We start from the raw sequence: 57671 nt of genomic DNA, 5'->3' as shown, positions 1-57671 counted from the left end.
ATTATGGGAACGAACAGGAAAACCCGAGCGTTTGTTTAACAAGTCAAACAAACATGTGAGGACAATATGGACCTGCTTAAAGTTATCGCAGCAATTATCCTGCCACCGCTCGGAACATTCCTTGAAGTCGGCCTTTCGAAGCATTTCTGGCTCAACATCCTGCTGACCATATTGGGATACATCCCCGGGATTGTGCACGCCGTCTATATCATCGCGCGTCGCTAGACCCGTGGCGGATATTGCAAAGTACGAACGGTGGGCTGACGCGCTTGACGCGCGTTTCCGCATTTTCGGGATACCAGTTGGGTGGGATTCAATCTTGGGCCTTATCCCCGGCGTCGGTGATGCCATCACGGTGGTTCCGGCGGCACTGATGATACATGACGGATATAAGTCTGGGGTGCGCAAGCGCGCCCTTGCCCGGATGATGGGCAATACCGCGCTTGATCTGACTTTTGGATCAATCCCTGTCTTGGGTGACCTCTTTGACGCAACTTTCAAAAGCCATAAGCGCAATGTTGCCGTCCTGAAGGAGGAGCTTTCGCGCAAGGAAGCCGAGCGCGCCAAATTCGCACAATCAAACGGAAACAACGCTGTGTCCGACACCTCTGATGAGGATCATCGCGGCGCAGCCTAGCTCATGAAAGGAACACAACTCATGGCAAAACAAACTGAAGATCGGAACGAGGCAATTTCACAGCTGTGGAAACAGCTTGATGAAAGCCGCATTTCAATGTTGAGCGTCCGTGCAAGCGACCAGCACCCACAACCGATGACGCACTATGCTGACCGCGAAAGCGGCCTCATCTGGTTCATCACTGCCTCTGACACGGATCTCGCAGGCGCAATCGGCGATCAGGCTGAGGCGCAACTGGTTTTGATGTCGCCCGATCAGGACTACCAAGCCAGCATCTATGGGCAGATCAGCTGCGTTGATGATGAAGAGAAGCTCGATGAACTCTGGTCGCCGTTCGCTGCGGCATGGTTCGAAGAGGGGCGCAACGATCCCAAAATCCGGCTGATGAAGATGGAACCATCAGAAGCTGCCATTTGGGCGTCTGAATCAAACAGCATCTTGGTCGGCTTGAAGATCATGCGCGCCGGCCTGAGCGATGATCATTCCCACCCGAATGTGGGCGTGCATCACATCGTGGAGTTCGACAAAGCTGCCTAAGAAAAAGACCCGCAACGCAGTGTTGCGGGTCTCTTTCAATTAATCGATATAGAAATGGCCGCTGCGATTATCGCAGCGGCCATTTGCTTTTCAACTTGTCGTCGACTTAGTCGCGATTGCGCAGTGCAATGCCGAGGAGGATGCCAACGCCGACAGCGCCTGCAATCGCAGCGCCCGGGTTTTCGCGCACGAATTTCGTGCCTGCATCTGTCAGCTTACGAAGTTCTTCGCCAGCCTGCTCAGTTGCTTGGCCCACGGTGTCTTGTGCTGCTGCGGCTGAGCCTTTGACGGCTTCAACGCCTTTTTCAACTGTTTCCTGGACGCGTTCTTTCACGCCATCCTTGTCTTTGCCGTTCGGCAAACTTGGATCATGTGCTGTAACTTGTGACATTATGATGTCTCCTTTCGCGAGAGCACCCTCCAACCGGTGGAGAGTGCTCTGTGAAGTTTTATATCCGCTTAGCTGTCGTCAGAAGCGGCTTCTTCAGGGCTTTCGAGTTCAATGGTTGGTACTTCCATCGTGACTTCTTCAGTACCTGTTTCAATGTCGCCAACTTCGGCGTCAAATTCTGGCATGTTGCCGCCTTCGACAGACAGGTCAACTTCAGGCAGGCTGCCTTCTTCTGTTTGGTCGACGTCGACCATATAAACACCAAAACCGATTGCGATTGCAGCGACGATTACTGCTATTACTGGCATGACTTTCATTTCTATTACTCCCTTCATTGAGGTTACGGGGATTCAACGAGCCACAGACCAAGCGGTTCCAGCGAAGGTGTAGAATTGACCCAAAATTCGGCTAATTCACAGAAATGTTTGGGAAATTTATTTGTCAAAGCTCTGTTTCTGCAGCCGCACTGGCCAGTCACCGATCATCGAACACTGAGGAATGAGTGCCGCGAAAGAGTGTCGAATGGGTCGGCGGGTCTGATCCGCAGTCTAATTTTGATAAATCTGTTCCGGATTGGATGGAACGTTCATCCCTATTATGAGTCATCTTTCTATACTGCACGTGCTCACGAGCGCGTGTGGGGGTGTGTGCGCGTTCCGCACATCTATGAGGGGGGAATGTATGACACGGCAGTCTCGCAAGAGCGAGATGGACAGACGCCGCCGGCAGCCAAGTGAGGAAAAGTGATGACAGACGAACAAGAGTTTGAATTACTCGATATCATGCTGACCGCAGAGGAGGCATACCCCTGCCTTGAGCGCGAATTTTTGTCGTCTGAAAACGAAATCGTCGCCGGTTTCCGTATCTTCGATCCCTGGACCAAACTGCGTTCGGATGCTGCGGATCAGGTGGGACCCTACTGGTTTGATCTGATCGTCCATACACTCAATCGCGGTGTGAAGATCGACTTCACACTGACAGATTTTGATCCAGTCGTCCGCATGGGGGAACATCGCTACGCATGGCAGTGCTTCCGCGCGCTCGCGGCCGCGGGTGAGGCATCTGACAACCCTGACCTTTTGACGGTCCGCGTCGCGATGCACCCTGCACGCGTCGGGCTGCTGCCGCGCACGCTGCTGTGGTTCCGCTCAGTCAGCGAAGTGAATGCGCAGATTTCGCGATTGAAGGATGCACATCAGATCTCAGATACCGAATTGCTTCACAGCACACCAAAATTGCCGGAATTGGCGCATAAGAAGGGCGAAACACTTCGCGCAAAGATGTTTCCGCCGCCGCCACTCGTACCGGTGACGCATCATCAGAAACTGGCCGTGTTTGACGCAGAGCGCGTCTTTATCGGCGGGCTTGATGTCAATGATCGCCGGTTTGATACGAAAGAACACCGTCAGCGAAGCGAACAGACATGGCATGACGTGCAGATCTTGGCAAAGGGTCAGGCCGCCGATGAGGCGCGTACCCATCTTTTGACAATCGAAGATGCGGTGCGCGGCAAGAAGGTCCCGCAACCCAAACATCTTTTGCGCACGATCTCGGCGAAGCGTCAGATCGCATTGCCATACCTGTCGCCTCAACGTGTCGTTGACGAAATCGCCCAGGCGCATATTGATGCCGTCAACAAATCCGAGCAACTGATCTATCTTGAGACGCAATTCTTTCGCGATCAGCGAATGGCGGACTGTCTGGCTGCGCGAGCGCAGGCGCAACCGCAGCTTACCGCGATTATTGTCCTGCCAGCGGCGCCAGAAGAAATCGCTTTTAATGGCGAATGGGGGCCAGATGCCAAGTTTGGTGAGCATTTACAGGTGAAGTGTCTGGAAACCATCCAATCCGGATTTGGAGACAGGCTACTGCTGACCAGTCCTGTGCAAAACAGGTCGGCTGACGACGAGGAAGGCCGCGCAAAGCACTTTGGCGCGCCGATCATCTACGTACATGCAAAGGTTTCAATTTTTGATGATACCGCTGCAATCGTCTCGTCTGCCAACCTCAATGGGCGCAGCCTGTATTGGGACACCGAAGCAGGTCTGAAGATGACGAACCGGCGCAACATCGAGAAGTTGCGTCAGCGTTGCTACACGCACTGGCACGGGCCTGCGATTGGCCAGGATTTCCTTGGCATGGATTCAGCATGTGAAACCTGGGCTCAAAGAATTGCAGAGAATGCATCGCTGCCCCCTGAGCAACGTCGCGGTTTCCTTCTGCCTTATAAGATGGAGCCTGCGCGGGACGAAGCTCAGGCCTTGCCGGGCGTCCCTTCTGAAATGGCGTAATCGCTCATTCCCTTCATCACGGTCATGACCCAGATCAGAAGTGGGATCGCGATGATCCCGCCGATTGGGCCCCAAAGCCACAGCCAGAACGCCAGCGACAGAAAGACCAAGAGCGGGTTCACAGCCAGGCTTCTGCCAACAAGAGTTGGTGTCACAAACTGTGCTTCTGTCGCATTCAGCGCGACATAAAGAAAGACCGGCGCAAAGCTAAGGGCACCATCAAAGACGACGATACCTGTGATTGTCAGCGTCGTCGCCAAGAACAATGGCCCGAGATACAGTACGAAATTCAGCACACAGGCGAGCAATCCCCAAAGGATTGGCGACGGCATGCCGATCAGGTGCATCGCAACTGCCACGATACTGCCAAAACCCAAATTGATAGCAGAGATTGTCAAAACATAGCGCGAGACCTGCTTTGCAGCTTTACCGAGATCTTTCTTGCCCAGTGCGGCAACGTTGGCGCTCAGCCAATGGTAGGTCTGGTTGCGCGTCAAAAGGAAGAAGTAGAGCGTGCCTGCAAAAATCAGGAACTGGGCGATGAAACGCGGCGCATAGAACAATGCATCGTAAAGCGTTGGAATGCCCATGCCGCCTTCGTCAGATGACTCGCTTTCACCACCAGAGTCTTCAGGTTCGATTGCGGCGGCGACATCTTCAGAGATTTTTTCCAGACCCTGAAGCATCCGGCGTATTTCAACGAGGGCTTCGCGCAGTTCTGCCTGAATGATCGGAAGCTGTCTGATGGCTTGAGACACATAAGGTTCGATGAAAAAGGCGAGGACCAGAATAAGTGTGAGCGCCAGAGACACGGTCAAAAATGCGCCGAGAGCAGCTGGAAACCGCAAACGATCCCACAATTCGGAAACCGGTGTCAGAACGATCCCCAAGATAAATGCTGAAAGGACGGGTGCCAGCAGCCCTTCTGCTTCACGCAATCCCCAGAGCACCGCGATTGATGCGATCACAAAGAGACAGATCGTTCTGATGGTAAACTGCACGCATCACTCCTTTAGATCACGAACGCTTGATCTGCCCGTGCGGTTCCCGAACACCGCTCGCTTCTATCAAATAGATCAAGCGGGTGGCGTTTCTGCAAAATTTTCTTCCCAAGTCATCCCCTATGCTTAGTTTATTCTGCGCCGCAGGGAACTAACCCTACGCCCCAGAGGTTTGTGCTCATATGCGAGAGGAGATCGCCGCTATGAAAGCTCAGATCAAAGAAGTTTGGTACAACGCCATCGCGGGTGCATTTGAAGGTCGTGTGGATATCGCACGTGACGCCGGCACATTCCGCTATCCTTGTGTCGTTGAAGGTCCTGCCAACATGCCGCGCCAGATGGTGCGCCGCCAGATGGTGGCACAGGCCCGTCAAATGTCCGACAGCCGCGGTGCGCGCTTCTAGCGGATACGAAGTCCGTAAATTGAGCCCGGTGATGCGCTCTCACGCGCCTTGCGCAGGAATTCAAAAGATCGAAAGGAAATGACGATGCATAACCGCAAGTATAAAGTAAAGCACCCGGAACTCTCCGGTTCCGAGCTTCACCACGACCTCAAGAACGAGCCAGGTGAAGACGGCGATCCAAATCACATCGAGGAAGAAACACTTTCCGACAAAGATGGAGACAAGGATCAGGACAGCAAAAGCTAGGCTGACCCGCTCATAATTCTGATACAATTAAAAGGGGATGTGCCAGACGTGGCGCATCCCCTTTTTGCTGTTCTTGCTGAAGGTTAATCAGTCCTCGGTTTCGAGGGGCTCGGCCCCGACAAAAGCCCATGCTTCCGCGATTTGATCTGATGCAAAAGTCGCAGCCTTGACTGGGATGACCTTGTCCATGGTCTTGATCATCTTGGCGGCGGCTTCAGGCGCGCCCACCACAGCATAGCGTTCGACATTACCGAGGGCCCTTAACCGCGACGTAAACACATCTTTGTCCAAGAGCGTGCTTTCGGCCTTGCCAGAAAACGCAGAGAGATCCACGAGCATGTTGATCGAGGGGTGCGCGTCGAACAGTTCATTTACGTGACTTGCAAGCGCGCTGGAATCTTCAGTGTCCAGATCGCCTTTCACCTCAAATGCGAATACGTCATCCTTTGAATTCGGGATCTCGATAACTGCGCCCTGTTTGAACTGTGCCATGTGTCTCTCCTGAAAAAGAAAGGCGGAGCATTTCTGCTCCGCCCGTTGTTTGGATATTAGCCTTGATACTCAGGCTTTGATTCCAACGCTTCGCGTGTCATGTCGATGTAGACGCGCAAGTCGCCGCCATCGGCCATCCGCATGATACGAAGATCGTCCATATCAACGGCGACCGGCTTTTCGCCAAGGCCGAGGAAGCCGCCCACGTCGATGATTGCACGGTCCAGCTCGCCGTCAGCAGTGATCAGCAACTCACCAACTTCGCCAATCTCTTCATCGTTGACGCTAATGACCGGTGCGCCGGTCAGTGCTTCGGTTGTCAGTTCGTCTGGCGTGACTTCCTGCATCTCAGCGTCTGCCATCATGGTGTCTTCAGACATGTCTTCATCGTCCATGGTGCTTGCGACCATGCCACCGTCGTTCATCTCTTCAGTTTCGGTGGTGTCAGACGCCATGGTTTCTTCTGCCATGTCATCGTCTTCATCAAGCGTGTTGGTGGCGAGGTTGTATTCGTAGCTCGGTGCATCCTGCACGCCGACAGCCGTCGCCTCGATCACGAGGAAGAAGTCGTCTGTTTCACCTTCTTCTTCGATAAAGCGCACTTCCTGCATGTTGATGGCGACATCTTTTTCACCAATTCCCAGGAAGCCGCCGACCCCGACGATAAGGGACTGAACGTCACCATCTCGTGTCAGCAGGATTTCATTGATCTCACCAATGTCTTCCCATTCGGTTTCAGCACCAGCTTGGATGAATGTGCCATTCTCGATGCTCTGCTCAGAGGCATAGACACGCATGCCGATCAGCTCAGAGGCGTTCAGGTTGAATTCCGGATCGAATGGTTGGTCAGAGAAGACCTCGCTGTGTGCGTCCGCATGTGCCGCCGTGGCAAGTGCAAGGGCTGCTGCGGTGGTGGTCAGAAGCCGTTTCATAATAATTCCTCCTACGTTGTGAAAACAAATCCGGCTGTGCCGGCTGTGGAGTTCAAACGCAGGGAAGGCTAACCGGTTCCGCCAAGTTTCGTCATCGGAACGGCTGTGATGGTTCAAACGTTATTTGATGGAAACGCAAATTGGAGACTGACGGGCAGATGACTTGGAGCAACGCAATGGAACATCAGACGTTCGAGAAAACGTTTAATGAAGGCTTTACGAAGTTCTTGAGCGGCTACGCTGTTTTCGCGACCTTATTCTTCTTCGCCAGCGTCATCATCGGCGACATCATCGTGCCGAACCATAACTGGATTTCGGATACGATCAGCGACTTGGCGGCGGGGCAGTACTCAATCGTTGTTGACCTTGGTCTCTACATCTTCGCAACAGGATTCCTCGCCGTTGCGATGCTGACGTCACACGGACATCTTGGCGGCCCGCGCTGGAGCGCTGGTACTTTCGCACTCGCCGTCTTGGCACTCATCGTCTTTATGATCGGTTCCAGAGACGAGTATGGCGACAGCGATCAGGATGGCGTTGTGATCCACCGATATCTCGTTTATGCGCTCGGTTTCTTTATGGCTGTGATCCCTTGGCTTTTGTCTGGCGGGGTAAGCCGGATTTCTGGAAAGCATGGCAATTGGCTCATCGGCGTGTCGATTGTGTGGATCATCACTGCACCGATCTTCTTCATGCTGCCCGATGACGTTGATGGCATCTACGAGCGCGCTTTGGGTTTGATTTCATTCACTTTCATCGCGGTCATGGCGCATCTTTACTGGCAACTTGCGACGGGAAAGACACAGTCGTCATACGTTGAGCGCTAATTTTCGCAATGGCTGGAACTGCCACAGGATTTGCGCGTTGGCCGGCCATGATCAACCAAAACGGAGAAAGATCAATGACTATGCGCAAAGCACTCTTGGCATCCGCAATCGCTATGCCAGTAGCATTTGCTGGAACCACAACTTTCGCAGGCGGGATGGCAGAAGCCGTCGTCGTTCCAGCGCCAGTGGTGGCCCCTGTGGCGCCTGTGGCCTCGAACGACTGGACAGGCTTCTATGCAGGTGGTCAGGTTGGCTATGGCCAGTTGGACAACGACGCGCTTGATGATGACACCAACGGTGCACTCTACGGTCTACACGCAGGCTATCTTTACGATCTTGGCAGCTTCGTCGTCGGTGGTGAAATCGACGCGGACGCAACGACCATTGAAAGCGCTTCGCCTGGTGACGGTGTAGAGCTTGATAGTGTTGCACGTGCGAAGTTGCGCTTGGGCTACGATGCTGGCGACTGGATGCCATACGTGGTTGCCGGTGCGATGACAGCAACGACGTCGGGCGCAGTTGATGGCGACGGCACTGGCGGTTTTGCCGGTGTGGGCATTGACTACCAATGGTCCGACAACATGCGGATTGGCTGGGAAGTGCTTCAGCACCAGTTTGAAGACTTCGCTGACACCGATGGTCTGGATATTGACGCGACGACCGCAACACTCCGCGCAAGCTTCAAATTCTAAATATTGAACGAAAGATTGTCTTATGAGCCGGCCCTTGTGGTCGGCTCATTTGCTTTCGAATGCAGAAATTTATTCATTTCCAACAATCTGTTAAGCAGAAATCTAAGTAGTTGTTCTGCAATTCTGAAAAAATATGCAATCCGGCGGGAACCATTCGCACGTAGAAAGGTTTGGACAATGCAATGACCATTGTCCCGGTCGCGGGATTGCTGAGCAATCCATTGAAAACCCGCCGCTTCTCCCCCCCGTGTGCGGCGGGTTTTCTACAACCAAAGATGCGAAATCTCCAAATTCATCGGCACGGCAAGATGCATGATAGATGCAACCACAAACGGTAATCCAGCCGGATGGAACTGCGTGATTTTCCACGCGTTGTCTGTAAAACGACAGGAGAAATCCCAATGATAAAATCGACTGGTAAGCGCGTGTCGCGCACCCAACATTCACGATTCAAGGCGTGCATGACCGCACTCTTTGCGGCTATGGCACTGTTTTTGGTCAGCCCACAGGCCAAGGCGCAAGAGGGCACATTCTTTGAAATTCCAACCTTGAACGAGGCATTGGCTCAGCCGGTTGGCGATCTGGACCTCTCGACGCCGCAGTCTTCCATGGAAGCATTCCTAGAGGCGGCTTCGAACGAAAATTGGGCCGACGCAGCCCATGTCCTGAACCTGAACGACATTGACCCCGTCAATCAGGCCATCGTCGGTTCAGGCCTTGCCGAACAGCTTTATACAGTGCTCGACCGCAAAGTCGTCATCAGTTGGCAGCAATTGCTGGAGCGACCGGACTCGCTCAATACGCAGGCACCATCGGAAAACGTGATGGCAGGTCAGGCACGTAAGAGCCTGCTTCTTGGCGTGCTTGAACTGGACAACCGACCGGTCGTGATCAGGCTCAACCGCGTGAAGCCTGAAGATGGCGATCCGGTGTGGGTTTTCTCCCGTCAGACGGTGCAAAATGTCCCGGCGCTTTTTGACGCCTATGGACCGACCGAATTTGAAAAGGCGCTTCCCGATTGGATGCGTGCGGACAGCGGGCTCGGTCTGAAGTGGTGGGAGCTGCTTGCCATTCCTCTGACAGTTCTTGCAGCCTACGTCTTCTCACGGATCGCGTGGGGTTTGCTGACACGTGCGAGTAAATCGACCGGTAACCGTTCCTGGTTGCCGCTCTCCCAAATTCTGAAAGGGCTGCGCTGGCCGACGACGCTCGTCGTTGTTGGTGCAACGCTTCAAATTGCGACGACACAGATTCTGGTTGTGTCAGGCATCGTAAATAGCATCGTCGATCCGATCGCGATCATCTTCTACGTCGCTGCCGCCATGATATTGGCCGTGAGTCTGATCGACGTTGCTATCGATTTCTTCTTTGCAGTCGATGTCGAAGATCTGTCTGATCCCGACGCCCGCAAAGAGCGCTCACGCGTCACGACGCTTGCCGCGGTCAGGCGCTTGGTCATCGTGTTGGCGGTCATCGTCGGCACAGGATTGGTCCTGTCGACAGCCAATATTTTCCAGACCTTAGGCTTCTCGCTTCTGGCCTCCGCCGGCGCGCTTTCCTTGGTCTTTGGTTTTGCCGCGCGCGATGTGCTCGGCAACCTCTTGGCATCGATGCAGATTTCGATGAACAGGACGGCGCGGATTGGCGACCAGTTGATTTTCAATGACTACCTGGCGACCGTTGAGGACATCACCTTTACGCATATCACCCTTAAGTCCTGGGATTCGAAACGAGTCATCGTACCAGTGAAAACCTTCGTGAACGAAGCGTTTGAGAACTGGTCGATTGGCGGCGATGGCATGACGCGGACAGTGATGCTTGAAGTGGCCCATGACACTGACATCGACGCCTTGGAAGAGGCATTCCGCGACGCCGCGAAAGATGATGACCGTATCGTAGTTGATGATCTTGAGATGGTTGTCGTCGATCAATCGCTGATCAAGTCGGTTGTGAGGCTCGCCATTCCGGTCAAGAAAATCACCGACGGCTGGGCTGTAGAGTGCGGCATGCGAAAGAAAATGATCGCATATTTGCAAGAGAGCCAGGGTTCGCTGATCAAGTCGGTGAATAACCTGACTGTTGAGGCAGCCTAAGCCAGTAAGAAACCAAGAGCGCCGGCATACCCTTGCCGGTGCTCCATTTGACGCTCCTTTTCCCTGACATATCTCATCTTTGTTAGCGGACCCCATGCAACTGGTTCCGCCCTCATTGATGCTAGGAGCCTGCGTTGAACGAACTACTCGCACCGGACGCGTTATCGTGGTCCACAACGATGACCCGTCTTGCGGCCGCAACCTTACTTCCCCTTGCTATTGGACTTGAACGGTTTTTCCGCGAGAAACCAATCGACTTTCGACCCTATGTGGTCATCTCTGTCGTTTCCTGCGCTTTGCTGATCGCGACACAGGATCTTCTTACAGCACAAGTTACGGATGGCGCTCGGATCGACCCTACGCGCGTGATGCAGGGTGTCATCACCGGCATCGGCTTCTTGGGGGCGGGTGCGATGTACCGTGAGGGTGACATCGTCAAAGGCGCTGGCACTGCAGCCAGTGTCTGGAGCGCGGGTGCCATTGGCCTGATTTGCGGGATTGGAGAGATCTGGCTGGCTGTGAGTATCACAGCTGTGATTGTTGTGCTGATGCTCGCGAGTGCACCCTTCACAGACAGATGGGACAACACTGACAGCGAATAAAAAACGGGCGCCTTATGGCGCCCGCGTTTACTCACATCAATATACTCATCAACGCATTAGGTTAGTTGCCCTGCAACACCATGACGCCAGCGGTACCGTCTACGGTGCCAGATGCAGACCCTGCGAATTCTTCACCCGCGCTACCAAAGATACCGCCGGACAGATCCATCGTGTCAGGGGAGCCGTCTACGGAGATGGTACCCGTCACACTCGCACCAGACTGGGCGCCGCTGATGGTGCCTTCGAATGCGGTCAGATCGACATCGCCACTTACGCTGCCGTCACCAAAACCAACGGTGAGTGAGAATGTCCCCTCATCAACATCGCTACTTCCGACAGTCGCGAAATTCGCATTACCGCTATAGGTCGTCGACGCCGAAGGAAGATTTGCGGCATCTGTCACCAGTCCCCGCGTGTAGGCATAAAGCTCGTCAGGTGAGCCCATGCCATCCAGGTCTGTGCCTGTGCCGAGAATTGTCACGATGGATGCATCACCGTTGGCGGATGCCGCTGCGAGGTTTTCGAGACGACCATCATCTGACACTGTATTCAGACCCGACAAGACGTAAGTTTGCCCGTCGATCTCTACCGTTGTGGAACCTGCCTCTGTCACAGAGGAAATGTCCGTCGTGACAGAGCCGGAGCTGTCGATCGCATAACCTGGAACGGCGGTTACAACGTCGTCAGTTGGATCAATGGTCCCGCCGTTGTCGGTTTCGGCTGTGCCGATCACACCACCATTTGTCGCGTCTGCCGTGACCGCACCGCTAAGATAAGCATCGGCGGACGTTGATGGGTCGCTGCCACCATTGTTGCCACCGCATGCCGCCAGACCGGCAATCGCAGTCAGAGCGATGCAATGTCTCGAAAAGTCCATTTTGACCTCCTAAATCCAACTAAACCTATTTAAGAACGCCAAAAAACCGCTTAAGTTCCGCAAAACAGGAGAAAAATATGACCTCTCAGAACGTCAGCTTAAACACAGTGACTGCGCTCTACATGGAGGCATACAATCTCGGTGAAAATGATCGCGCAGCAGCGGAAGAATATCTCGCGCCTTACGTGGACAACGGCCAGGTGGTCATGGGCACGGCCCGTCAGGGGGATGAGGAGAAGCACTTCGGTTTCGCGCTTTGGGCGAAGGTGGATGAAGACACCCATATGGCGCTGAGCAAAGGTGCGCTTGATCCAAAAGTTGCGGGTTACAATGCTTTGAAAAGTGGACCTGCTGCATGGCTGCTTGAGCTCGTCGCGCCGTCATCGCTTGCTGACGCATTCGTCAAATCGACCTGCGCAGCGGTGTTCCCGAACGAGGTCGTCATGGCGCGTCTGAAGGATAAAGACGGCACCGCCCGCTGCATTCAAGTGCAACGGGCGGCGTAGTTTCGTAATCGTTAGTTCGGTTAGAGGATGAAGACATCCGCTGTGACGTCGTCTTTCGACAGATCGTCAAAGATCAATGCATCACCTGTATCACCAAGCTTCACATAGGCTGAGCCGGTGAACGGGTTGTCTTCAACCATGCTGGCAAGATCTTCTGCTGTGAACGAGAAGGCATAGGCCGTCAGATCAATCTGATCTTTGGTCACGTCCAGACCGTAGAGTGTATCTACGCCACCATCTGTTCCAAGAACCAGCGTCGTCGCATCCGTGCCATCGGCGCTGCTTTCAAAGAAGATGAAGTCGTCGGCCGCAGAGCCTTCGATTGTTGTATTACCTTCACCTGAGAAGACGAGGTCCATACCGGAGGATGTCTGGATGGTCTTGTCATTGCTACCACCCTGGATGGCTGCAATCCCGCTTTCCGCACGTGTGGCGTCTTCGGAGATGGCAAGCGTTTCGCCGACGCTGTTGGTGTCAGCAAAATATGCACCTTCCGAGATGATGGTATCGGAACCCGTCGTGCCCGACGCTTCGGTTACAACGTCAGACGTCTGCGACTCCAGTGATCCGTTGACGATGTAGGTATCGCTACCTTCGCCGCCGTTCATCGTATCCTGCGTAAATTCGCCACCGTCACGACCGACAAGCAGGTCATCGCCGGTACCACCGTTCATTGTATCGGCACCTGCGCCGCCCAGCAGCTCATCGTTACCGCCGTTGCCGTTCAGCGTGTCATCACCAGCGCCACCGTTTGCACGGTTGTTGCCATCGGAACCACTGTAAGTGTCATTCCCAGAGGTCGAACCACCTGTTGTGGAATCCCAGCCACCGTCACCTTCGATGTTGCCACCGTTCGTTGTCGTGCCACCGGTAGTGCCACTGTCGGTGTTGTCCAACGTCGTGTTTGACGTCCCGTTTCCGGGCTCGCTGCCCTGATTGGTCACATCAATGATCACACGAGCCTCTGCACTTTCGGCCACGCCGTCTGTCGCAAAGTAGGTGAACTCATCCTGACCGGTGAACCCAGTGTTGGAGGTGTACTGGAAGCTACCGTCGGCGTTCAAAGTGACTGTGCCATTGGCCGGACCTGTGCCGAGAATTGCCTCAAGGCGCTCACCATCCGCGTCGCGGTCGTTGAAGAGCACACCTTCAGAGGACACAACACTCATCGTGTCGCCTGTGTAAGCGAGGTAACGATCAAGGAATGGTTCTGGCTCGTCATTTGCAACCGGTGCATCATTGACAGGTGCAAAGTTGATTTCGACCAAGCCACGATCCGTCAAACCTTCGTCAGACAGGTTGTAGACGAAGCTCGCCGTGCCGTTGAAGTTCTCATCAGGACGGAAGAAGATGTTTGCATCTTCAAGCGATACCGTACCACCAATGGCACCAAACACACTATCCAGCTGGATCGGGTTCGGACCATTGTCCGGATCGCTGTCGTTAGACAGAACGTCAGCCGTCTTGATAATCAGTACTTCATCTTCGGTACCTTCAAAGAAGTCGTCAGTGGCGATTGGTGCCTGATTTGGCGTCTCGCCGACTGGCGTCACGGGAATGTCGATATCGACACGCACCGCTTCGGTGCTGTTGGATGTCCCGTCATTCACGAAGTAGGTGAAGAAATCAGTACCTTCGTAGTCGGTGTTTGGCGTGTATTCAAAGCTGCCATCTGCGTTCAGCACCAGCGTACCATTGCTCACGTCCTGATCCAGAACGGCAGTCAGCGTATCGCCATCGATATCGGTATCATTGACCAGGATCGACTCGTCGGCTTCGGTCACGAGTGTTGTGTTCGACTGAACCTTGAACCCGTCTTCACTACCAACCGGCAGATCGTTCACATTCTCGACCGTGACGCGGACGATACCTTCGTCTGCAGGGGAGAGCCCTTCCTGAGCAACCTCAACAGTGTAGAGCAACTCGAATGTGCCGTAGAAATTCTCTGGCATCTGAACTTCGATCACGCGGTCTTCTGGGTTTGCTGTGATCGGACCAGTGTCGCCGCGCACGCTGTTGATTGTCAGCAGCGAACGGTCACCACCGTATTCGTCATTGGCCAGCAGATCGTCGATGTTGATCAGGATGGTTCCGCCTTCCTGGAAGGTCAGCTGATCATCATTGGCAATCGGTGTTGCAGCATCAGAGTTTGTCGCTGTCACAAGGCCACTGGCCAAGTTGGCGTCAGATACTTCGATGGACACGGTCGTTGCTGTGCTGTCCAAGGCACCATCGCTTGCCAGATAGGTGAAGGTATCTGTGCCGACAAAGCCAGCATCTGCTGTATATTCAAAGCTGCCGTCAGCATTGAAGGTCAACGTGCCGTTCATCGGTCCTGCATCAAGGATCGCTTCGAGCGATGCATTCTGCGGATCAAAATCGTTCGCAAGAACACCGTTCGCCGCAGAAATCGAAAGCGCGCCATCGGTGCTGTAAGTGTCTTCCACACTGCGTGGTGCAGTGTTTACTTCAGCAAGTTTCTGATCATCGGACGTCCCGGCATCACGACCGGCAGCAGCGCCCTCTTGGATATAGTGCAATGTTGCCTCCACTGGTTGACCTTCAAACCTGGACACGAGATCCGGATTTGCTTCGAGATAACTTTCGGCAGAGAAGCCTGTCAGCGGGTCTCCGCGCTCAGCACCCTTGGTGGCATAGGTGGCAGCGGCGAGGTCGATCAATTGTGCCTGCGTCAACTGCCCCAAATCGTAGCGCTCAAACTCGCTGATGTTCGTGGCGATGTATGTCAGTCCGTCGAACTGTTCGACGTCAGCGGCTTCGATGACACCGTCACCCGTGTTAAAGCGCTCCACGCTGACATAGACGTCTTTCTGTGCGCCACCGTCTGACAGAACGTAGATCAGACCTGTCGTGTCAGAATAGATGCGATCGTATTCGTTGCCGATAAACGCGGTGTCTGTTCCAGCGTTGCCATCAACAAAATCGTTGCCGGCACCGCCAATGACGAAGTCATTGCCCTCACCGCCAGCCACGTTGTCGTCGCCCTCACCGGCAGAAAGGAAGTCGTCGCCAAGTCCACCGTCAAGACGGTCACCGGACTTGCCACCTGACAAATCATCGTTACCAGCACCGCCCATCAGCATATCAATGCCATCGGTACCCGCGATCTTGTCGTTATCCATGCCGCCTTCTTTGGCTTCACCGAACATGCCGTCAAAGCTTTTGGAGGCCACAGAAGTTGCTGCCTGAGCATCGGCGTAAAGTCCGCCCGCCGCAGTCGCTGCGCCTGCTGCTGCAACACCATAACCAGCTTCTGCTTCTGCTTCTGCTTCGACTTCTGTTTCAGATTCGAAGCGGCTGTCAGGCCCTTCGGGCTCTTCGTCCGCGTCGCCAAGACCACTGCCTCCCTGACCAATGACGGCCAGATCGAACAGGAATGCGGCTTCGGCTTCCGTCAGTTCGCGAGTATCAATGCGAACTTCGACGATTGCTTCGTAAAGCCCTTCGGCTTCGAGTTCTGCTTCGTTGTCGATCCCGCCAATCATGGAAAGACCGGCAACGGCTACAGCAACAGCAACACCGCCACCCTCTGGGTCCCAAGCACGGGCGTAGGCATATACCTCACCGGCCATGCCATCTTCAGGCAATTCGATGATGATTTCGACGTTTGCACCCGATGCAGCAGCAGCCGCCGCTGCGTTTGTAGTCGCGCCGGTCAGCACATCGCTTTCGATGCCCAGCGCACCGGCAGCACCCGCCGCAGCTGCAGCAGCACCCGCGCCGATACCAACTTCGGCTTCAGCTTCCGCCTCAGTCTCGATCTCAAGGATCAAATCCGCAGGGTTGACCGGAGAAACGACGATGTCGCCAAACTCACCCAGTGGCTCTGGTCCGGGTGCATCACGGTCAGCAAAACCATTTGCGTCGTTGTCGAACACTTTGGTCGCGACTGAGGTTGCAGTTGCACCTTCAGATGTTGTGCCAACTGCACTGTTACCCGCAACAGCCGTATTGGCACCTGCACCTGCGGCAGCAGAGTTGTAACCGACTTCAACCTCAACTTCGGCTTCCGCTTCGGTTTCGCGCTCAACTTCGATACTTTCGACCGATGTAACAACTTCCGTACCGGGTTCAGAAAGAACTTCACGCTCGCGGGTCGGGTCATCGACGATCTCTGGGCGTTCTTCGACGGACTGAATGCCGGAATTGAACGTATCTGGACGTGTCGTCAGTGTGCCAGACAGAGCAATCGTGCTGAGCGTTGTGGAGTCGCCCAGCGCGCTGCCGTCGGCAACGCCGGAGGCCGTCGGCAAAGCACCTGAGAGGTCTGCTTCTGCCTCAGCTTCTGCTTCAGCCTCAGCTTCGGCAGGCGGCACGATCAGGTTGCCATCTGCATCCATGCGCTCGAAGACGCGATCTTCGACAGTTGAGAAATCATTGTCGCCACGCAAAGTTGCCGTTTCGACAACGTCATTGCGACCACGTTGATCACCATTGTCATCAGTCGTCGATGTCGCAGCAGTTGCGGAGGAACTCACGAGCGTTGTCGCATTGACACCGGTCGCACCCGCGCCACCGGTCGCGATGGCAGCAACTGCCGCAGAGTTGTTGCCCACTTCGGCTTCAACTTCGACTTCGGACTCTGCTTCCGCTTCTGCTTCGTTCTGGCCGTAATTCTCTGGGACGCTGGTGTCGCGAGGCTGCGCGACAACCGATTCAGCTGGTGCCGGATCTTCCAGAGACGGGCTATCAGTTGGGTTCAGAGCGTTAAAGAGCGTGCCGCTTGTGGGGAACGTCGCGCGGGAAGCGGCCGTCAAATCGGCTGAATTCAGCGCTTCAAACAAGGTATTTGGCGCTTCTGTCACAGTCGACGTGGAAACCGAGGTCCGGACCGCCGTTTCCGTATCAACCGAACTGAAATCGCCAGCGACAGATACTGCAGAACCGCCAGCGACGCCTGCAGCGGCTACGCCGGTGCCAGCTTCAGCTTCTGCTTCTGCTTCGGATTCAACCTCAACCTCCGACTCCGCGTCAGCTTGGCGCAAACCAGTGGCGTTGGGATCGACCAAGTCAGTGATACCGGGACCATCTGAGTCTACAGATGTCTCAGACGCGTCGGCGGTGCTGTCGTCGGAATCGTTGTTGTCGGTGTAGGCGATTTCGCCAAGATTGTCGGAAACGCTTGTTGCGGTGCTCGAAGCAATGTCAATCGAAGATGATGTTTCTCCGGCGGCGGCGCGTGGCGCCCCTGTGTCGTCGACGAAAATCGTAGTTCCGACTGAGGCAGTCGCGGCAGAAGCACCAGCGGCGGCGACAGCGGCGCCGTCACGGATTTCCACCTCAACCTCTGCTTCAACCTCGGCTTCAGCTTCCGCTTCGGAGCTGACAATGGTCACATCAGCTGTGACCGGCGCGGCGGTACCAGTCGTGTCTTCGTTGGTATCACCTCCGACGCCGCGCACTCCGGCACCATCTTGGCCGGTTGTATCAAGCATCCCCGCCTGTGTGCGCTCATCCTCACCGATCAGGCTCATATCGAGCGATCCGGAAACAGCAGTCGATGTCAGCGCATTTGCGCCATATGCCGCAGCACTGGCGGCAGAAACTGTCGATGCAGCCACAGCGTCAAAATCAGCTTCAGCTTCGACTTCGGTCTCAGCTTCCGCCTCTGCCTCGGCCTGTGTCTCAAACTCTGAGTCAATCTCCTGACCCTCAACAGAACCGCCACCGTCTGCGGTCGCTGTTCCGCCAACCAATGAAACATCGACGGTCTCGCGGCGCAGCTCGTTTCCGTCGGCGTCAAGTTCAACTGCAACAATTGTCAGGGGGCCATTCGGCTGGGTCGCAAGCGCTTCGCCATCGCTGCCATTCGACAAGAGGTAGGGTGGATTCTGGACTGTTCCGATTTCAGTCCCATTCAGGAAGTAGCGAACAGACACCGTGTCATTCAAGGATGGTTCGTAAGCGACGGCAAAGTTGCCGAGGTCGTCTTTCGAGAGGGTCGAACCGCTTCCGAAGTCGTTGATCAGTTCACCCGTGTCAGCATTCACAATTTGAAAAGTCATCTTCTTACCCTGCGCCAGTTGAATTTGCTGAACCCAAACGCAGCGTTTTTTGAATCGTTCCCCTAAGTTGTGAAATTTCCTGTCAGACCTTCAGTAGCAAGCGATTGAAAATACCCGATTCTCTTGAATTCGGGACGCGTTTCTGCCTCCCTGAAGTGGCCAACAGCGAGCATAAAGTTGGCTTCCCGGCACATGTTAGAGCAAAGAAATCAGGGCCTCACGAGCCTTGTTTTGCAGGCTCGCGGCTACGCTCTGACACTTGGCTCATGGCGATCGGAGCGAGGACACCATGCACGATGATTGAGATTAATACGGCGACAATCGCGATCCGCCATACCGTATCGATATCGGCAAACTGCGCATGGCTTGCGCCATAGGCGATGTAGAACAGGCTTCCCATTCCGCGGATGCCAAAGAAGGCGATCGTGACCTTTTCCAGATGCGTGCCTCGCGTCAAAAAGAGCGCGACCCAACCGGCCGCTGGCCTGATCACGAAGATCAAAAGAAGCGCGACGATAACTTCGATGAAGCGCAAACCTTCGAGTCCACCTGCCGCGGCAAAACTGCCAAGCCATAGCAACAGGACTGCCAGAAGGATCTTCTCAAATTGCTCGCCGGCTGCATGCGGCTTGAGTACATAATCCTCGGCGTCAGTCCGATGCCCGACCCAGCGCCCTACACGCGCTGCAACGAACACGGCGAGAAAACCGTAACCGTCAACGGCCTCGGTCACGCCATATACGAAGAAGGTCGAGCCGAGGAACAGCAAGCCTGCATTGTGGCCGCCGGTCGCAAGATCGCCATAGCTCCCAAGCGAGTATTTCCCGATCAGCCACCCCACGATCACAGCGAGAACCATTGCAGACGAGATACGCCAAAGCACATCGCGCAAGACCCAGTCGCGCAGCACATGACCTGTCAGCACGTTCCCCGCTTCGACTACGACAATCGCAAGCCAGATAAAGGGGAAAGCAAGCGCGTCATTCAGACCCGACTCGGTCGTGAGCGACAGACGCACATCGTCTTCGCCGCCTTCTGTCGGACCGCCAACCTGCACGTCTCTTGCAAGCACCGGGTCGGTCGGCGCCATCGCGCCTCCCAAAAGGATTGCAGCGCCGAGGCCCAGACCCGCCCACTGGCCCAGCAAGAACATTGCCAGAATGGTCAGCGGCATCGTGACCGCCAAAAGCATCCATGCATGCTGCCACGTCTCGCGTCCGGCGCGGGTATCGACAGCCAAGCCCGCCGTTGCTAATGCAACAATGACAATGATTTCAGTTGCGTGCTCGACAATTGCCAGATGGGTCTCCGATCCACGGGGGTCGATGATCGGCCAGCCCAGTGGCGACAGCGCCAAAAGCACGCCAGCTGACACGTAGATCATCGGCACGCTGATTAGCCGCTTGCCACATACAAGCGGCAAAAACGTCAGGCCGACAAAGGCCAGCCCTGCAACTGCGAAGAGCAGATCTCTGAGATCAAGTGTCTCTAACAATGGCGTCGTCCTACAAACATCTGCGTAGGAAACGGCTATCGCGTGTCTTGGTTCCCAACAGCACAGTTGTGCAAGGCCGGCAGGCCATGCTGCGACTTTGAGACATGGCCGGAACGTAACGGGTCGGTTGCTCCGGTTTCTACACTCGGTGAAGGTAGTTCAGGGTGCCGGCGCGGAGGACATATGGTGACCTCTACCAAAAATGCTATGTATTTCTGCCCCGCCAATAGCGCCCTTTCCGAATAGGCGTTTGTTGCAAGCGCGGTTGGCCGCGATATGATCCGGCGCTGAAGGTACTATGCAGGGTCACAGGCGTGGAATTTGATTTCGTCATTATCGGTGCCGGCTCTGCAGGCTGCGCAGTCGCAAAAGGTTTGTCAGATGCGAACGTGGGCACAATTTGTGTGCTGGAAGCGGGTCCGACTGATGCTGTGCCACAAGTCAAGGTACCGTTCGGATTACTTTACACGATGGGAAGCCGCCGAGATTGGCGCTTTCAGTCGGCCGCACAAGCAAGCGCCGGGATGCGTCGTATGAAGGTCAGCCGTGGGCGGATGATCGGCGGATCGAGCTCGATCAACTCGATGGTCTGGTTTCGTGGCCGGATGGACGACTATGCCAATTGGGACCTGCCCGGTTGGGATCATGTATCAGTTCAAGACAACTTTGAGGAAGTCGAAGCAGCAATCCAGCCACAGCGCCTGCCTGATCCGCATCCCATATCCGAGGCGTTCGGGCGAACACTGGGATCTAACGGTTTGGCAACACCCACGCCCGAGCGCGAAAGCGCAGGCGTCTTTCATACCAATATGCGGCATGGCAGGCGCTGGTCGGCGGCTGATGCGTTCTTGCGTCCCGCGCAAAGGTCCGGAAACTGCGAGGTTCTTCCCGGCGCGAATGTCGACCGGATCGCATTTGAGGAAAACCGTGCCAGAACTGTTGTCCTGACGGATGGGCGCAAGATCAGTGCACGGCGCGGAATCGTGCTGAGTGCCGGCAGCATTGGATCACCGGCAATTTTGATGCGGTCAGGTGTCGGACCAACCGGCCACTTGCAAGAGCAAGGCATCAATGTCCTGTGCGATGCCCGGGGTGTCGGTCAAAACTTGCATGACCACCCCGCCGTTGGCGTCCACCATGTCGGGCCAAATTCAGGCTACGGGCTGACCGCCAAGCAGATGCCTGCGTGGATGTTGTCGCCGATCCAATGGCTTTTGATGCGCAAAGGAAGAATGACGTCCAATTTCGTCGAAGCCGGTGCGTTTTTCAGGGCGGCCCCGGTCGGGCCAGACGGCGATGATCGACCTGATGTGCAGACCCACTTTATTCCCTATATGATGGGCTATCGTGGCAAGGCGATTACCACCGGTTCGGGTTTCTTTGCTGATGTCTGCGTGTGCCGTCCGGTCTCTCGCGGGAGGCTAACGCTTTCGTCAAAAGATCCGCATGACGCGCCAAACATCGATCTGGGTGTCCTGAGCGATCCAGCCGATCTTTCTGTTCTGGTTGCAGGGTTCAAGAGGCTGCGCACAATCATCGCGACTGCACCGTTTGGAGACTACCAAGCGCCGGAGGCCCACCCCGCCGAAGCGGTACAGACCGATGACGAGATTGAGGATTATGTCCGCAACAACTGTGGTACCGCCTATCACCCAGTGGGCACACTTGCGATGGGCGTGGGTTCTGAACCAGTCGCACCTGACATGAAGGTGAAGCAGGTCGAAGGGCTTTGGGCTGCTGATGCCTCGGTCATGCCAAAGATTACGTCGGCAAACACAAATGCGCCAAGTATGATGATCGGCCACCGCGCTGCCAAATTTATCTGTCGTGAAATTGGGCGCGGTTAGAAATGCGGAACCTTTTTTGGGCTAGCAAAATTCGGGCAGGTGTCCGCCTCGCGGTGCACAATAACACCTGCCCCGATACCTAATAGCCCAGTGCACAGCCGTCCTTGCGGTGGTCACTGCCAGCTTCCAGCACGCCGTTGTCGTGGATCTTAATCGCCTGTGAACCGCCAATCGCAATCTCGGGCGTTACCACCTTGTGTCCGCGTCCAGCCAGATCGGAGCGGACGTCGTCGCTATAGCCGCGCTCCAGACGCAACTCGCCCTCGACGGCAAAACTGCGTGGGGCGTCCATCGCCTCTTGTGGTCCAAGACCGAAATCCGTGACGTTACTGACAAACCGTGCGTGACCCGTGGCCTGATAAGCACCACCCATCACACCGAATGGCATGTAGGGCTTCCCGTCTTTCTTCAGCAGGCCAGGGATGATCGTATGCATCGGACGCTTGCCGCCAGCGGCTTCGTTCGGGTGGCCCTCAGCCAGACTGAAGCCCGCACCACGGTTCTGAAAGAGAATGCCGAATTTGTCAGATGCGAGGCCCGATCCGAAGGAGTGGAAGATCGAATAGATCAGCGACACGGTCATGCGGTCCTTGTCGACCACGGTGATATAGATCGTGTCCTTATGCACCTCTTCCACCGGCAAGGCGGCAGGGGGCAGGACGCTGTCCATCTTGATCAGCGCGGCGAGTTTCTCAGCCGTTTCGGGCGCCATCATGTAGTCAGCGCGCGTGCAGTGATCGGCATCCGCGATAAAGCGGTTGCGGGCGTCATAGGCGAGCTTGGTCGCCTCAGCCTCGATATGCGCGCGGTCGGCGCCCCACGGGTCCATGTCGGCAATGTCGAAATGTTTGAGGATATTTAGCAGCAGGATCGCGGTCGCCCCCTGCCCGTTCGGCGGATGCTCGCAAAGCTCCAGCCCGCCATATCCGCCAGAGATAGGATCGGTGTAGGTGCTGGTGTGGTTTGCAAAATCGTCGAGCGTATGGACGCCGCCAGCAGCATTCAGCGAATTGACCATGTCTTCGGCTACTTCGCCTTCGTAGAAACCAGCACGGCCTTCGGTTGCGATACGTCTCAGCACCTCGGCTTGCGCCGGGGCAGCGAACATCTCGCCCTGCTGGTACGGTTGCCCGTCCTTGAGGTAGAGATCGCGCGCGATGCCTTGCAGACCGCCTTCTTCCCCGCGCTGTTCGGCCAGCACCCAATCGAAGGCCACGCGTGGCGCGACGGGGATACCGGCTTCGGCATAATGGATCGTCGGCGCAAGGACAGCCTTGAGGCCCAGCTTTCCCCAATCCTTGGAGAGCGTGCAGAAAGCGTCGATGGCCCCAGGCACCGTCACGGGTGTTGCCCCGTAAATCGGCATCTTGGTCATACCCTGATCGCGCAGGGCGGCAGCGTCGAAACCGGCGGGCGCACGACCCGACCCGTTCATCCCGATCACGCGATCCTCACCCGGGGGCGTGATCAACACAAAGCAATCCCCGCCGATGCCTGTCATCTGTGGCTCGGCAATCCCAAGCAGGACCGCACCAGCGATTGCAGCGTCCATCGCGTTGCCACCCGCCTCAAGCATCTGGATCGCCACCTTCGCTGCAAGTGGATGGGAAGTTGCACAGAGCCCATTATTGGCAAGTACAGACGAACGCCCGGGCATATGAAAATCGCGCATGATGGAGACCCTTCTTTGTATTCGCCCGAAATCTAGCGCTGCACTGCCCGACTGCAACGTCAATCTTGGGGGGTTTTCCTGTCCGATACGCAAGCGTAGTTTTAACGCGACAAAAGGTGAGGATTTGCGATGGCCGACGTTTTTATCACTGGCGCTGCCCGCACACCGATGGGCGGCTTTCAGGGAATCTTTTCAGATGTGGATGCGCCGACACTTGGCGGCGTGGCAATTAAGGCGGCTTTGGCCAAGGCAGGCGCGCCCGCGGTGGACGAGCTTCTGATGGGCTGTGTTCTGCCCGCGGGACAAGGGCAGGCCCCTGCACGACAAGCGGGTTTCAACGCAGGATTAGGCGAGGACATTCCTGCCACCACACTCAACAAGATGTGCGGCTCAGGCATGAAAGCAGCTATGATCGCCTTTGACCAGATCGCCTTGGGTGCGGCACAGACGGTCGTCGCAGGCGGGATGGAGAGTATGTCGAACGCACCCTACCTTTTGCCCAAGATGCGCGGCGGGGCGCGGATCGGGCACCAAAAAGTGCAGGACAGCATGTTCCTTGACGGGCTCGAGGACGCCTATGACAAAGGCCGGCTGATGGGGACTTTCGCCGAAGACTGTGCCGAAAAGTACCAGTTCACCCGCGAGGCGCAGGATCAATATGCGATCGGCTCGCTCGACAACGCTCTGGAGGCCGAGCGCACTGGGGCCTTCAAGGACGAGATCGTCTCGGTCACCGTCCATTCGTGCAGTGGCGAGGATATCTATTCCGTCGATGAACAACCCGGACGCGCGCATCCCGAGAAGATCCCGATGCTCAAGCCTGCCTTCCGCAAGAATGGGACGGTTACAGCTGCAAATGCGTCGAGCATCTCGGACGGTGCGGCGGCGCTGGTGCTGTCGTCTGACGGATCAAATGCCCGCGCCCGTATCTTGGGCCATACCACACATGCGCAGGCTCCCGGATGGTTCACGACAGCACCTGTCGGGGCGACCCGCAAACTGCTGGACCGCCTAGGGTGGACCGTCGGCAGTGTTGATCTGTGGGAAGTGAACGAAGCCTTTGCCGTGGTTCCGATGGCATTCATGGCCGAGTTGGGCGTGCCGCGCGACAGTGTGAACGTCAACGGCGGGGCCTGTGCGTTGGGTCATCCGATTGGCGCGTCGGGTGCACGGATCATGGTGACTTTGCTCAATGCGCTGGAAAAACGCGACCTCAAACGCGGGGTGGCTGCCATTTGCATTGGCGGCGGCGAGGGCACGGCCATCGCGATCGAGCGCGTCTGACATGCCGGAAACGATGTATGGCGTGGCCCTCATGGGCCACGGCGGGCCGGAGTGTCTGGAATGGCGCGAAGACCTGCCCAAGCCTGAACCGAAGGCAGGCGAAGTGCTGATCGCAGTCGCGGCAGCAGGTGTGAACAACACCGATATCAACCTGCGCGTCGGCTGGTACTCGAAGGGCGACAATGACGCCGAGGATGCGGGCTGGGCAGGTGATGCGCTGACGTTTCCGCATATTCAGGGCATCGACGTTTGCGGGCGGATCGTGGCCGTTGGTGCGGGCGTTGATCCGGCGCGGATCGGTGAACGCGTCTTGGTGGAACCTTGCATGATCGAGGCAGGCGGCGCGATGCGCGATCCGCCTTGGTTCCTAGGCTCTGATTGTGACGGCGGATTTGCGCAATTCTGCGCTGTGGCCGCGCGCCACGCCTATCCGGTTGAGAGCACCCTAAGCGATATCGAACTCGCGTCTTTCCCCTGCTCCTATTCAACGGCAGAGAATCTTTTGACCCGTGCCCGACTGACGGCGGGCGAAACGGTGCTGGTGACGGGTGCCTCCGGTGGTGTCGGCTCAGCGGTGGTGCAACTGGCCAAGGCACGCGGTGCGCGGGTGATTGCGCTCACCAGTGCGGCAAAGATGAACGACCTGCGCGCCATTGGTGCGGATCAGTGCATTGATCGCAATGCGGACCTGCTGGCCGAACTCGGCAAGGACGCCGTGGAAGTCGTCGTTGATCTGGTCGCGGGCGCAGGCTTTCCGGCGCTGCTGGAGGTCCTAAAACGCCATGGCCGCTATGCCACCTCGGGCGCTGTCGGCGGGCCGATAGTAGAGCTGGACGTGCGGACGCTCTACCTCAAGGACCTGCAATTCTACGGTGGCACGGCGTTGGAGCCAGAGGTCTTTGGCAATCTGGTGCGGCTGATCGAAAAGGGCGAGATCAAGCCGCTGGTTGCGGCGACCTTTGGTTTGCGCGATATCGGCGCGGCACAGGCGGCCTTTGCTGACAAAAGCTATACCGGCAAGATCGTCCTGGACGTTGCCAACCCGACCGGAGACTGACCATGCGCGTCAATTACGATGACCTGTCCAAAACTATCGTCTCGCTGACAGAAGGTGAGGACGACGTCATTTCGCTGATGGCGACGGTGGCTTGCGAGGTCCATCACAGTGACGACCGCTTTGACTGGACAGGCTTCTACCGTGTGACAGGGCCAGAAACGCTTAAGATCGGACCTTATCAAGGCGGACACGGCTGCTTGGTGATTCCCTTTTCGCGGGGGGTCTGCGGGGCCGCCGCCCGCACACAAGAGCCGCAACTGGTGCCTGACGTCGACGCTTTCCCCGGTCACATCGCTTGCGCAAGCAGCACCCGATCAGAGCTTGTGCTGCCAGTTTGCGACAAAAACGGCGACTTGCTGGCCGTTTTTGATATCGACAGCGACCAGCCTGACGCCTTTGACGAAACCGACGTGACAGGCCTCACCTCGATACTGAAATTTGTCTTTGAAATTTCACCAAACGGTGGCAGGCTCTCCTGAAACACACGCCCTCGCTGGCGTGCCAGGGAGGTCAGTGAAGATGCGGGGAAGACCCAACATCATGCTGTTGCAGCGGCATGGGTGAGCGGCTGACCGTCGCGACACTGGGTGCTGACATCCGCAGTCTGCGCAAGTCACGCGGCATGACACTGATTGATTTGGCAACTGCGCTTGGCCGATCAGTTGGATGGCTCAGTCAGGTCGAGCGCGATAAATCGCACCCCTCAATTGCTGATCTTGGTCGGATTTCCAGCCTTCTTGATGTGTCGCTTTCAAGTTTCATGCAGGTTTCAGCAAAGCCCGAAGAAGATGGCATCATTGTGCGCGCAAGCTCGCGCCGCCCAATTGGCAGCCGAACGCCGGGTTTGGTCGAAGGGCTTTTGTCGCCCGACCTGACGGATGACTTCGAGGTGATCCACTCCCGTTTTGAACCGGGTGCAACTTCTGGCGATCCCATCATCCGACAGACACAAGAAGTTGGTTACATCGTTTCAGGTCGTTTTGATCTGAACGTCGGTGGGCGGGCATTCTCTCTCACCGCAGGCGACAGCTTTCGGCTGCGCGGCGAGCTCTTCACTTGGCGCAATCCATCACATGAAACATGCGAGATCATCTGGGTCATCTCGCCACCGGTTTATTGAGGAGCCGACATGATAACAGGTCAATGTGAATGCGGTGCGGTGGCCTATGAAGCCGACAAGATCAGCGAGACAGCCTCGTTCTGTCATTGCACGCAGTGCCGCCGCACGAGCGGGCATTATTGGTCTGCGGTTATGGCCCCGCTTGACGGCTTCCGCCTGACACAAGAGCGCGGGCTTGCATGGTATGCCTCGTCAGACTGGGCCAAGCGCGGGTTCTGCAACGCATGTGGCAGCAGTCTTTTCTACCAGTTGAAAGGAGAGGACGCGATCAACATCGCGGCTGGCACGTTGGATGACAGTTCCGGCGTGAAGCCTGGCAAGCACATCTTCTGCAAGGACCGCGGTCTTTATTACGACCTCCCAAATGACGCCCCGCACATCGAGAAATATTAAGGAGCAACACCATGTCTGATTTCCCAACTTCAGCCCGCGTGGTTATCATTGGCGGTGGTGTTGTCGGTGTCTCGACCCTCTATCACCTTGCCAAGAAAGGCTGGACGGACTGCGTTCTGCTGGAAAAGAACGAACTCACCGCGGGCTCCACTTGGCACGCTGCGGGCAACTGCCCTTCGTTCAGCACCTCTTGGGCGGTGATGAACATGCAGCGCTATTCGCTGGGCCTTTACAAAGGGCTGGCGGAAGAGGTCGATTATCCGATGAGCTACCACGTCACCGGCTCGATCCGGCTGGCGCATAGCAAGGAACGGATGCAGGAATTCGCCCGCGCGATGGGGATGGGCAACTATCAGGGCCTGAACCTGCGTCTACTGAACCCCGAAGAAGCGCAGGAACTGCACCCGTTCCTTGAGACACATGACATCAAGGGCGCGCTCTATGATCCCGACGATGGCGACATCGACCCCGCGCAGCTGACACAGGCTCTGGCCAAAGGTGCCCGCCAGATGGGCGCGAAGGTCGAGCGCTTTTGTGCAGCGACCGGCGTGACCCAGCACCCCAACGGCACATGGACAGTCCATACTGAAAAGGGCGATATCGACTGCGAGATTGTCGTGAACTCTGCCGGCTACTACGCCCAGCGCGTCGGTGAGTGGTTCAAACCCTATGGCGGGCGCACCGTGCCGATGGTCACCATGTCCCACCAGTTCTTTCTGACCGAGGAAATCCCCGAACTGAAGGCATGGACCGAAGAACATGGGCACAAGGTGCCTTTGCTGCGGGATGTGGATGTGTCCTACTACCTGCGGCAGGACAAGCACGGGCTGAACCTTGGCCCTTATGAGCCCAACTGCAAGGCCCATTGGGTGACACCCGATGATCCGATGCCAGAGGACTTCAGCTTCCAGCTTTATCCCGATGATCTGGAGCGGCTTGAGGCGATTATCGAGGACGCGATGGCGCGCGTGCCGATCCTTGGCACATCGGGTGTGGGCCGTGTGATCAACGGCCCGATCCCTTATGCGCCAGACGGTCTGCCGCTGCTGGGGCCGATGCCTGGCGTCAAAAACGCCTTCGAGGCTTGCGTGTTTACCTTTGGCATCACCCAAGGCGGTGGTGCGGGCAAGGTGGCTGCCGAATGGATCGTCGATGGCAAGACCGAGTGGGACATGTGGTCTTGCGATCCGCGCCGCTATACCGATTACACCGATCAAGACTATTGCCACCAGAAAGCGGTCGAGACTTACGGCCACGAATACGGGATGCATTTCCCGCATCACGCATGGCCCGCAGGACGCGACAAGAAACTGTCACCCGTGCACGACCGGATCATCGCCCAAGGCGGGCAGATGGGGGCCTACAACGGGTGGGAGCGCGCCAACTGGTTTGCCAAGGACGGCGACGACACCTCCGAAGAGGCGACGCAGACATGGGACCGCAATGGCCCTTGGCAGCCGCGCATCAAGGAAGAATGCGAGGCGGTGCGCGATGCCGCAGGTCTGCTCGATCTGCCGGGGTTCTCGCGCTTTCGCCTGCAAGGACCCGGCGCGGCAGAGTTCCTGCGTGGGCTTTGCACAGGCGGCATCCCGAAGGTGGGGCGGATCGGCTTGCTCTATTTTGCCGACGATCGCGGACGCATCGTGACCGAGATGTCGGCAATGCGGCTCGATGAGGATTTCTTCTTCCTGATCACCGCTGCTGTGGCCCAGTGGCACGACATGGAGTGGCTGCAAAAGCATCTGCCCGAAGGCGCGGAGTTCACGCTGACAGATGTGACCAAGGAATTCTCGTGCCAGATCCTTTCAGGTCCCAAATCGCGCGAGATCCTTGCCAGCCTCACCGATGCCGACCTGAGCCAGCCTTGGCTGACACACCAGCCTGCAGAACTCGACGGCACATGGGTTCAACTGGTCCGCGTGAGTTTCGCGGGCGAGTTGGGGTGGGAAATCCATTCCAAGGTCGAGGACACCCCCGCCGTCTATGACGCACTGATGCGGGCAGGCACACCGCTGGGGATGAAACCATTCGGTATGTTCGCCCTGAACGCCCTGCGGATGGAAAAGGGCTATCGCGCGTGGAAGGGCGACCTTTCCACCGACTATTCCATGCTGGAAGGCGGACTGGACCGTTTCGTGAAATTCGACAAGCCGCAGGACTTCCCGGGCAAGGCGGCACTTCTGGCCGAAAAGCAGGCGGGGGTGAAAAAGCGCTTTGTCACGCTGACGTTGGACGAGGCCGGACCTTCGGACGCGCCTTATATGTCGACGCTTTGGGTTGGGGATCAGGTTGTAGGCGAAACCACCTCCGGCGCATGGGGCTACCGTGTGAACAAGTCGATTGCACTTGGGATGCTGCGGGCTGACCTTGCCGTGCCAGGTGGCAAGGTCGAGGTGGATATCTACGGCGAACGCTATCCCGCCACGATTGCCGAGGACGCCCCGCTTTGGGATCCCGAGAACGCGCGGATCAAGGCCTGATGCTCACCCAAGCGATGAAAGACCTGATTGCGGCCTTCCCCCTGGGGTTTGTTGCGACAGTCAGGGCGGACGGCGGGCCTGCGGTCTCGCCCAAGGGGACGTTTCTGATCCTTGACGATCAGACACTGGTCTTTGGCGATATCCGCTCGCCCAAGACCCGGGCCAACCTGAGCGCGGACCCGCGTGTCGAGGTGAACTTCATTGATCCCTTCCGCCGCAAGGCGGTGCGGGTGGCGGGGGCTGCGACGATCCATGCGAAAGGCTCTGACTGGTTCACAGAGATGCATCCCCGCTGGCAGGACGCCTTTGGCGACCTTTCGCGCCGGATCGGGGCACTGGTGGAAATCAAACTGGAGTCCGCCAGCGAAATCTGGACCCCGCCCTATGACGACGGCGTGACAGAGGCCGAGATGATCGCGCTCTACAAAGACAAATTCGGAAAGATGTTTCCATGACAGGTATCGTTCTTCTGGATGGCGGGATGGGGCAGGAATTGGTGCATCGTGCGGGGGACCGTCCGACACCGCTTTGGTCCACGCAAATTATGTTCGACCACCCGGGATTGGTCGGCGCGGTGCATGCTGACTACCGCCATGCTGGTGCGACCGTTCACACCACCAACACCTATGCGATCCTGCGGGATCGCTTGGTAGACACGCCGCTTGAGGATGACTTCGAAGCGCTGCACATGGCCGCTGTTCGTGAGGCCGGCGGTCATGGCGTTATCGCGGGGTCTATCGGTCCGCTGCGTGCCTCCTACCGGCCTGACCTGATGCCGCCCCATGACGAGGCAGTCGCGATCTACCAAGAAGTCGTTGGGACCATTGCCCCCCATGTCGATTTGCTGATTGGCGAGACTGTTGCCTCGATCGCGCACGCACAAGCCTTAATTGCTGCAGCGTCCGATTGTGGAAAACCGCTCTGGATTGCGCTGACCGTGGACGATCAGGACGGCACCAAGCTGCGCTCCGGTGAGGCGCTTGCCGATGCCCTGCCCCATCTGGACGGCGCGGCAGCGGTATTGGCAAACTGCTCCTCGCCCGAGGCCATCTCGACCGCGATCAAGGTGCTGGCAGATTGTGGCAAACCGTTTGGAGGATATGCCAACGGGTTCACCAAAATCTCTGATGGTTTTCTGGAAGACAAGCCGACGGTTGACGCGCTGACGGCGCGCAAAGACCTTGGCCCTGACGCCTATGCGGCTTTCGCTATGGACTGGATCGCACAAGGTGCAACCATCGTTGGCGGCTGCTGCGAGGTCGGACCAGCGCATATCGCAAAACTGGCCGAGACAATCACAGCAGCAGGGCACAAGATCGTCGCCCCTCCCCTTTCTGCCTGACCGAAGGATCACGCATATGACCACCCTTCCCGCACACGCCCGCGTCGTCATCATCGGCGGCGGTGTCATCGGTTGCTCTGTCGCCTACCACCTGACGAAGCTGGGATGGTCCGATATCGTACTACTTGAGCGCAAACAGCTCACATCAGGCACGACGTGGCATGCCGCCGGTCTGATCGCACAACTACGGGCCACGGCGAATATGACGCGGCTGGCGAAGTACAGCCAAGAACTCTACGGCAGCCTGGAAGAGGAAACGGGTGTCGCGACGGGCTTCAAACGCGTCGGCTCGATCACCGTGGCCCTGACCGACGAACGCAAGGAAGAGATTTTCCGCTCGGCAGGCATGGCGCGAGCCTTTGGTGTCGAGATCGAGGAGATTTCCCCTGATGAGGTGAAGGCCCGCTATGAACACCTCAACATTGATGACGTGAAGGCCGGGGTTTACCTGCCACTCGACGGTCAGGGTGATCCTGCCAATATCGCCCTGGCGTTGGCCAAGGGCGCGCGGATGCGCGGTGCTGTGGTGGCCGAACGCACGAAGGTCACGGCCATCAACAAGTCTGGCCGCCGTGTGACCTCAGTCGATTGGGCGCAGGGTGACGCAACCGGCACGATGACATGCGACATGATCGTGAACTGCGCGGGCATGTGGGGGCATGAGGTTGGCCGCATGGCGGGCGTGAACGTCCCGCTGCATGCCTGCGAGCATTTCTACATCGTGACCGAAGCCATTCCCGGTCTGCAACAACTGCCCGTGCTGCGCGTGCCTGACGAATGCGCTTACTACAAAGAAGACGCTGGCAAGATGCTGCTCGGCGCGTTTGAACCTAACGCAAAGCCTTGGGCGATGAACGGCATCCCCGAGGATTTCGAGTTCGACCAACTGCCCGAAGACTTCGACCATTTCGAGCCGATCCTCGAGAACGCGGTCAACCGCATGCCGATGCTGGCCGAGGCGGGCATCCATACGTTTTTTAATGGCCCTGAGAGCTTTACCCCCGATGATGCCTATCACCTCGGGCTTGCGTCCGAGATGGATAACGTCTGGGTGGCTGCTGGCTTCAACTCGATCGGCATCCAATCTGCAGGTGGGGCCGGTATGGCGCTCTCGCAATGGATGGATGCAGGCGAAAAACCGTTTGATTTGGGCGATGTGGATATCAACCGGGTGCAGCCGTTTCAGGGCAACAAGACGTATCTGTTCGAGCGCTCGAAAGAGACACTGGGCCTGCTCTATGCCGACCATTTCCCCTATCGCCAGAAGGCCACCGCACGCGGTGTCCGGCGCACGCCCTTCCATCATCATCTGGCGGAACGCGGCGCGGTCTTTGGTGAACTGGCGGGCTGGGAGCGTGCGAACTGGTTCGCGGATGAGGCGCAAAAGCCCGCGTATGAATATTCATGGAAGCGCCAGAATTTCTTTGGCAACGTCGCCCGTGAACTGAACGCGGTCCGCACGAATGTCGGCATGTACGATATGTCCTCCTTCGGCAAGATCAGGGTCGAGGGGCGCGATGCGACCGCTTTCCTCAACTACATCGGTGGCGGCGAATATGACGTGCCGGTGGGCAAGATCGTCTATACCCAGTTCCTCAACAGCCGCGCAGGGATCGAGGCGGATGTGACCGTGACCCGCCTGTCCGAGACCGCCTATCTGGTTGTCACCCCTGCCGCCACGCGCCTTGCTGATCAGACATGGATGGAGCGTTACAAGGGTGACTTCAATGTGGTCATCACCGACGTCACAGCGGGCGAAGCAGTCCTTGCTGTCATGGGCCCGAATGCGCGGAGGCTTCTGGAAAAGGTCTCGCCTGCCGATTTCTCGAACGCCGTGAACCCCTTTGGCACAGCGCAGGAGATCGAGTTGGGGATGGGACTCGCCCGTGTGCACCGCGTGACATACGTTGGCGAATTGGGGTGGGAGGTCTACGCCTCGTCCGATATGGCGGGTCATGTCTTCGAAACGCTCTGGGACGCCGGTCAGGACATGGGGCTCAAGCTTTGCGGGATGCACATGATGGATTGTGGGCGGGCCGAGAAAGGCTTCCGCCACTTCGGCCATGACATCACCTGCGAGGATCACGTGCTTGAGGCGGGTCTTGGCTTTGCCGTCAAGACCGACAAGCCGGATTTCATCGGGCGCGACGCGGTCCTGCGAAAGAAAGAGGAAGGGCTGACCAAGCGGCTTGTGCAGTTCAAACTGACCGACCCCGAACCGCTGCTTTATCACAACGAACCCGTGCTGCGGGACGGCAAGGTGGTCTCGCATCTGACATCCGGCGTCTATGGGCATCACCTTGGTGCGGCATTGGGCATGGCCTATGTGCCTTGCGAAGGCGAGAGCGTGGCCGAGATGCTGGGCAGCACCTACGAGATCGACGTCATGGGAACACAGGTGAAAGCCGAAGCCCAGTTGAAGCCGTTTTATGACCCTGCTGCCGAGCGGGTAAAGGTGTGACCCAAAAGCAAAAGTCGGATGCGGACTGAGAGCTTTGAGTTGTCGTTTCCGTAGCGTCAGCGCTATCCTGCGCTTGCAGCTCATTTTCAGGCTACATCACATTCACCCTCATGCGGGAAACACATATGAAACTCACGACAATGATGACGGCGGCGTCACTTGCCGCACTTCCAGGACTGGCAATCGCGCAAGACATTTCCTTCGCTGGCGCTGAAGCAAGCTTTACAAGCAATCTCGACCAGGAAGACGGTTCCGATTTTAGTTCGAACGTATTCCGTGGCTCGGTCGAAGGCCGCTTGAACGGTCAGTTCATCGGGCAGCTTGATATCGCGAGCCTGAGCTATAGCGGTAGCCCCTCAACTTTCGAGGACTTCACAAGCGCGACGATCCACCTTGGCTATGAAGTATCTCCGGGTCTTGCTGTCGGCGCCTACTATGTGACCGAAAGCTGGAACGGTGGTGACTTCAAATACGAGACAGCAGGCGTTGAAGTAGCCTACGCATCGGGACCCTTTGCCGTTGACGCAGCAACAGGGGCCTATCGTCCAACGAAGAACGACACGTTTGAGACCGACTTCTTGCGGATCGATGCCGCCTACGAAGTGATTGATGGCCTTGATCTGGTCGTGGACTTCACGACCTATTCCGACAATTTCGACACTGAGCTCAACATCATCAGCTACGGTGCACGCTATACGCTCGACCAAGGCCTTTACGGTGAGGTGTCTTGGACGACCACTTCAGGTGACGCAGAGTTCGATACGCTCAGCGTAGAGGTCGGTTATGCGTTCGAGGGTGGGACGACCTTCAAGCCCCGCGACTGGGCCAGCTTCGTCACGCTCTACTAATCATCTCAGCAAGGCGGCAGGTCGGGGAAACTGCGTCACTGCCGCCATGCCATTTTCAGCATTGCATTCAGCGAGACTGAATGGACCCCTCCCGCAACGCAGGAGGGGTTTTTCTTAGTCGTTAACCGCGAGAGGCCCAAGCGCGTTCAGGCCTTTGAGGATATCAATTGCATAGGCCAACTGATAATCCTGCTCGCGCAGTTCAGCAGCGGCCTCAGCTCTGGCACGCTCTTCTTCGATCTGCTCAAGCTGATCTTCAGAAAGGCTGTCGTTTTCGAGCGAACCACGCAGTCCAGCTTCGGAACGCTGACGGCGCTCTTCCTCTTCTTCGGCAGTCTCATCATCAACGGGGCGTGGTTGTTCCACGATGATATCAGGTGAAATGCCCAGCGCCTGAATAGACCGGCCCGACGGGGTATAGTACCGCGCGGTGGTCAGACGCATCGCGCCATCGTCATCAAGCGGGATCACGGTCTGGACCGAACCTTTACCAAAGGAGTTGGTGCCAACCACGATACCACGGCGATGATCCTGCAATGCACCTGCGACGATCTCAGAAGCCGAGGCCGATCCACCATTGATCAAAACAACAATTGGCTTGCCTTCGGCCAGATCCCCCGGTGTGGCGTTGAACCGATCACCGTCAGAGGCAAGACGCCCCCGTGTTGAGACGATTTCGCCTGCATCGAGGAATGCGTCTGAGACATAGACAGCCTGGCTCAGCAAACCACCGGGGTTGTTGCGCAAGTCAAGGATCAAGCCATCCACATTGTCCCAGCCGCCCGCTTCTTCGACCTGCTCTGTGATGCCGTCACGCAGGTTCGGGAACGTCTGTTCGTTAAAGGTGGTTACACGAAGAACGACGGCACGACCCTCCGTCCGGCTCCGTACGGCAGTCAGTTTGATCGTGTCGCGGATCAACGAGACGTCAAATGGCTCAACCTCGCCTTCGCGAACCACGGTGATCACGATCTCTGCGCCGACAGGGCCGCGCATTAGCTGCACCGCTTCATCGAGCGTCAGGCCAAGCACGCTTTCACCGTCAACTGCCGTGATATAGTCGCCAGCAAGAATTCCGGCCGCATCCGCAGGTGTGCCGTCCATCGGGGCCACCACCTTGACCCAACCTTCTTCCTGCGTCACCTCGATGCCCAGGCCGCCGAACTCACCTGATGTGCTGACGCGCATCCGGCGGGCATCATCAGGCGAAAGATAGCTTGAGTGCGGGTCCAGCGACCGCAACATTCCGTCGATAGCCGATTCAATGAGTTGGGCGTCATCCACTTCTTCGACATAGCTCGAGCGGATACGTTCGAAAATATCTCCAAAGAGGTCCAACTGCTCATAAACACTGGCGTTCGATGCGTTTTCCTGCGCAACCAATGGCCCGGCAATCTGGCTGGTCGCCACAAGCCCCAAGATGGCGCCACCTACGGCGGCAAGAACTGTATTTCTCATCAATATTCCTCGTCTATTCCAGCGCGAACCAGCGGTCCGTTTGCACGGCACTCTGCCCCTCTCGTACCTCAAGATAAAGGCTTTGGGCCCGTTGACCCACCGCCAGTCCAAGATTCTCGGTCAAAATCCCGTCATCATAAGTCTGTTTGTCAGGCAGCAGCCCCAGTGGCGCATCTGCCGGAAGGATCTGACCGGCCGATGCCAAGACTTCTTCAAGCCCCGCAATGACAAATAGAACGTCTGGCGCGGGTTCAAGAATGACGATGTTTCCGTAGTCCAGCAGCGGGCCATCAAAGAGCACAGTTGCGGCCACCGGCGTGGTGACAAGTGCGCGTGGGGGTGCCGCGATCCGCACGCCGGGACGCCCACTGCCGTCAGTTGGCAGGATAATCCCGGCGACCGGCAGCGGAAGATTTCCCGCAGGCTCCAGAACTTGGACAGGGTCCGGGCGGGTCTGCGCAAGCCTGTCAGCAAACGCTGCCAGGTTTTCCGCACTCTGGGCCAGCGCGGCCACCTCTGCGTCATTGTCTTCAAAACTGAACGGCAACGATTGATCTGCATCCATCGCCAAGGCGAGCGAGCGGCGTGCTGCGGTGATCTGATCCAACCCTGACTGAAGGCGCTCTGACACTTCGCGCTGTTCGGCACGCAGTTCTTGTTGGGATTGCAGCATCCCGGCAACTTCAGCGGCCTCGGCTTCAAGGACTGGCGCGATATCAGCCAGCAACATGCCTGCACGGATCGAGGCGAGCGGCCCACCTGGGTGCGCTTGTCTGACCGCTTCTGACGAACGGCTGATGGTTGTCAGCATGGCCACGAGGTCGGCGATACGCGCCTCTTGCGCGGCCAAGTCTTCGGAAAGGGCAATCTCTTGCAAGCCAACGTCGCGCTCCGCGGCTCGGATCATCTTTAACCCAGCCTCAAAGGCCAGCACAGCACCCGTAAGCGCCGCAATCCTGTCCTCTGCGGTGTCTGCGCGTTGCAGTTGCTCTTGAGCGTTATTGAGCGCCGCAATGGCATCTCGCGAGGTCTCTTGCGCCTGCACGGCGCTGCATAAACACAGAAGAATTATGGCAAGCCGTATCATTGGCGGATCAAAGTACGGCCCGTCATTTCTTCCGGCAATTCCAGCCCCATCAAATCCAGAACAGTCGGCGCGAGGTCCGCCAACCGGCCATCGCGCAACTGTGCGCCATCCGGCCCGCCAACCAAAGCCACAGGGACAGGGTTGAGCGTATGCGCGGTATGCGCGCCCCCTGTTTCGGGATCGATCATGGTTTCACAGTTGCCATGGTCTGCCGTGACGATCATGGCGCCGCCAGCTTTTTCCAAGGCTGCCAGCACAGCGCCGAGCCCGTCGTCGACGGCTTCGCAGGCCTTGATCCCAGCATCAAGGTCACCTGTGTGCCCCACCATGTCTGGATTGGCGAAATTTGTCACGATCAGGTCGTAGCCCTCTTCGATGGCCCAAACAAACTTCTCTGTGACTTCAGCGGCGGACATCTCCGGCTGAAGGTCATATGTCGCCACGTCGGGTGACTTCGGCATGTAACGGTCTTCTCCTTCGGCAGGCGTCTCGATCCCGCCATTGAGGAAGAATGTCACGTGCGGATACTTCTCGGTCTCGGCAAGACGGAACTGGCGAAGCCCGTGTTTTGCCACCCAAGCGCCGAGAGTGTTCTGGATATCGCGCTTGGGAAAGACGGTAGAGAACCAGTCATCATGCTTATCCGAATAGCTGACCATTCCCAAAAGGGCGGCTGTCTTTGGCTGCTCACGCTCAAATCCGTCGAATGCGGGGTCAGCAATCGCCGCCAGGATCTCGCGGGCGCGGTCGGACCGGAAGTTGAGACAAAAGAAACCGTCTGCATCCGCAAAGCCGTCATATTCGCCAATCACCGTTGCGGGTATGAACTCATCGGTCTTGCCCGCGTCATAAGCTGCATCAATTGCCGCCAGCGGATCGTCAGCAGCCTCGCCTTTGCCACAGATTATCGCCTGATAAGCCCGTTCAACGCGATCCCATCTGTTGTCACGGTCCATAGCAAAATAGCGGCCAATTACCGTCCCGACGACGACCCCCTCGGGTAATGCTGCCACCATCGGCGCGAGAAATTCCTTCGCCGATGAGGGCGCCACGTCACGGCCATCTGTAATTGCGTGAATGATAACCGGAACATCAGCATCCGCGAGCGCCTTGCTTGCGGCGATGATGTGGTCCACGTGTCCGTGCACGCCACCGTCAGAGACGACGCCCATCAAATGCGCGCGGCCGCCGCTCTCTTTCATATTTGTTATGAAATGCTCCAACGCATCGGCCTTGAAAAAGCTGCCGTCCTCGATCGCCATTTCGATCTGGCCCAGATCCATCGCAACGACACGACCCGCGCCAATGTTTGTGTGACCCACCTCAGAATTCCCCATCTGGCCAGATGGCAGGCCAGCGTCATTGCCATGTGTCAGCAACTGAGCATTGGGCCCTTGCATGATCGCATCGAAATTCGGTGTTTTGGCAAGCTTGGGCGCATTGCCTTCGCTTTCCTCGCGCAGGCCCCAGCCATCAAGGATGCACAGAACAACAGGTTTTGGTGCGGACATTGTTTTCAACCTCTTTGTGGACCAGCAATGTCTAACGCAGGGCCGGTGCGAGGAAAACCATCCGCGCGTTTCAACTTTGCCAAATTATCGCTGCGAGAGGCGGAATCACGCCCGATGGTAAGGCCCGCCTGCCAGAATCGACGCGGCGCGGTAGAGCTGCTCTGCCAGCATTACGCGGACAAGCATATGCGGCCATACCATTTTTCCAAAGCTCAGGGAAGCATCCGCCCGGGCGCGCAAACCGGGATCGATGCCGTCCGCGCCGCCAATCACAAAGCAAAGATCCTGACGCCCCTGATCGCGCCATTTTGCCAGAAGTGCTGCAAAGTCTGGCGAGGACATCACTTTCCCGCGCTCATCGAGGGTGCAGATCAAAGCACCGTCAGGAACCGCGCGGGACAGCAGGTCGGCTTCGGCAGACATGCCGCCGCCCTTTTTGTCCTCGACCTCGATCAGTTGTGCCGGACCCAAGGCAAGCGCCCTGCCGGTCCGGTCAAACCGGTTCAGGTAGTCGTCGTAAAGCTCGCGCTCGGGGCCTTTTCGCAAGCGCCCCACCGCGCAAATCTGCACGCGCATCAGCGCGCAGCAGCAACCCCTGGCTGCCACATCTTTTCAAGTTGATAGAATTCGCGCACTTCCGGACGGAAGATGTGCACGATCACATCACCTGTGTCGATCAGCACCCAGTCACCGGCTTCCTTGCCTTCGGTCTTTGATATGACACCAAAGTCCTGCTTGAGCCGGTCTGCCAGTTTTTCAGCCATTGCTGTCACCTGACGGGTCGACCGTCCGGACGCAATCACCATATAGTCACCCATTTCTGACCGGCCACGCAGATTGATCTGCACGATGTCTTCGCCTTTGTCATCATCAAGTGATTTGAGAATTGCCGCAAGCAGCGTCTCGCTGTCTGCGATTTGTGGAGCACTCATTACGTCCGCTCCGGTGTTGGCTGACGTCGCAGCCATAGAAGATAGAGACAGTTCATTGTCCTCCTTAAGACGCGCCGATCCAACCCCGACGCTGGGCATGATCTGAAAATAGCAACCGAAGGTCCGCTTTTCAACAAATCGCTCATCACAAAGACCCGCATCGCGGATTGACGCTGACACCGACGCAAATCGCGCGCATCAATCTATTTCCGCGGATCAATGAACACCTTGCCGTCGCGCGCAGCCAACGCCGCTGGAAGGCGTGCCATCGCATCAGCCAACGGCACGATATCGGTCACGTCAGGGGTCCATTTCCCTTCTGTGAACCGTGACTGGATCTCAACGAAGGCGGCCCTGACACGCTCCGGTCCGACCTGTTTCATCCAACGCGTCAGCCAGAAGCCTTCAATCCGCTTGTTCATGAAAATCAGTTGGCCCAATTCGGTGAGCTTCGGCGCATCGGTCGCCAGCTTGCCGTAGTTCACCCAGGTTGCATGGCGCGGCATGGCAAAGAAAAGATCAGCGGCAAACTGGTCGCCGACGGCATCAAGCAGGACTGCCGGAGAGAGATTGCGGAAAGTGGTCTTTGCCTCCTCAAGGGCATCCGGTGCTGTCGACACGATGACCTTTGCAGCGCCGAGGTCTTTGAGCATTTCAACCTGTTCCTCGCGCCTGACAATGGCAATCGGTGCAACGCCGTTGTCCTTGCCAAGCCCGATCAGATATTTGCCCAATTGTGATCCGGCTGCGTTGAGAACAAAGCTTTCCGCGCGGCTTTCCTTTACCAGATCGAACATGGCGATTGCGCTCAGCGGGTTGACCAGTTGGCTCGCCGCTGCAACCTCCGAAAGATCAGGCCTGCACGGGACGAGGCCGGTCACATCGGTCAACGCGAACTCGGACCACGCGCCTGATGCGGTTGCAAAAAAGCTGACCCGGTGCCCCAGCAACGGAGTGTCGCCAGCGACCACCTCGCCCACACCTTCAAAACCAGCAGGGACGCCCTTCTTGCGCGGCTGGCCGTATTCCCCTTTGATGAAATGAATGTCGGATGGATTGACTGCCGCCAGATCGACCTTGATCAAGGCCTGCCCTTTGCCGACTTCAGGTACTGAGATCGTTGCGTAACGCAGAAAGGGCGTCAGATCATCGATCTGCGGGCCCGTCTGGGTGCTCGCATAGCCGTCGTGCAATTGCACCAAGGCCTGCATCGTCTGTGGGATCGTCATGGCGGACCTCAATTACAAATCAAATGTCGCAAAGACGGGCGCATGGTCACTGGGTTGTTCCCAGCCGCGCGCATCCCGCAGAATGCGGCTGCTGTGTGCTGCATTCTTGATGTCAGGGGTCGCCCAGATGTGATCAAGCCTGCGGCCTTTGTCAGCAGCATCCCAATCCTTTGCCCGATAAGACCACCAGCTATAAAGCCGCCCGTCAGGGATATCGTTGCGCGTCACGTCCGACCACTGCCCTGCCTCCATGACATCGGTGAAATGTGCGACCTCGACGGGTGTATGACTGACCACTTTAAGAAGTTTCTTGTGATCCCAGACATCGTCTTCACGCGGAGCAATGTTCAGATCGCCGACCAGGATGGATTTTTCCGGCCTGTCAGACTGGAAGGCGTCGCGCATTTCGGTCAGATAGTCGAGCTTCTGGCCGAACTTCTCGTTGACGGTGCGGTCGGCCACGTCACCGCCTGCCGGAATGTAGTGGTTATGGATCGTGACACCGTTCTCAAGCCGTGCTGCGATGTGGCGAGCATGACCAAGACTTGCGTAATCCTCTGCACCGGCTTCCTCAATCGGGATGCGCGAGATGATCGCAACGCCATTGTAGCCCTTCTGTCCGCGCGCCACCATGTGGCCGTAACCGAGGTTCTCGAAAACGTCGACCGGGATCTTGTCGACCGGGCTTTTGCATTCCTGCAAGCAAAGCACATCTGGCGCCTCGTCTTGCAGAAGCTTGGCAACGATTCCTGCCCTTAAACGGACAGAGTTGATGTTCCATGTGGCGAGGGTAAACGGCATGAATTCTCTCGGATGATTTTACAGGAGTGCGGACGTCGGGCGCAGGCCGGCAACATCCATACCGCGACGGTTCGGCAGCGGGGCGAACATATGAGCCTTTGTGGCGGGGTGATCGGGGTCAAGCACGCCAAGCTTCACCAGAATCGCAGCAATCGCTGCATTGCTCGCGCGGGTCGCTCCGTCTGTGATTTTCAATGCAATGCCCAGCTTCTTGTCGGGGATGATTGCGGTAAATACACCCTCAGCACCTGTTTTGACGGCAACCTTATGGTCCATCGCACGCATCAGGTCGGTGCAGGCCCGACCTTCACCGGCGACGAGCTCAGGGTAGCTCATCATTGAACGGGCCAGTTTGTCAGCAGCAATACTGCGAATGTCGCTGCGGCCATGTGCCGAGGCAAAGAAGGCCATCGACCGCGCCAGACCGTGCAAAGAAGACGCAAAATTCGGCGCCGAACATCCATCGATGCCGAACCCGGGGCTCGTTTCTTCTGTCACCTCTTCGAAGGCTGCCTTGCAGGCTGTCTGCACAGGATGGTCGACTTCATGGTATTCAGGTCCGGCACCCAGATGTTTGGCCAGCGTCAGAAAACCGGCGTGCTTGCCCGAGCAGTTGTTGTGAACCTGACAGGGCCGACCATAAGCGCGGATGATATCCTCGCGCGCGGCACGGTCATCCGGCATCTGCGGGCCACAACGAAAGTCGTCGTCAGTCAAACCAAGATCGCCCAGCCAAGCGTTCACGCGACGGGTGTGAATGTCAGCGCCATTGTGCGACGCGCAAGCAAGCGCGAGTTGCTCGTCGGTCAGGTCTGCACCAGCCCCGCTTTCCAGCAAGGGCAAGGCCTGAATCATTTTGCACGACGAGCGCGGGAAGATAATGGCTGCCGGATCCCCCCATTGCGCGACGATTTCTCCGCGTTCGTCACACACAACTGCGTGACCCTGATGGACGCATTCCACCATGTCACCGCGCCAAACCTCAACGAAATCAATTGCCGCTGTCATATTTTGCCTTCTTGGAAAGCCCGACGGGATAGTTTAGGCCACCGGCAATCGTGCCAAGGGCTTCCCCCGCCAAGCGGAAATTTGCTAAGCTCTAGGCTATCGAGTTGAACAATGCCCTGCCAGTCGAAAAGCTGCACATCAGATGCAACAGGCAACGGCGCAGGGTTCCAGAGGCAAGGACAGCTTGGAGGCTGTAGAATGATTTTCAAAACTTCGCGTATTCTCGCAATTGGTGCAGCTCTTTTTGCAACCAGCGGCGCAATCGCACAGGAAGACAGCAGCAACCGTGTTGCGGCCAACACTGACTGGAGTGTGTTCGTCGAATCGAATCCCGACGAATGCTGGGCCGTTTCAGCACCCAAAGAGACGGTCAACACACGCGACGGCAACGTCGTCGAAGTGCGCCGCGGCGATATCCGCCTGATCGTCTTTTACCGTCCTTCGGAAAACGTGAACGGTCAGGTGATGTTTACAGGCGGCTATCCTTTCCGCGAAGGATCAACCGTCAGTGTCCAGATCGGTGACAGCAGCTATGAGATGTTCACACAAGGCGAAACAGCATGGCCTGCAACGCCAGAAGATGATGCGCGCTTCGTTGATGCCATGAAACGCGGTGCAAATGCCGTTCTTACCGCTGTTTCAGGGCGCGGCACACAAACGCAAGACACCTTCAGCTTGCTTGGTTTCACAGCCGCCGTGGAAGAAGCGGCACGGCGCTGCAGCAACTAAGACGCAACACAGCTCTGACCTCTGGCGGCGGCTTTCTTGAGAAGGCCGCCGCTTTGTCCTATATGCACAGCTAATTCCGAAAACGACGAGATTCCTCATGGACGCCAAGGCCCCGATCACGCAAGACGTGCTGACAATCCCGCGCAAGCTGTCTGATGGCCCGACCAATCTGGTCGGATTGTCCCGTGAGGCGATGCGCGAAGCCTTGATTGCCGTCGGGACGCCCGAAAAACAGGCCAAGATGCGGGTCGGCCAGATTTGGCAATGGATCTACTATTGGGGCGTGCGCGACTTTGAACAGATGACCAATCTGGCAAAGGACTATCGCGCAAAGCTGGCCGATAACTTCGTGATTGCCCTGCCAGAGGTCGTCACGCGCCAGATTTCCGACGATGGCACGCGCAAGTATCTGGTTCGGATCGCAGGCGGGCATGAGGTCGAGGTCGTCTATATCCCCGAAACGGATCGCGGCACGCTTTGCATTTCGTCTCAGGTTGGATGCACACTGACATGCTCGTTCTGCCATACCGGAACGCAGAAACTGGTTCGTAACCTGACCACAGCCGAGATCGTCGGGCAAATCATGGTTGCGCGCGATGACCTCGGTGAATGGCCGGAGCGAGGCGCGCCAAAGGACGAAACCCGGCTTTTGTCGAATATCGTGCTGATGGGAATGGGCGAACCGCTCTACAACTTTGAAAACGTGCGCGACGCGATGAAGATTGCCATGGACAGCGAGGGGATTTCACTCTCGCGGCGTCGCATCACCTTGTCCACATCAGGAGTGGTCCCTGAGATCGCAAGGACAGCCGAAGAGATCGGCTGCCAGTTGGCAATCTCGTTCCATGCGACAACGGATGAGGTGCGAGACAGGCTGGTTCCTATCAACAAACGCTGGAATATCGCAGAGCTTCTTGATGCGTTGCGGGAATACCCGAAGGTCTCGAACTCGGAGCGGATTACCTTTGAATATGTGATGCTCGATGGTGTGAATGACACCGATGAGGACGCCCATCGCCTGATCAAACTGATTGATGGCATTCCTGCAAAAATCAATCTGATTCCCTTCAACGAATGGCCGGGCGCGCCATACAAGCGGTCGTCAAACAACCGGATCAGACGCTTTGCGGATATCATCTACAAAGCTGGCTATGCATCACCGATCCGCACCCCGCGCGGAGAAGACATCATGGCCGCCTGTGGCCAGTTGAAGTCGGCCACAGAACGCGCGCGCAAGTCAAAAGCCCAGATCGCACAGGAAGCAGGCCTCTGACGGAACCCTTCCCCAAGGTCTGCGCCTACATGAGAAGATCAGGCAAGCAGTGCCATTGCATCTTCGGGTGAAAACGCCGTGGGACGCTCGCATGTCGTCGTCATGTCCACGAAGCGCCGTTCCGCGCCTGAGCGCAAAATGCCTGTCATGACGTCAACAACATGGACAGCAAGATCAATGTTGCAACGGTTTTGTCTGCCCTCAGCAATCGCCATAGCCATGTCAGCCAAACCCGCGCAACGGTAATTGGCACGTGTTTCCTGATTGGGTTTGCCAAACGGATGGTCCCATGATGGCACGTGCGCAATGTCTTGGCCCGGTTTGCCGATCTCGACATCGCCGCCAAAGAAATTCGGGTCCGGCACAAAGACGGAACCGTTTTCACCGTAAAGCTCCATATTGGCGTGGCGATGGGCCCAGACATCCCAGCTTGCGCCCAACGTCACCGTCGCTCCATTGGCAAATTCCAGAAGGGCATGAATGTTCGTAGGCGTGTCGACAGGGACCATTTCACCCTTGCGCGCCCCACTGCCGATTGTGCGTGTCGGGAAGGTCGCTGTGGCCAGCGCTGACACCGACTTTACCGGTCCGACGAGATTGATCAGATTGGTTATGTAGTAAGGCCCCATGTCGAGAACCGGTCCACCCCCGGGTTGGAAGAAGAAATCCGGATTGGGATGCCAGTCTTCCATGCCGTGGCCCATGATGTGGCAAGTGCCGCCGATGATCTTTCCCACATCGCCTGCATCGATGAGGGCGCGCGCCTGCTGATGCGCACCACCCAGAAACGTATCAGGTGCCGATCCGACATAGAGCCCCTTGGCTGCCGCCAAGGCGCGCAGTTCCTCACCTTCCTGCAGGCTCAGGACAAGCGGTTTTTCCGAATAGGCGTGTTTGCCAGCCTCCAAAATGCGCTTGGTGACGGCGAAATGGACCTCCGGGATCGTCAGATTGACGATCACGTCGATGTCCGGTGCCCGCAGCAAATCTTCGACCGTCTCGGCACGCAGGGCATATTCGGCGGCTCTGGCGCGCGCCGTTTCCATATTGATGTCCGCAACCGCCCTCAGCTCAAGCGCTTTGAACATCGGTGCGAGCCCGCAATAAGTCGTCGAGATATTGCCGCATCCAATGATGCCGATACCCAGTTTTGTCATCATCAATGTCCTAGAGTGATTGCAGGGTCGCAAAGCTGCGCGACGCGAACCTCTGGTGGTCTTTGGGGTTGTCGTGTTCGATCACGTAATGATCAACGCCAGCGTCCTTGAGCGTGGCGTGGATTGCGGACCAATCAATCACGCCATGGCCCACGTCAGCCCAGCCATCCTCATCTGCGCAATCCCCCTCAGGCGCCACGTCTTTGATATGCGCGGTCGCGATCTTTCCGGCGTATTTCGCGATTGTCGCGAGGGGATCATGTCCGGCGCGTTGCACCCAGCCAAGATCAAGTTCAAGCAGCAGACCCGGATCAGCGGATGCGATGATATCCATCGGTAAATCGCCCTCGGGTGTCGTAACGAATTCAAAGTCATGGTTGTGCCAGCCATAGACGAAACCTGCCTCCCGCAAGGGTTTTCCTGCCACGACAAGCCTGTCTGCAAATGCCTGCCAACCGTCTGAATTCACAGGGCGATCTTCGGCAGCGAGATAGGGCACATAGGCCTTCTTCACGCCGAGTTCGCCCAGCAAGGCGATTGTCCCATCGGGATCACTTTCAAGCAAATCGAGACCGACATGGCAGCTCGGCATCGTTAGGCCAGATGACGCCAAGGCGGACTTCAGCTCGGTCGGATCATCAAGCAACGCGCCGTAGCCCTCGACCGCGGATATGCCGACGTCCGACAGCATCTGCAGCGTTTCAGCCAAGGGCGGGAAATTCCGGGAACAGTAAAGCTGATAGGCTATCTGCGTCATGGTGACATCCTTTCGTCAGGAATAGGTCGCGCTGTGCAGATCGCGCAGCGTGAACTTTGGTTGCGTTTGGTGAGTGGCCGTAAAGCGGATGGTCCGGCTTTCGCCGGGCAAAAGAAGAAGCGCGTTCTGATCAAAGCGTCCGGGGCAATCAGCCTCGACCGACGCAAATAGCGACAGGCCCCCGGCCGTGACTGTCAGTCTGCTTTCGCTCGTTGTCAGGGTCAGGTCGGACGGTTGCAGATCATAGCTCTTGTAAGGGCGCGGGGCAAAGTGGTCAGCCATCTCTTGGCCGTCAGGCCCAATCCAGCGGAAGTAGAGCATCTCTTGCGGATCAAGATCACTGATGGCGACGCGACAAAGCGGCTCTGCGCTTTGCCCGATTGTCGCGGTAGCTTCTGTCAGCGGGCGAAGGCTTCCATCCATCGACAGCGCGCTGACGCTGAGTTTGACCTCGCCGGTTGCGCCGTCATTGACGCCGACAAAGCTGATCTCATCACCGTCCGGCACGGCGGCGACGATCACGGGCGCGTAGAAGTCGCGGGCCATGTGGTGCAGCAGCTTCCAGTCGCCTCCGTAGTTCAGCGACGCCCACGAGCAGACGGGCCATGTGTCGTTGAGTTGCCAGTAGAGCGTGCCCATGCAATGGGGCTTCAGACTGCGCCAATGCGTGACCGCAGTCTTGATCGCCAGCGCCTGCTGCACCTGAGAAAGATAAACAAAATCAGGGAATTGCGTGGGCCAGCGGAAATAGCGGAACATGGTTTCGGCGATGCGGGCGTTGCCGCCTGCGTTTTTCTGATGCGCTTCCAGCACGGGGGCGGCGATGTTTTGATCCTCGGGCGCGGCGAAGCTGCCAACCGTCGTCATGGACGGGTAGCTTTGAAATCCGAACTCGGAACAAAAGCGCGGGGCAACGTCGCGGTAGTGATCAAAATCGCGGCCTTCGTGCCAGACCGACCAGAAGTGCATGTCGCCTGATCCGTCATTGTGCCAGGTGTCAGCAAATTTGAGCGGACCGGCGCAAGGTGACGATGGCCACCAGTTCGCTTCGGGGTCGGTTGCAAGCAGCGCATCCTCGAGTGTGCGGTTCAGCCGGTCATAGTTTGCCAGATAGCGATCACGGTCGGCGCGCGTTTGCTCAAACCACGTGAGCGCGCCGACAAGTTCATTGTCCCCGCACCAGAGCGCGAGGCACGCATGATGTTGTAATCTTTGCACATTTTCGACGGCCTCTGCCCGCACGTTCGCCAGATACGCACGGTCGGACGGGTAGATGTTGCAGGCGAACATGAAGTCCTGCCAGACCATCAGACCCAGCTCATCACAGAGATCATAGAACCAGTCAGCCTCGTAGCGACCGCCGCCCCAGACGCGGATCATGTTCATGTTGGCGTCGACCGCAGATTGCAGCAGATCGCGTGTTTTTTCAGGCGAAATCCGGCCCGCCAGAGCATCGGCGGGGATCCAGTTTGCGCCTTTTGCAAAGACATCGCGGCCATTGACGCGGACCTTGAAGCCAAGGCCGGCGGCGTCTTTTTCGGTCACCAGCTCCATTGTGCGCAGGCCGATTTTGCGCGTGGTTTCGACCCCATCTGCGCTCAGCCTAAGGTCGTAAAGTGGCTGGGTGCCCTGCCCTGCGGGCCACCACAAATCAGGTGTCACAAGCTGTACACTGGCTGTACACAGACCGTACACAGGCTGTGCATACACCGTATGCCCTGCGATCTCGCATTTAAGATCGCCATCGGCGTCGCTGACCTGCGCCGTGATGCGCAATGTGACCCCGTCAGGACCATGATCCTGATGGACCATGACACTCTCAATGCGAGGGGTCTTTGACGCTTCGATCCGCGTATCGCCATAGACCCCGAAAGGGGCCAAGGCGATGTTCCAGTCCCAGCCGTAGTCGCATTGCGGTTTGCGCAAGAGATTCACGTTGGGGATCGGATTGTTGCTTTCCTGATATGGCAGATAGAAGGGCTGACTGGCCTGAAGCTCTGCGGCATGGGCAATCGAATTCTTGAAGGTGAGGGTGACCTCGTTTTCACCGACCTTGGCCACCTTCCCCAAGGGGATGCGCCAGCTGCGAAACGCATTGTCGCAGGTAAAGACCAGATGGCCATTCACGCGCACCTCAACAATCGTGTCCACGCCAGAGAGGACAAGCGCAACATCGGTGCAGTCGAGCGTGACAATGCGCGTGGCGGACCAATCGCGTTCGGCGATCCAGCGCAGGTCATATTCGTTCCGCCCCCAATAAGGATCGGGGATCAGGCCCGCATCGTGGAGGGCCGTGATCCCGTCGGTTGGCAATGATATGGGACAGGTGAATTTCCCGCTTTCATCCGAAAGCGTCCATTCACCTGCCAGATCAATTGATGTCACAGACGGTCCTCGGTCGCTTTGTCAAAGAGCGACGCCCGAGATGTATCAATCCCGATCTCAAGCGTCTGTCCCGCTTTCACCACTGCCTGCCCATCCATACGGATGCGGAAAGGATGTTTTCCGAGCTTTGCATAGACCAGCGTGTCCGATCCCATCGGCTCCACCAGATCGATATCGACCTGATATTGCAGCGGCAGGTTCTTGACCAATTCGCCGGTGACGACATGCTCTGGCCGGATGCCGATGACGACAGGGCGGTCGCTTGGTTGGGCCTCGACGAATTCGTAACCGTCCATCGGCATGACCATATCATCGACCTTGAAGGTGCCGCCTTCCAGATGCCCTTCGAGGAAGTTCATCGAAGGCGATCCAATGAAGTCGGCCACATATAGGTTGCGTGGCTTGTTGTAGATTTCATCTGGGCTGGAAAGCTGCATGATCTTGCCGCCTTTCATGATCGCGATGCGGTCGGCCAAGGTCATCGCCTCGACCTGATCATGGGTCACATAGATCATGGTGTTCTGCAACTGGTTGTGCAGCCGCTTGAGTTCGACCCGCAGATCGACACGCAGTTTTGCATCAAGGTTGGAGAGCGGTTCATCAAAGAGGAACACATCCACGTCCCGCACCAGCGCGCGGCCAATGGCGACACGCTGCCGCTGGCCGCCGGACAGAGCGCCCGGTTTGCGGTCAAGCAAGGGTTCGATCTGCAGGATTTCAGCCGCGCGTGCGACGCGCTTGTCGATTTCGGCCTTTGGCACTTTGGCGTTCTTCAGACCAAACGAGAGGTTCCCGCGCACCGTCATCTGCGGATAAAGCGCATAGGACTGGAACACCATGCCGATGCCGCGCTCTGACGGTTCTGCCCAGGTGACGTTGTTGCCCTTGATGAAGATCTGGCCATCGGTAACTTCCAAAAGCCCCGCAATACAGTTCAGCAGGGTGGACTTGCCGCAACCCGAAGAGCCGAGCAAGACAAGAAATTCCCCTTCGTTGATATTCAGATCAAGGTTTTGCAGCACCTTGACCGGTCCGAACTCAAGATCGAGTTTTTTGATTTCTACAGAATGAGACATGGATCAGCCTTTCACAGCACCAGCAGCGATGCCGCGTACAAAGAGTTTGCCAGAGGCGAAGTAGATGACGAGTGGAACAAGGCCGGTCAGCAGCGTGGCTGCCATATTGACGTTGTATTCCTTGACGCCTTGCACCGAGTTCACGATGTTATTGAGCTGGACTGTCATCGGATAGGTTTCAGGTTTGGTATAGATCACACCGAACAGGAAGTCGTTCCAGATGCCCGTCACCTGCAGGATGATGGCCACAACAAAGATCGGCAGCGACATCGGCAACATGATCTGGAAATAGATTTGCCAGAACCGGGCACCGTCCACGCGGGCGGCCTTGAACAGCTCTTCCGGTACGGATGCAAAGTAATTGCGGAAGAGCAGCGTCAGGATCGGCATTCCGAAGACCGTGTGCACCAGCACCAGCCCCCAAAGATCGCCCATCAGGCCGATTTCGCGCAGCATGATCACGATGGGGTAAAGCATCGTCTGATAGGGGATGAAGGCCCCGATGATCAGGATGGTGAAAAACACCTCTGATCCTTTGAACTTCCACAGGCTCAGCGCGTAGCCGTTCACGGACGCCACCGCAATCGAGAGCACCACCGACGGGATCAGGATTTGCACCGAGTTCCAGAAGCCTTTCGACAAACCTGTGCAATCAAGACCCGTGCAGGCTTCGGCCCATGCCTTGACCCACGGCTCGAAGGTGACTTCCAAAGGTGGCCCAAAGACGTTGCCGAGACGGATTTCGGGCATCCCCTTGAGCGAGGTGATGATCATCACGTAAAGCGGCAGCAGGTAGTACATGCCGACGACAATCAACGTGCCGTAAAGGAAGATGTTGTTGCGGCTGAACCGCTTTCTGGGTTTTGGCCCACGTGGGCCGATGACTGTGTTGGCGGCGACTGCGGCGCCGAGTTGATCTACGTTAGCCACGTTTCTTGCCTCCGAATTCAAGGTAGGCCCAAGGGATAAGGATCACCACGACCGAGCAGAGCATCATCGTCGAGGCCGCAAAGCCCTGACCGAGGTTCTGGGCGCGGAACATGTATTCGATCACGTATTTGGCGGGGACTTCGGAACTCAGGCCCGGACCACCACCGGTCTGGGCGACGACAAGGTCGTAAAGCTTGATGATGCCCGAGGCGATCAGCACCAGTGAGGTGATGAAGACAGGGCGCATCATCGGAATGATCACCACGATGTAGGTCTTGATCGTGCCGATGCCGTCAACTTTCGCGGCCTTCCAGATGTCGTCGTCGATGCCGCGCAGACCGGCGAGCATGATGCACATGATCAGTCCGCTGCCCTGCCAGATGCCCGCGATCAGCAGGCCGAACATGACGATATCGGGGTTATTGAGCGGGTCGAAGGCAAAGCTTTCCCAGCCCCAGCTGCGGACAACGTTCTGGATGCCGAAATCAGGGTTCAGAATCCATTGCCACGCTAGGCCCGTCACAACAAAGGACAGCGCGAAGGGATAAAGGAAAATAGTACGAAAGGCGCTCTCAAACCGGATTTTACGATCCAGACAGGCCGCGAGTGTAAATCCGATCAGCAACGTGAGGATCATCGAGCAGACGCCATAAACGGCAAGGTTCTTGATCGAGATGATCCAGCGGTCGGTGCCCCAAAGACGCTCATACTGGTCGAGACCCACAAAATTCTCGCGCGGGAGCATCCGTGAGTTGGTGAATGAATAAACGACTGTCCAAGTGGTGCCGCCAACGAAGACGCAGAGCGCCGTTAGGATCATCGGGATCGAGGCGATCTTTGCGGACAGGTTCTTGAATAAACGTGACGGGCGCTTGGCGCCGCTGGCAACACTTGCGGTTGCCGGATCGTCGACCACTGACATGGCGGTCCCCTCTTTTGGCTATTGATCCGGTCTGGCGCCGGATTTGTCGTCAAAGTTCCAAACGGCCCGCCACGCGTGACGCGTGACGGACCATCTGGGAGGTAAGCTTAGTCAGCGCTTGCGATGATGTCGGCGTACTTCGCCTGTGCTTCGTCAGCTGGCATATCGCTGGACCAGAACTGGGCCATCAGGTCCTCGATCTGTGTCTGAGTGTCAGCGGAGAGCGACTGGTCGCCGGAAGGCAGGATGCCACCATCGGCCAGAATGCCCAGACCCTTCTGCATGCAGCCGTTTGCGGTCGACATATCAATGTCGCCACGTACTGGCAGCGAACCTTTTGCAAGGTTGAAGGAGACCTGAACTTCAGGAGAAATCAGCAGTGCAGCCAATTCTTTCTGCGCAGCCGTGATCTCTGGATCGTCATTCACGGGGAAGTAGAACGCGTCACCGCCTGTATCGAGGATCTCGTTCAGACCCAGACCTGGCAGACAGGAGTAATCCTGACCTTCAACCGCACCGGCAACAGAGAATTCGCCTTGCGCCCAGTCACCCATTAGCTGCGCGCCAGCCTGACCTGTGATTACGAGGTTTGTGGCCTGGTTCCAGTCTTGGACGTTACTGTTACGCGCGAGTTCACGCGCATCGGCAGCCGCCTGGAAAACAGCTGCATAGCTTTCGCCGCGGGCCACATCAGCGTTCTTGTTCACTGTCACTTCGCGCCAGTCATCAAGACCCGCGACGGCAATGGTGATCGCACCAAAGGCAAGGTTCTGCTGCCAGCCCTGCTGACCCATAGCGAGCGGGATTGTGCCCGCAGCTTCGAGTGCAGGCGCAGAAGCTACAAACTCGTTCCAGTCGGTTGGCACATCAAGACCTGCGGCCTCATAGGCGTCATGGCTGAGCCACAGCCACTGGGCAGAGTGGATGTTGACAGGCACGCAGTAGATGCGGCCATCAAGCGTGCAGCTGTCCAACAGCGAAGGCGGATTGACGATCTCGCGCCAGTTGCCTGCTTCGGCAACGTCGGTGAGGTCGAGCATCAGGCCTGCTTCGATCAGTTCTTCAGCTTGACGACCGTGGTTCAGCTGGGTTGCCGCCATCGGGTCGCCGCCGAGAATACGCGAAATAATGATCGGGCGGGCTGTGCCGCCGGAACCGGCAATTGCACCATCGACCCATGTGTTGCCTGTGGCGTTCCATGCTTCTGCGAACTTCGCAACAGCGGCAGCTTCACCGCCGGATGTCCACCAGTGGGTGACTTCAAGCTCGACTGCGGATGCCGCAGAGGCGCTGACGATGGCGGTTGCCGCCATCAGTTTTGTTGACAATTTCACGATTGTATCCTCCCTGGTCTAAATCGTTATAGATCAGCCTATAACGTTTTAGTTTGACCGATCAAGACAAAAGATGCATGTTTAAACGACGCAGGCACGAAAACGCTAACGCGTTGCTTCGAAACTCTTTTTCCTCGCCTTGAAATTCGGCTAAAGAGAAGGCGCGCGATTTCGCGCACAAAAGACAAGGAGCTGACCGATATGGCGCAGCGCAAATCATTGGATGCGATTCAGGCGGAAACACAGACATTCGAAGGCAAGCCGACCCTGAAGTCGATTTCGCGAATCAGCGGACTTGCAGTCCCGACGGTTTCGCGCGCGCTCAATGACGCGCCCGATATCGGGGCCGAGACCAAAAAGATGATCCGCCAGATCGCCAATGATATCGGCTATGTGCCAAACCGTGCTGGTGTGCGCCTGCGGACAGGGCGCACCAATGTCATCAGTCTGGTGATGTCCACCGAACATGATCTGATGAGCCATACTGCGAGGCTGATTGCCTCTGTCGCAGGTGGACTACGCAACACGCCCTATCATCTGGTGGTCACGCCATTCTTTCCCGATCAGGACCCGATGGACCCTGTCAGGTATATCGTTGAGACCGGATCTGCTGACGCGATCATCATGAACCAGATCAAACCTGAAGACCCACGTGTCGCCTATCTGATGGAAAAAGGTTTTCCCTTTGCCACCCATGGCCGGACCAACTGGGCAGACAGCCATGCCTACTACGATTTCGACAACACTGCATTTGGCCGCCTCGCCGGTGACAAGCTGGCAGCCCGCGGACGCAAGAATATCTGCGTGATCGCTCCGCCGCAGTCCCAAAGCTACGGCCAGCATATGGTCCAAGGCATCAGCGAAAGCTGTGAAGCGCACAACATGTCTTTTGAAATCCTTGAAGGGGTGACAAGCGACACAGCCAGCCTTGTCGTGATCGAACACCTGAAAGACTACCTCAAGGCAAATCCCAAGACTGACGCGGTGGTGACGGCTTCGACTTCTTCGGCCATGGCCGCCGTGGCTGCTGTTGAGGCCACTGGCGCGCAGGTCGGCAGGGATATTGATGTGGCCTCGAAAGAGGCGATGCCATTTCTGAAGATGTTCCGGTCCGACATTCTGACCATTGCAGAACAGGTCAACAGCGCCGGTGCCTTTCTTGCGAAGGCCGCTATTCAGGCAATCCGCGACCCTGACGCGCCGCCGCTGCAGGGTCTTGAGGTGCCGTCAGACCAGTCTTTCTAGCTGGTCAATGATCTTTGTGACGGGCTGGCCGATGTCGATCCGGGCAAAGCAGGTCTCAGGCGCTTCCAGCGTTGCGAACTGGCTGTCGAGCAGTGACGCCGGCATGAAGTGGTCGTGGCGCGCGCCGAGCCGTTTCGCGATCAGATCGCGGTCTGCCTCAAGATAGACCACTTCGAGCCGGGGGATCCTGTCACGCAGGTGCATCCGGTAGCTGCGCTTGAGGGCCGAGCAGGCAAAGACAACGGTTTCGTCGCGTTGCCGCACAATGACCTCTGCCGCGAGCCTGTCCAGCCAAGGCCAACGCATTTCATCCGTCAGGGCGTGCCCTGCGGCCATATGATCGACGTTCTGTTGCGGGTGATAGTCATCGCCATCCAGGAACACAGCGCCGATGCGGTCTGCAAAAGCAGCGCCGACTGTGGATTTCCCGCAGCCAGACACCCCCATCACCATGTATGCGCAGTTCATCTCAGCGCCCCGGAATGGACCCGCGTTTGGTGCCCACACCATCCCAGTTTTCCATCGCCTCGATGGCTTCTTCTGCGGTTTCGACAAACCGGAAGAGCTTGAGATCCTCGTCGGAGATGGTGCCAGCATCTGCCAATGCGTCCCAGTTGATGATCTTTTCCCAGAAGCTGCGTCCGAAAAGCAGGAAGGGGACTTGTTCCATCCGGCCGGTCTGGATCAGGGTCAACGCCTCGAAGAGTTCATCGAGCGTGCCGAACCCGCCAGGGAACACACAGACCGCAGAGGCGCGCATCAGGAAATGCATCTTGCGAATGGCGAAGTAGTGAAAGTTGAAGCAAAGTTCCGGCGTGACGTAGGTATTGGGCGCCTGCTCATGCGGCAGGACGATATTCAGCCCGATCGACCGACCGCCGGCCTCCTCGGCACCGCGGTTGCCCGCTTCCATCACACCGGGGCCACCGCCTGTCACGATCACGTTCTCATGGCCTCCGTCGGCGAGCGAGCGTTCTGTCACCATCCGCGCAAAGCGCCGCGCCTCTTCATAGTATTGTGACAGATCCGCAAGTTTTTCGGTGCGCGCCGTGTGGCGCAAGCCGGGTTCGGGAATACGCGCGCCCCCGAAAAGAACGACCGTGGAATCGACGCCGGCCTCATTCATCAGCATCTCGGGCTTGAGAAGCTCCAGTTGCAGGCGAACGGGTCGCAATTCCTCGCGACAAAGGAAATCGGTATCGACGAAGGCCAGTTGGTAAGACGGCGCGCGCGTCTGCGGTGTATCGGGGCAGTGGGTCGCGGCCTCGCGGTCTTCGTCGCTGCCACGCAGAGGATGATGGCGGTCGTCTTTCATGGTGATCCCTCCTTGAGTGTCCGGTCAGACTTGCCTGCTTGGGTCGAAGATGCAAACGCATAAGGTGAAGTTCAGATCCCTGCCCTTGTTGCTGCGCAATCGCGCCCTATTCATTGCCAAGATCGCCCTTGTTTCATATGGCAGGGCGCAGACTGCGAAAGGATTGATCCATGACCACCGACACCGCTGCCCTTGAGACCGCAATCGAAGCCGCATGGGACGCCCGCGACGGCATCACCAGCGCGACGACTGGCGAAACGCGTGATGCCATCGAGGAGACTTTGCACGCCCTCGACAGTGGACAGTTGCGCGTGGCCGAGCGGCAGGATGATGGTAACTGGCACGTCAACCAGTGGGCCAAGAAGGCCGTTCTGCTTGGTTTCCGGATCAAGGACATGGAACCGCAATCAGGTGGGCCGCAGGGTGCTGGCTGGTGGGACAAGGTAGACAGCAAGTTCAAAGGCTGGGAAGCGGCTGACTGGCAAGCTGCAGGTTTCCGTGCGGTGCCCAACTGCGTCGTCCGCAAGTCGGCCTATATCGCACCGGGCGTCGTCCTGATGCCATCCTTTGTGAACCTTGGCGCCTATGTGGACGAAGGCACGATGGTCGATACATGGGCGACCGTGGGTTCTTGCGCGCAGATCGGCAAGAACGTGCACCTGTCCGGTGGTGTCGGTATTGGCGGCGTGCTTGAGCCGATGCAGGCCGGTCCGACCATCATCGAGGACAACTGCTTTATCGGTGCCCGCTCCGAAGTTGTTGAAGGCTGCATCGTGCGCGAAGGCTCGGTCCTCGGCATGGGTGTCTTCATCGGCAAATCGACCAAGATCGTTGATCGCGAAACCGGTGAAGTCATGTACGGCGAAGTGCCGCCCTATTCGGTTGTTGTTGCGGGTTCGATGCCATCAAAGAACAATGTCAGCCTTTACTGCGCTGTCATCGTCAAGCGCGTTGACGAAAAGACACGTTCGAAGACCGGCATCAACGAGTTGTTGCGCGACTGATCGCGGGACAGAAAACCTGTTTCAGACATCAGCCATCTGGTGACGCTCCGGCGTGAACGATGTTATGCTGCACCTGCTAGCAGCCGGAGAGATCACCGATGATCCTGAGCCGTATCCTTGCGCGCAAACGCATGGCGGCGGGCATACGTCCGTCGTTCAAGGCGGCATGGCTGCCGGTGCTGTTCGACGTGACCTTTATCGGCCTGATCATGGCGTGGCTGTTCCTGCCCGCGGTGTCATTGACGATCATCATGGACCTGTCGTTGCTCTGGCGCATTCTGTTGCTTCTTGTTGTGATCTATGTCCCGTTACAGATCGTGATTATCAACTCGACCATCTGGGCGGTCCGCTCGCGCTGGGAAGAGAAAGAAAGCCAATGAACAAGCCCAAAAAGAAACATGACGTCTACACCCTTTTGGTGGAGGTTGGGCGCAACGCAGGTGACGGCTTGCCCAAAGAGGCCACCGGTGCGGCGCTGATGTGCTACGCCAGCGGCGTTGACGAGGCAGAAGCGGTACGAGAGACGGTCGCAATCCTTAAGCAGGCAGATCTGGCCCCGCTGGATGTGTCTGGCTACGGCACGCTTGTGGAACGTCTGGCCGAAGGGCACGACATTTCCGACGAGGAACAGGCCCTGATGCAGCGCGCACTGGATGAGAATAGCGTGATCGTGGCGCAGATGACGCCGTTTTTTGACAAGGCATAATGCCGACGATCCTGCAATCCGCGCTTCCTGATGCTTTGACGGGGGACGCAGCGCTGCCCGGCACGCGCCCCTGCCCGCCCGACGGGTGGCTTATGGTGGATGATGCCTACGCCGATCAGATGGCCTATCGCGCCGACCTGCTGCGCAACAAGCGAGACGCCGTTCTCTACGCGCCCGATGAGGTGCTGGGGCCTGCAAGAGAGTTGCTGGATGAGGTTCTTGCTTGTCTGCCTGCGAAGGGATTCAGCGTCAGTGCCGC

The 57671-nt window shown here is 57.3% G+C and carries 55 protein-coding genes (1 of these 55 only partly in view); 29 read left to right on the top strand and 26 right to left on the bottom strand.

What is annotated here, in order from left to right:
• The first annotated feature begins 66 nt into the window (after window positions 1-66).
• The 3 genes from BM316_RS13700 to BM316_RS13690 are packed head-to-tail and all read left to right on the top strand — an operon-like array spanning window position 67 to window position 1174.
• Window positions 67-225 carry a YqaE/Pmp3 family membrane protein gene (locus tag BM316_RS13700; protein ID WP_090209760.1) on the top strand — a complete coding sequence of 53 codons (159 nt, stop codon included), beginning with the start codon at window positions 67-69 and terminating at the stop codon, window positions 223-225.
• 4 nt (window positions 226-229) lie between these two features.
• Window positions 230-637: a DUF4112 domain-containing protein gene (locus BM316_RS13695; RefSeq protein WP_242649913.1), complete on the top strand. Its 408-nt coding sequence runs from the start codon at window positions 230-232 to the stop codon at window positions 635-637.
• Window positions 638-658: 21 nt separating this feature from the next.
• Entirely contained in the window at window positions 659-1174 is a 516-nt protein-coding gene (locus BM316_RS13690) for a pyridoxamine 5'-phosphate oxidase family protein (RefSeq protein ID WP_090210383.1), read from the top strand.
• Window positions 1175-1280: 106 nt separating this feature from the next.
• On the opposite strand, the gene BM316_RS13685 is transcribed toward BM316_RS13690, so the two are convergent.
• Both BM316_RS13685 and BM316_RS13680 read right to left on the bottom strand, forming a co-directional pair.
• Window positions 1281-1565, bottom strand: a complete 285-nt coding sequence (locus tag BM316_RS13685; protein ID WP_090209758.1) for a hypothetical protein — start codon at window positions 1563-1565, stop codon at window positions 1281-1283.
• Window positions 1566-1633: 68 nt separating this feature from the next.
• Entirely contained in the window at window positions 1634-1882 is a 249-nt protein-coding gene (locus tag BM316_RS13680) for a hypothetical protein (RefSeq protein ID WP_090209756.1), read from the bottom strand.
• A gap of 429 nt (window positions 1883-2311) precedes the next feature.
• On the opposite strand from BM316_RS13680, the gene BM316_RS13675 reads away from it, so the two are divergent.
• Window positions 2312-3856: a phospholipase D-like domain-containing protein gene (locus tag BM316_RS13675; protein ID WP_090209754.1), complete on the top strand. Its 1545-nt coding sequence runs from the start codon at window positions 2312-2314 to the stop codon at window positions 3854-3856.
• On the opposite strand, the gene BM316_RS13670 is transcribed toward BM316_RS13675, so the two are convergent.
• A complete protein-coding gene (locus BM316_RS13670) occupies window positions 3820-4857 on the bottom strand; it encodes an AI-2E family transporter (protein ID WP_090209752.1) in 1038 nt (345 codons plus the stop codon). The two genes, BM316_RS13675 and BM316_RS13670, sit on opposite strands and share 37 nt — an antisense overlap.
• Before the next feature lie 203 nt (window positions 4858-5060).
• Here BM316_RS13670 and BM316_RS13665 point away from each other — a divergent pair, with 203 nt between their 5' ends.
• Both BM316_RS13665 and BM316_RS16745 read left to right on the top strand, forming a co-directional pair.
• Window positions 5061-5261 (top strand): hypothetical protein, encoded by a 201-nt coding sequence (locus tag BM316_RS13665; protein ID WP_090209750.1) that lies wholly within the window; start codon window positions 5061-5063, stop codon window positions 5259-5261.
• Window positions 5262-5345: 84 nt separating this feature from the next.
• Window positions 5346-5507, top strand: coding sequence for a hypothetical protein (locus tag BM316_RS16745; protein ID WP_165606603.1), 162 nt, complete (start codon window positions 5346-5348; stop codon window positions 5505-5507).
• Between the two features lie 87 nt (window positions 5508-5594).
• Here BM316_RS16745 and BM316_RS13655 read toward each other — a convergent pair whose 3' ends face one another.
• Both BM316_RS13655 and BM316_RS13650 read right to left on the bottom strand, forming a co-directional pair.
• Window positions 5595-5999 carry a SpoIIAA family protein gene (locus BM316_RS13655; RefSeq protein WP_090209746.1) on the bottom strand — a complete coding sequence of 135 codons (405 nt, stop codon included), beginning with the start codon at window positions 5997-5999 and terminating at the stop codon, window positions 5595-5597.
• Window positions 6000-6055: 56 nt separating this feature from the next.
• Complete coding sequence (locus tag BM316_RS13650; RefSeq protein WP_090209744.1) at window positions 6056-6931, bottom strand: PRC-barrel domain-containing protein; 876 nt, start codon at window positions 6929-6931, stop codon at window positions 6056-6058.
• 176 nt (window positions 6932-7107) lie between these two features.
• Between BM316_RS13650 and BM316_RS13645 the strand changes: the two genes are divergently transcribed.
• From BM316_RS13645 to BM316_RS13630, 4 genes are all read left to right on the top strand, one after another.
• Window positions 7108-7758, top strand: a complete 651-nt coding sequence (locus tag BM316_RS13645) for a DUF998 domain-containing protein (RefSeq protein WP_165606602.1) — start codon at window positions 7108-7110, stop codon at window positions 7756-7758.
• A 74-nt stretch (window positions 7759-7832) separates the two neighbouring features.
• Window positions 7833-8450, top strand: a complete 618-nt coding sequence (locus tag BM316_RS13640; RefSeq protein ID WP_242649911.1) for an outer membrane protein — start codon at window positions 7833-7835, stop codon at window positions 8448-8450.
• A gap of 461 nt (window positions 8451-8911) precedes the next feature.
• Window positions 8912-10543: a mechanosensitive ion channel family protein gene (locus BM316_RS13635; RefSeq protein ID WP_165606601.1), complete on the top strand. Its 1632-nt coding sequence runs from the start codon at window positions 8912-8914 to the stop codon at window positions 10541-10543.
• A gap of 134 nt (window positions 10544-10677) precedes the next feature.
• Window positions 10678-11145 carry an MgtC/SapB family protein gene (locus BM316_RS13630; RefSeq protein ID WP_207493708.1) on the top strand — a complete coding sequence of 156 codons (468 nt, stop codon included), beginning with the start codon at window positions 10678-10680 and terminating at the stop codon, window positions 11143-11145.
• Between the two features lie 61 nt (window positions 11146-11206).
• Here BM316_RS13630 and BM316_RS13625 read toward each other — a convergent pair whose 3' ends face one another.
• A complete protein-coding gene (locus tag BM316_RS13625) occupies window positions 11207-12022 on the bottom strand; it encodes a hypothetical protein (protein ID WP_090209737.1) in 816 nt (271 codons plus the stop codon).
• Window positions 12023-12099: 77 nt separating this feature from the next.
• On the opposite strand from BM316_RS13625, the gene BM316_RS13620 reads away from it, so the two are divergent.
• Entirely contained in the window at window positions 12100-12528 is a 429-nt protein-coding gene (locus tag BM316_RS13620) for a toxin-activating lysine-acyltransferase (protein WP_090209735.1), read from the top strand.
• 20 nt (window positions 12529-12548) lie between these two features.
• Here BM316_RS13620 and BM316_RS13615 read toward each other — a convergent pair whose 3' ends face one another.
• Together BM316_RS13615 and BM316_RS13610 are read right to left on the bottom strand one after the other, a co-directional pair.
• Window positions 12549-18554, bottom strand: a complete 6006-nt coding sequence (locus BM316_RS13615) for a tandem-95 repeat protein (protein WP_090209734.1) — start codon at window positions 18552-18554, stop codon at window positions 12549-12551.
• A 217-nt stretch (window positions 18555-18771) separates the two neighbouring features.
• Entirely contained in the window at window positions 18772-20049 is a 1278-nt protein-coding gene (locus BM316_RS13610) for a cation:proton antiporter (protein WP_165606600.1), read from the bottom strand.
• A 314-nt stretch (window positions 20050-20363) separates the two neighbouring features.
• Here BM316_RS13610 and BM316_RS13605 point away from each other — a divergent pair, with 314 nt between their 5' ends.
• Window positions 20364-21896 (top strand): GMC family oxidoreductase, encoded by a 1533-nt coding sequence (locus BM316_RS13605; protein WP_090209731.1) that lies wholly within the window; start codon window positions 20364-20366, stop codon window positions 21894-21896.
• Between the two features lie 79 nt (window positions 21897-21975).
• Here the strand turns inward: BM316_RS13605 and BM316_RS13600 are convergent, their stop codons facing one another.
• Window positions 21976-23568: a gamma-glutamyltransferase family protein gene (locus BM316_RS13600; RefSeq protein ID WP_090209729.1), complete on the bottom strand. Its 1593-nt coding sequence runs from the start codon at window positions 23566-23568 to the stop codon at window positions 21976-21978.
• Window positions 23569-23697: 129 nt separating this feature from the next.
• On the opposite strand from BM316_RS13600, the gene BM316_RS13595 reads away from it, so the two are divergent.
• The 10 genes from BM316_RS13595 to BM316_RS13550 all read left to right on the top strand — a co-directional run bounded on the left by BM316_RS13595 (window position 23698) and on the right by BM316_RS13550 (window position 34553).
• A complete protein-coding gene (locus tag BM316_RS13595) occupies window positions 23698-24852 on the top strand; it encodes an acetyl-CoA C-acyltransferase (RefSeq protein ID WP_090209727.1) in 1155 nt (384 codons plus the stop codon).
• Window positions 24761-25909 (top strand): alcohol dehydrogenase family protein, encoded by a 1149-nt coding sequence (locus BM316_RS13590; protein ID WP_311135670.1) that lies wholly within the window; start codon window positions 24761-24763, stop codon window positions 25907-25909. The genes BM316_RS13595 and BM316_RS13590 overlap by 92 nt, the downstream gene beginning before the upstream one ends.
• 2 nt (window positions 25910-25911) lie before the next feature.
• Window positions 25912-26388: a free L-methionine (R)-S-oxide reductase MsrC gene (msrC, locus tag BM316_RS13585; protein ID WP_090209723.1), complete on the top strand. Its 477-nt coding sequence runs from the start codon at window positions 25912-25914 to the stop codon at window positions 26386-26388.
• 77 nt (window positions 26389-26465) lie between these two features.
• Window positions 26466-27029: a cupin domain-containing protein gene (locus tag BM316_RS13580; protein WP_090209721.1), complete on the top strand. Its 564-nt coding sequence runs from the start codon at window positions 26466-26468 to the stop codon at window positions 27027-27029.
• A 9-nt stretch (window positions 27030-27038) separates the two neighbouring features.
• Window positions 27039-27422 (top strand): GFA family protein, encoded by a 384-nt coding sequence (locus BM316_RS13575; protein WP_090209719.1) that lies wholly within the window; start codon window positions 27039-27041, stop codon window positions 27420-27422.
• Between the two features lie 11 nt (window positions 27423-27433).
• Window positions 27434-29902: a GcvT family protein gene (locus tag BM316_RS13570; protein ID WP_090209717.1), complete on the top strand. Its 2469-nt coding sequence runs from the start codon at window positions 27434-27436 to the stop codon at window positions 29900-29902.
• Window positions 29902-30357, top strand: coding sequence for a pyridoxamine 5'-phosphate oxidase family protein (locus BM316_RS13565; RefSeq protein ID WP_090209715.1), 456 nt, complete (start codon window positions 29902-29904; stop codon window positions 30355-30357). Before BM316_RS13570 ends, BM316_RS13565 begins: the two co-directional genes overlap by 1 nt.
• Complete coding sequence (locus tag BM316_RS13560) at window positions 30354-31244, top strand: homocysteine S-methyltransferase family protein (protein WP_090209713.1); 891 nt, start codon at window positions 30354-30356, stop codon at window positions 31242-31244. Before BM316_RS13565 ends, BM316_RS13560 begins: the two co-directional genes overlap by 4 nt.
• A gap of 16 nt (window positions 31245-31260) precedes the next feature.
• Window positions 31261-33705 carry a GcvT family protein gene (locus BM316_RS13555; protein WP_090209711.1) on the top strand — a complete coding sequence of 815 codons (2445 nt, stop codon included), beginning with the start codon at window positions 31261-31263 and terminating at the stop codon, window positions 33703-33705.
• Window positions 33706-33830: 125 nt separating this feature from the next.
• Window positions 33831-34553, top strand: a complete 723-nt coding sequence (locus BM316_RS13550; protein ID WP_131802594.1) for a porin — start codon at window positions 33831-33833, stop codon at window positions 34551-34553.
• A 114-nt stretch (window positions 34554-34667) separates the two neighbouring features.
• Here BM316_RS13550 and BM316_RS13545 read toward each other — a convergent pair whose 3' ends face one another.
• The 8 genes from BM316_RS13545 to BM316_RS13510 all read right to left on the bottom strand — a co-directional run bounded on the left by BM316_RS13545 (window position 34668) and on the right by BM316_RS13510 (window position 42579).
• A complete protein-coding gene (locus tag BM316_RS13545; protein ID WP_090209707.1) occupies window positions 34668-36011 on the bottom strand; it encodes a S41 family peptidase in 1344 nt (447 codons plus the stop codon).
• A 13-nt stretch (window positions 36012-36024) separates the two neighbouring features.
• The gene (locus BM316_RS13540) at window positions 36025-37056 is read right to left on the bottom strand and encodes a murein hydrolase activator EnvC family protein (protein WP_242649910.1); all 1032 of its coding nucleotides are present in this window, start codon (window positions 37054-37056) and stop codon (window positions 36025-36027) included.
• Between the two features lie 38 nt (window positions 37057-37094).
• Window positions 37095-38609 carry a 2,3-bisphosphoglycerate-independent phosphoglycerate mutase gene (gene gpmI / locus BM316_RS13535; RefSeq protein WP_090209703.1) on the bottom strand — a complete coding sequence of 505 codons (1515 nt, stop codon included), beginning with the start codon at window positions 38607-38609 and terminating at the stop codon, window positions 37095-37097.
• 105 nt (window positions 38610-38714) lie between these two features.
• Window positions 38715-39185, bottom strand: a complete 471-nt coding sequence (gene rlmH / locus BM316_RS13530; RefSeq protein ID WP_090209699.1) for a 23S rRNA (pseudouridine(1915)-N(3))-methyltransferase RlmH — start codon at window positions 39183-39185, stop codon at window positions 38715-38717.
• Window positions 39185-39640 carry a ribosome silencing factor gene (gene rsfS / locus BM316_RS13525; protein ID WP_090210379.1) on the bottom strand — a complete coding sequence of 152 codons (456 nt, stop codon included), beginning with the start codon at window positions 39638-39640 and terminating at the stop codon, window positions 39185-39187. Before rsfS ends, rlmH begins: the two co-directional genes overlap by 1 nt.
• 104 nt (window positions 39641-39744) lie before the next feature.
• A complete protein-coding gene (locus BM316_RS13520; RefSeq protein ID WP_090209697.1) occupies window positions 39745-40770 on the bottom strand; it encodes a zinc-binding dehydrogenase in 1026 nt (341 codons plus the stop codon).
• A gap of 12 nt (window positions 40771-40782) precedes the next feature.
• Complete coding sequence (gene xth, locus BM316_RS13515) at window positions 40783-41571, bottom strand: exodeoxyribonuclease III (RefSeq protein ID WP_090209694.1); 789 nt, start codon at window positions 41569-41571, stop codon at window positions 40783-40785.
• Between the two features lie 18 nt (window positions 41572-41589).
• Window positions 41590-42579 carry an asparaginase gene (locus BM316_RS13510; protein WP_090209693.1) on the bottom strand — a complete coding sequence of 330 codons (990 nt, stop codon included), beginning with the start codon at window positions 42577-42579 and terminating at the stop codon, window positions 41590-41592.
• Window positions 42580-42777: 198 nt separating this feature from the next.
• Here BM316_RS13510 and BM316_RS13505 point away from each other — a divergent pair, with 198 nt between their 5' ends.
• Together BM316_RS13505 and rlmN are read left to right on the top strand one after the other, a co-directional pair.
• Window positions 42778-43308 (top strand): invasion associated locus B family protein, encoded by a 531-nt coding sequence (locus BM316_RS13505; RefSeq protein ID WP_090209691.1) that lies wholly within the window; start codon window positions 42778-42780, stop codon window positions 43306-43308.
• Window positions 43309-43405: 97 nt separating this feature from the next.
• On the top strand, window positions 43406-44581 hold the full coding sequence (gene rlmN / locus BM316_RS13500; RefSeq protein WP_090209689.1) for a dual-specificity RNA methyltransferase RlmN: 1176 nt from the start codon (window positions 43406-43408) through the stop codon (window positions 44579-44581).
• Between the two features lie 38 nt (window positions 44582-44619).
• On the opposite strand, the gene BM316_RS13495 is transcribed toward rlmN, so the two are convergent.
• The 7 genes from BM316_RS13495 to BM316_RS13465 all read right to left on the bottom strand — a co-directional run bounded on the left by BM316_RS13495 (window position 44620) and on the right by BM316_RS13465 (window position 53142).
• Window positions 44620-45738 carry a Gfo/Idh/MocA family protein gene (locus tag BM316_RS13495; protein WP_090210377.1) on the bottom strand — a complete coding sequence of 373 codons (1119 nt, stop codon included), beginning with the start codon at window positions 45736-45738 and terminating at the stop codon, window positions 44620-44622.
• A gap of 10 nt (window positions 45739-45748) precedes the next feature.
• Window positions 45749-46495, bottom strand: coding sequence for a sugar phosphate isomerase/epimerase family protein (locus BM316_RS13490; RefSeq protein WP_090209686.1), 747 nt, complete (start codon window positions 46493-46495; stop codon window positions 45749-45751).
• A gap of 15 nt (window positions 46496-46510) precedes the next feature.
• A complete protein-coding gene (locus tag BM316_RS13485; protein WP_165606598.1) occupies window positions 46511-48880 on the bottom strand; it encodes a beta-mannosidase in 2370 nt (789 codons plus the stop codon).
• Complete coding sequence (locus BM316_RS13480; RefSeq protein ID WP_090209684.1) at window positions 48877-49956, bottom strand: ABC transporter ATP-binding protein; 1080 nt, start codon at window positions 49954-49956, stop codon at window positions 48877-48879. Before BM316_RS13480 ends, BM316_RS13485 begins: the two co-directional genes overlap by 4 nt.
• Window positions 49957-49959: 3 nt before the next feature.
• Window positions 49960-50886: a carbohydrate ABC transporter permease gene (locus tag BM316_RS13475; protein ID WP_090209682.1), complete on the bottom strand. Its 927-nt coding sequence runs from the start codon at window positions 50884-50886 to the stop codon at window positions 49960-49962.
• The gene (locus BM316_RS13470; protein WP_090209680.1) at window positions 50879-51808 is read right to left on the bottom strand and encodes a carbohydrate ABC transporter permease; all 930 of its coding nucleotides are present in this window, start codon (window positions 51806-51808) and stop codon (window positions 50879-50881) included. The genes BM316_RS13475 and BM316_RS13470 overlap by 8 nt, the downstream gene beginning before the upstream one ends.
• Before the next feature lie 107 nt (window positions 51809-51915).
• Entirely contained in the window at window positions 51916-53142 is a 1227-nt protein-coding gene (locus BM316_RS13465; protein ID WP_242649909.1) for an ABC transporter substrate-binding protein, read from the bottom strand.
• 201 nt (window positions 53143-53343) lie between these two features.
• On the opposite strand from BM316_RS13465, the gene BM316_RS13460 reads away from it, so the two are divergent.
• Complete coding sequence (locus BM316_RS13460) at window positions 53344-54387, top strand: LacI family transcriptional regulator (protein ID WP_090209677.1); 1044 nt, start codon at window positions 53344-53346, stop codon at window positions 54385-54387.
• Here the strand turns inward: BM316_RS13460 and BM316_RS13455 are convergent.
• Together BM316_RS13455 and BM316_RS13450 are read right to left on the bottom strand one after the other, a co-directional pair.
• Entirely contained in the window at window positions 54370-54855 is a 486-nt protein-coding gene (locus BM316_RS13455; protein ID WP_090209675.1) for a gluconokinase, read from the bottom strand. The two genes, BM316_RS13460 and BM316_RS13455, sit on opposite strands and share 18 nt — an antisense overlap.
• A gap of 1 nt (window position 54856) precedes the next feature.
• On the bottom strand, window positions 54857-55702 hold the full coding sequence (locus BM316_RS13450; protein WP_090209673.1) for an LOG family protein: 846 nt from the start codon (window positions 55700-55702) through the stop codon (window positions 54857-54859).
• 170 nt (window positions 55703-55872) lie between these two features.
• Here BM316_RS13450 and dapD point away from each other — a divergent pair, with 170 nt between their 5' ends.
• From dapD to BM316_RS13430, 4 genes are all read left to right on the top strand, one after another.
• Window positions 55873-56706: a 2,3,4,5-tetrahydropyridine-2,6-dicarboxylate N-succinyltransferase gene (gene dapD, locus BM316_RS13445; RefSeq protein WP_090209671.1), complete on the top strand. Its 834-nt coding sequence runs from the start codon at window positions 55873-55875 to the stop codon at window positions 56704-56706.
• A 98-nt stretch (window positions 56707-56804) separates the two neighbouring features.
• On the top strand, window positions 56805-57086 hold the full coding sequence (locus BM316_RS13440) for a hypothetical protein (protein ID WP_090209669.1): 282 nt from the start codon (window positions 56805-56807) through the stop codon (window positions 57084-57086).
• Window positions 57083-57412 (top strand): DUF8846 family protein, encoded by a 330-nt coding sequence (locus tag BM316_RS13435; RefSeq protein ID WP_090209667.1) that lies wholly within the window; start codon window positions 57083-57085, stop codon window positions 57410-57412. Before BM316_RS13440 ends, BM316_RS13435 begins: the two co-directional genes overlap by 4 nt.
• Window positions 57412-57671, top strand: the start of a protein-coding gene (locus tag BM316_RS13430; RefSeq protein ID WP_090209666.1) for a heme-dependent oxidative N-demethylase family protein. 451 nt of this gene lie beyond the right edge of the window; 260 of the gene's 711 nt are visible here — the first part of the coding sequence; it begins with the start codon at window positions 57412-57414; its stop codon lies beyond the right edge, outside the window. The genes BM316_RS13435 and BM316_RS13430 overlap by 1 nt, the downstream gene beginning before the upstream one ends.

The sequence above is a fragment of the Yoonia litorea genome (assembly GCF_900114675.1).
Lineage (GTDB): Bacteria > Pseudomonadota > Alphaproteobacteria > Rhodobacterales > Rhodobacteraceae > Yoonia > Yoonia litorea.
This window is presented reverse-complemented; position numbering and strand designations above follow the sequence as displayed.

Excerpts from the sequence above, each read along its gene's own strand:
- BM316_RS13700 (WP_090209760.1), top strand. The coding sequence starts at position 67 with ATGGACCTGCTTAAAGTTATCGCAGCAATTATCCTGCCACCGCTCGGA.
- BM316_RS13690 (WP_090210383.1), top strand. The coding sequence starts at position 659 with ATGGCAAAACAAACTGAAGATCGGAACGAGGCAATTTCACAGCTGTGG.
- BM316_RS13685 (WP_090209758.1), bottom strand. The coding sequence starts at position 1,565 with ATGTCACAAGTTACAGCACATGATCCAAGTTTGCCGAACGGCAAAGAC.
- BM316_RS13680 (WP_090209756.1), bottom strand. The coding sequence starts at position 1,882 with ATGAAAGTCATGCCAGTAATAGCAGTAATCGTCGCTGCAATCGCAATC.
- BM316_RS13675 (WP_090209754.1), top strand. The coding sequence starts at position 2,312 with ATGACAGACGAACAAGAGTTTGAATTACTCGATATCATGCTGACCGCA.
- BM316_RS13665 (WP_090209750.1), top strand. The coding sequence starts at position 5,061 with ATGAAAGCTCAGATCAAAGAAGTTTGGTACAACGCCATCGCGGGTGCA.
- BM316_RS16745 (WP_165606603.1), top strand. The coding sequence starts at position 5,346 with ATGCATAACCGCAAGTATAAAGTAAAGCACCCGGAACTCTCCGGTTCC.
- BM316_RS13655 (WP_090209746.1), bottom strand. The coding sequence starts at position 5,999 with ATGGCACAGTTCAAACAGGGCGCAGTTATCGAGATCCCGAATTCAAAG.
- BM316_RS13650 (WP_090209744.1), bottom strand. The coding sequence starts at position 6,931 with ATGAAACGGCTTCTGACCACCACCGCAGCAGCCCTTGCACTTGCCACG.
- BM316_RS13645 (WP_165606602.1), top strand. The coding sequence starts at position 7,108 with ATGGAACATCAGACGTTCGAGAAAACGTTTAATGAAGGCTTTACGAAG.
- BM316_RS13640 (WP_242649911.1), top strand. The coding sequence starts at position 7,833 with ATGACTATGCGCAAAGCACTCTTGGCATCCGCAATCGCTATGCCAGTA.
- BM316_RS13635 (WP_165606601.1), top strand. The coding sequence starts at position 8,912 with ATGACCGCACTCTTTGCGGCTATGGCACTGTTTTTGGTCAGCCCACAG.
- BM316_RS13625 (WP_090209737.1), bottom strand. The coding sequence starts at position 12,022 with ATGGACTTTTCGAGACATTGCATCGCTCTGACTGCGATTGCCGGTCTG.
- BM316_RS13620 (WP_090209735.1), top strand. The coding sequence starts at position 12,100 with ATGACCTCTCAGAACGTCAGCTTAAACACAGTGACTGCGCTCTACATG.
- BM316_RS13615 (WP_090209734.1), bottom strand. The coding sequence starts at position 18,554 with ATGACTTTTCAAATTGTGAATGCTGACACGGGTGAACTGATCAACGAC.
- BM316_RS13600 (WP_090209729.1), bottom strand. The coding sequence starts at position 23,568 with ATGCGCGATTTTCATATGCCCGGGCGTTCGTCTGTACTTGCCAATAAT.
- BM316_RS13595 (WP_090209727.1), top strand. The coding sequence starts at position 23,698 with ATGGCCGACGTTTTTATCACTGGCGCTGCCCGCACACCGATGGGCGGC.
- BM316_RS13590 (WP_311135670.1), top strand. The coding sequence starts at position 24,761 with ATGCGCTGGAAAAACGCGACCTCAAACGCGGGGTGGCTGCCATTTGCA.
- msrC (WP_090209723.1), top strand. The coding sequence starts at position 25,912 with ATGCGCGTCAATTACGATGACCTGTCCAAAACTATCGTCTCGCTGACA.
- BM316_RS13580 (WP_090209721.1), top strand. The coding sequence starts at position 26,466 with ATGGGTGAGCGGCTGACCGTCGCGACACTGGGTGCTGACATCCGCAGT.
- BM316_RS13575 (WP_090209719.1), top strand. The coding sequence starts at position 27,039 with ATGATAACAGGTCAATGTGAATGCGGTGCGGTGGCCTATGAAGCCGAC.
- BM316_RS13570 (WP_090209717.1), top strand. The coding sequence starts at position 27,434 with ATGTCTGATTTCCCAACTTCAGCCCGCGTGGTTATCATTGGCGGTGGT.
- BM316_RS13565 (WP_090209715.1), top strand. The coding sequence starts at position 29,902 with ATGCTCACCCAAGCGATGAAAGACCTGATTGCGGCCTTCCCCCTGGGG.
- BM316_RS13560 (WP_090209713.1), top strand. The coding sequence starts at position 30,354 with ATGACAGGTATCGTTCTTCTGGATGGCGGGATGGGGCAGGAATTGGTG.
- BM316_RS13555 (WP_090209711.1), top strand. The coding sequence starts at position 31,261 with ATGACCACCCTTCCCGCACACGCCCGCGTCGTCATCATCGGCGGCGGT.
- BM316_RS13550 (WP_131802594.1), top strand. The coding sequence starts at position 33,831 with ATGAAACTCACGACAATGATGACGGCGGCGTCACTTGCCGCACTTCCA.
- BM316_RS13545 (WP_090209707.1), bottom strand. The coding sequence starts at position 36,011 with ATGAGAAATACAGTTCTTGCCGCCGTAGGTGGCGCCATCTTGGGGCTT.
- gpmI (WP_090209703.1), bottom strand. The coding sequence starts at position 38,609 with ATGTCCGCACCAAAACCTGTTGTTCTGTGCATCCTTGATGGCTGGGGC.
- rlmH (WP_090209699.1), bottom strand. The coding sequence starts at position 39,185 with ATGCGCGTGCAGATTTGCGCGGTGGGGCGCTTGCGAAAAGGCCCCGAG.
- rsfS (WP_090210379.1), bottom strand. The coding sequence starts at position 39,640 with ATGCCCAGCGTCGGGGTTGGATCGGCGCGTCTTAAGGAGGACAATGAA.
- BM316_RS13520 (WP_090209697.1), bottom strand. The coding sequence starts at position 40,770 with ATGACGATCCCACAGACGATGCAGGCCTTGGTGCAATTGCACGACGGC.
- xth (WP_090209694.1), bottom strand. The coding sequence starts at position 41,571 with ATGCCGTTTACCCTCGCCACATGGAACATCAACTCTGTCCGTTTAAGG.
- BM316_RS13510 (WP_090209693.1), bottom strand. The coding sequence starts at position 42,579 with ATGACAGCGGCAATTGATTTCGTTGAGGTTTGGCGCGGTGACATGGTG.
- BM316_RS13505 (WP_090209691.1), top strand. The coding sequence starts at position 42,778 with ATGATTTTCAAAACTTCGCGTATTCTCGCAATTGGTGCAGCTCTTTTT.
- rlmN (WP_090209689.1), top strand. The coding sequence starts at position 43,406 with ATGGACGCCAAGGCCCCGATCACGCAAGACGTGCTGACAATCCCGCGC.
- BM316_RS13495 (WP_090210377.1), bottom strand. The coding sequence starts at position 45,738 with ATGACAAAACTGGGTATCGGCATCATTGGATGCGGCAATATCTCGACG.
- BM316_RS13490 (WP_090209686.1), bottom strand. The coding sequence starts at position 46,495 with ATGACGCAGATAGCCTATCAGCTTTACTGTTCCCGGAATTTCCCGCCC.
- BM316_RS13480 (WP_090209684.1), bottom strand. The coding sequence starts at position 49,956 with ATGTCTCATTCTGTAGAAATCAAAAAACTCGATCTTGAGTTCGGACCG.
- BM316_RS13470 (WP_090209680.1), bottom strand. The coding sequence starts at position 51,808 with ATGTCAGTGGTCGACGATCCGGCAACCGCAAGTGTTGCCAGCGGCGCC.
- BM316_RS13460 (WP_090209677.1), top strand. The coding sequence starts at position 53,344 with ATGGCGCAGCGCAAATCATTGGATGCGATTCAGGCGGAAACACAGACA.
- BM316_RS13455 (WP_090209675.1), bottom strand. The coding sequence starts at position 54,855 with ATGAACTGCGCATACATGGTGATGGGGGTGTCTGGCTGCGGGAAATCC.
- BM316_RS13450 (WP_090209673.1), bottom strand. The coding sequence starts at position 55,702 with ATGAAAGACGACCGCCATCATCCTCTGCGTGGCAGCGACGAAGACCGC.
- dapD (WP_090209671.1), top strand. The coding sequence starts at position 55,873 with ATGACCACCGACACCGCTGCCCTTGAGACCGCAATCGAAGCCGCATGG.
- BM316_RS13440 (WP_090209669.1), top strand. The coding sequence starts at position 56,805 with ATGATCCTGAGCCGTATCCTTGCGCGCAAACGCATGGCGGCGGGCATA.
- BM316_RS13435 (WP_090209667.1), top strand. The coding sequence starts at position 57,083 with ATGAACAAGCCCAAAAAGAAACATGACGTCTACACCCTTTTGGTGGAG.